Here is a 57,671-nt window from a genome sequence, read left to right as displayed (position 1 = left end):
CTCAGCGCACGTCAGGGGAGCGCACGTCGCACACGCTCCTCGACGTTCGCCGTGGCCGCGGTCACCGCGGTTCTCGCGCTCACCGCCACTGCCTGCGGTCCGGAAGAGGACAACGCCAGTGACAAGCCGAGCAGTTCCGCCGGTCAGTCCTCGGACGGCAAGATCACCATTCCGGACGATCTGAAGGATCGGCTCAAGGAACACGGCATCGACCTCGACCAGTGGAAGAACGGCGAGTGGAAGAACTGGGACAAGGACACCTGGCTGCGTGAGGCCAAGGACTTCGTCAACCCGATCATCGAGGACCTCTGGGATCCGGACCGGATGCGGGATGCCGACAAGTCGCCCGAGAAGCCGGTCGACAACGACATCTCGGGTGACGTGGGCGTGACGGACCCGACGCCCGCGCCGGTCAAGGCCGCCGATGTCCAAACGCCGTACCACGCCAATGCCGCGGAGTCCGGGAAGTTGCTCTTCGACAGCCCCGAGGGCTCCATGGTCTGCTCCGCGACCGTGGTGAAGGACCCGGCGCACCCCGGGAAGTCCAACCTGGTGTGGACCGCCGGACACTGCGTGCACGCGGGCAAGAAGGGCGGCTGGTACCGCAACATCGCCTTCGTACCGTCGTACAACAACAGCGGTCTGTCGACGGCCGAGCTGGAGAAGGCGACCAAGCAGGAGATCGCGCCCTACGGAGTGTGGTGGGGCCAGTGGGCGCAGACGTCCGACCAGTGGATCTCCCAGGGCGCCTCGGTCGGCGGGCAGGGCGCCCCGTACGACTTCGCGGTGCTGCACGTCACGCCGGAGAAGGGATCGACGGGCAAGTCCCTGGAGGAGACGGTGGGCTCCGCGCTGCCGGTCGACTTCAACGCCCCGGCCGTGCCGCAGATCGACAGCATGACGGCCACCGGCTTCCCGGCCGCTCCGCCGTACGACGGCCAGAAGGCCTTCCAGTGCGCGGACAAGCCCGGCCGGCTCTCGCTGACCTCTCAGGACCCGACGATGTACCGCATCGGCTGCACCATGACCGGCGGTGCCTCCGGTGGCGGATGGGTCGCGAAGGGCCAGGACGGCAAGCCCGCGCTGGTCTCGAACACCTCCATCGGCCCGGTGACCGCCGGCTGGCTGGCCGGGCCGCGCTTCGGCAAGGAGGCCAAGGGCGTCTACGAGTCGGTCAGCAAGAAGTACGCGGGCCAGTGACGACAGACCGTCATACCGGTCCGGCCTGAGCAAGGGTGACGGGATCTCAGGGGCCCGCGGCGCGGCAACCGCCCGTCGGGGGCCCCTTGCTGTCGCATCCCGGCCCGGCCTCTCCACGGTGCGCCAGGCGCGTGGCGCAGGGCAGGGCCGGCACCGTCATAGGGTGGGCCTGCGTCGTCGGTGGTCACTGGTCCAGCCACCACCGCATGACAGGCTCATGCCACTTTCAGAGCATCCAGAGAGCTTTCAGACAATCCAGGGGGAATTCTTTCCATGCGATCGATACGTCCGCTGCTCGCCGCGACCGGACTGGCCGCCGCGCTCGCGCTGACGGCCACAGCCTGCGGCCCGAGCGAGGACAGCGCGGCCGACAAGCCCGCGGCCACCGACTCCACGGGCGACGAGAGCGCCGGTTCCCTGTCCGACGGTCTGGCCGAGACGCTGAAGAAGCACGGAGTCGACCCGGAGAAGTGGAAGAACGGCGCGTGGAAGGACTGGGACAAGGACACCTGGCTGCGTGAGGCCAAGGACTTCGTCAACCCGGTCATCGAGGGGCTGTGGAAGCCCGACCGGATGAAGTCGGCCGAGGATCCGGCGAAGACCATGGCCGCCGGCGACGTCTCCGGCGACCAGGGCGTCACCGACCCGGAGCCCGCCCCGGTCCAGGCGGAACGCGAGAAGACGCCGTACCACAACTACGCGGCCCCGGTCGGCAAGGTGTTCTTCGACTCCCCCGAGGGCTCCATGGTCTGCTCGGGCACGGTCGTCAAGGACCCGGAGAACCCTGGCAAGTCCAACCTCGTGTGGACCGCCGGACACTGCGTGCACGCCGGTTCGAAGGGCGGCTGGTACCGCAACATCATCTTCGTGCCCGCGTACAACGACAAGGGCAAGTCGGCCGCCGCGCTGAAGAACGCGCAGCCGCAGGAGATCGCTCCGTACGGCTCGTACTGGGCCGACTGGGCCACGACGTCCGGTGAATGGCTCGCCGACGGTGGTCCCACTGGAGCCGAGGGCGCCCCCTACGACTACGCGGTCCTGCACGTGAAGCCCGAGAAGGGCACCAAGTCCCTTGAGGAGACCGTGGGCAACGCCCTGACGGTCGACTTCGACGCCCCCGAGATCGCGAAGATCAGCGCCATGGGCGCCTGGGGCTACCCCGCCGCACCGCCGTACAACGGTCTGATCATGCACAAGTGCGTCGACCGTCCCGGCAGGCTCTCCATCAGCCCGAGCAAGCCGTCGATGTACCGCATCGGCTGCACCATGACCGGCGGCTCGTCCGGGGGCGGATGGTTCAGCGAAGGCAGTGACGGCAAGCTCGTGCTGGTCTCCAACACCTCCATCGGCCCGGTGAATTGGGGCTGGCTCGCCGGCCCCCACCTCGGCCGGGGTGCGCAGGACGTCTTCACCGCGATGAGCGAGAAGTTCGCCGCCGAGTAGCGGCAACCGGTACGCCTGACGCTTGAGGGCCCGCTCCCCCCGGAAGCGGGCCCTCGGTCCGTGCAGCTCAGCCGCGGCGTGCCGCGGTCAGTGCGCCACGGGGACGAACGCGGAGAGGTCGGCCGCCAGTTCCTCGTGGACCCGCGCCTTGAGCAGGGTGCCCTCCGACGTGTGCTCCTCGGAGATCACCTCGCCCTCGGCGTGCACACGGGAGACCAGTCCGCCCCGGGTGTACGGGACGAGCGCCTCGATCTCCACCGAGGGCCGGGGCAGTTCGGTGTCGATGAGCGCGAGCAGCTCGTCGATACCGGCTCCGGTGCGCGCCGACACGGCGATCGCGTGCTTCTCGATACGCAACAGCCTCTGCAGCACCAGTGGATCGGCCGCGTCGGCCTTGTTGATCACCACGACCTCCGGCACGTCCACCGCGCCCACATCGCGGATCACCTCGCGCACCGCGGCGAGCTGTTCCTCCGGCACCGGATGGGAGCCGTCCACCACATGCAGGATCAGATCGGATTCACCGACCTCCTCCATGGTGGAGCGGAACGCCTCGACGAGGTGGTGCGGCAGGTGCCGCACAAAGCCGACGGTGTCGGCCAGGGTGTAGATCCGGCCGCTCGGCGTCTCGGCCCGGCGCACGGTCGGGTCCAGGGTGGCGAACAGGGCGTTCTCCACCAGGACGCCCGCACCGGTCAACCGGTTGAGCAGCGAGGACTTGCCCGCGTTGGTGTAGCCGGCGATGGCTACGGAGGGCACCTTGTTGCGCTTGCGCTCCTGGCGCTTGATCTCGCGGCCGGTCTTCATCTCCGCGATCTCCCGGCGCATCTTCGCCATCTTCTCGCGGATCCGGCGCCGGTCCGTCTCGATCTTGGTCTCACCGGGGCCGCGGGTCGCCATGCCGCCACCGCCGCTGGAACCGCCGCCGCCCATCTGGCGGGAGAGCGACTGGCCCCAGCCGCGCAGCCTGGGCAGCATGTACTGCATCTGTGCCAGCGACACCTGCGCCTTGCCCTCGCGGGACTTGGCGTGCTGGGCGAAGATGTCGAGGATCAGGGCGGTCCGGTCGACCACCTTGACCTTGACGACGTCCTCCAGGTGGATCAGCTGGCCGGGGCTCAGCTCACCGTCGCAGACGACGGTGTCGGCTCCTGATTCGAGGACCATGTCGCGCAGCTCAAGCGCCTTGCCCGAACCGATGTAGGTCGCCGGGTCCGGCTTGTCGCGGCGCTGGAAGACGGCGTCGAGCACCACGGCGCCCGCCGTCTCCGCGAGTGCGGCCAGCTCCGCGAGGGAATTCTCCGCGTCCTGCACGGTCCCCGATGTCCAGACACCGACCAGCACCACGCGCTCCAGGCGCAGCTGTCGGTACTCGACCTCGGTGACGTCCTCAAGCTCGGTGGAGAGTCCCGCGACACGGCGCAGCGCCGCCCGCTCGGAGCGGTCGAACTGCTCGCCGTCGCGCTCTCCGTCGATCTCGTGGCTCCAGGCGACGTCCTCTTCCATCAGGGCGTCGGCCCGAAGGCTCTCGGTGAGGCTGCCGGTGGCGTTCTCCGTAGCGCTCTGCGTGTCCTGTGCGTCCTGGGGAAGAGAAGAGGAGGTCATTGGATCCTTACGTCGATGGAATTCCGTTACATCAGTCACAACGCGTGACCTCTCCCGATGATTCCCTTGTCGGGAATCCGGTCCGGCCGCCGCGGCGACCCGTTGATAGTGGCATGGCCCGCCGGGCCCGTCACCGGGTTTATCGCCGTCCTGCCGACTCGGCACTGTGCCAGTCCGGGTGCCCCGGCATCGGCGGGGTCTTCGCTCCGTACAGCCAACCGTCGAAGAACGAGGTCAGGTCGCGGCCCGCGGTCTGTGAGGCCAGCCGCACGAAGTCCGCTGTGGTGGCGTTCGCGTCCCGGTGCTGCTTCACCCAGCTCCGCTCCAGCCGGTCGAACGCGTTCTCGCCGATCTCCTGGCGCAGCGCGTAGAGGACGAGTGCGCTGCCGTCGTACACCACCGGCCGGAAGAGGCTGAGCTTCTGTCCGGGTGCCGGAAGGTCGGGGCGGGCCGGCGGGCCGCCCGCGGCGCGCCAGCCGTCGGACTTGATGTATGCCTCACGCATCCGGCTTTCCACCGTGTGGTCGGAGTGCTCCTCGGCGTAGCGGGCCTCGTACCAGGTGGCGTGTCCTTCGTTGAGCCACAGGTCGGACCACTTCTGCGGGGAGACGCTGTCGCCGAACCATTGGTGGGCGAGTTCGTGCACCATGATCGATTCGATGTACCACTTGGGGTAGGCGGTGTTGGTGAACACGGACCGTTCGAAGAGGGAGAGCGTCTGGGTCTCCAGCTCGAAGCCCGTGTCGGTGGCGGCGACCAGCAGTCCGTAGGTCTCGAAGGGGTAGCGGCCGACCTGCTGCTCCATCCATTGCAGCTGACCGGGTGTCTTGGCGAGCCAGGGTTCCAGCCGCTTGCGGTCGGCGCTCGGCACCACGTCGCGCACGGGTAGTGCGTGCGGGCCGGTCCGTTCGAGAACGGCGGAGCGTCCGATGCTGACCTGGGCCAGCTCGGTGGCCATGGGGTGTTCGGTCCGGTAGGTCCAGGTGGTCCGGGCGCCGTGCCGGTCGGTGCCGGCCGGCAGCCCGTTGGCCACCACCGTGAAGTCCTTGGGCGCGGTGATCCGGAAGGTGAAGTACGCCTTGTCGGCAGGGTGGTCGTTGCTCGGGAAGACCCGGTGTGCGGCGTCGGCCTGGTTGGCCATGGCCAGTCCGTCGGCGGTGCGCAGCCAGCCGCCGGTGGCCCGGTCACCGCGCGGGTCGCTGGTGTGCCGGACGGTGATGCGGAGCGGCACTCCGGCGGGGAGCCGGCCGGGGGGCCGGATGACCAGGTCTTCGTCCGCCACGGCGAAGTCGGCGCGCAGTCCGTTGATTTCGACCGCGCTGACGGTGCCTCGGGTGAAGTCGAGGTTGATCCGGTCCAGCGGCTCGGTCGTCCGTGCGTCGATCGTGGTGACGGCGTCCAGCGGCTTGCTGTTGCTGCCGTGGTAGATCAGGCCGATGTCGTAGGAGAGGACGTCGTACCCCGGGTTGCCGAGATGCGGGAAGAGTGGGTCGCCGATACCGAGCGGCACGGGTGAGGGGAGGGCGGCGGCGACAAGGGCGGCCGATGCGGTGGCCAGCAGGGCGGCCCGCAGGCGGCGGGGGATGAACGGCATGGACTACCGCTACCAGCGTCTCCCGCCCGCGCAGGTGCGGCACGCGCCGCACCACTCGAACGAGATCGCTGTGGCAGATGGCGCCGCGCGGCGGGATCACACGGGGTCACGCGGTGGTGGCGGGATGCTGGGTGCGGCTCACGTCGTACACCCCGGGGACGTCACGCATCGCGCGCATCAGCGCCGGCAGTCCGGCGGCGTCGGGGAGCTGCACGGTGTAGGTGTGCCGGACCCGCTGTTCGCTGGGCGGTTCGACGGTGGCGGAGATGATCGCCGCGTCCGCCGTCGCGATCGCCTCGGTGAGATCGGCGAGCAACCGGGACCGTCCGAAGGACTCGGCGACCAGGGTGACCCGGCACCCTGTCTCGTCTCCCCAGCTTGCCGGGACGGTGGCCCGGCCGACGGACCGCATCCGGGCCACCGCGGGACACTCCTGCCGGTGCACGGTGACGGCCCCGCCGCGCACGACGAATCCGGTGACGGCGTCGGGGGGTACGGGGGTGCAGCAGCCCGCGAGTCGGACGGTGGCGTCCGGCCGGTCCACCACGGCGCTCAGGGCCGGGCCCACCGCCCCGGCGGGCCCGGAACCGTTGGCTTCCTGGGGCTGTGGTTCCCGCCGGGGCTCCGCGGGCCCGCCGCCGTGCGGGCCCCGGGCGTCCTCGGGATGGGCGTCCAGCCAGCCGGTGATGGCGATGCGGGCGGTGGGGGTGCGGGCGTGGTCGAGCCAGTCGGGCGAGGGCCCGGAGGCGGCGTCCTCGGCGAGCAGCGGCTGCACGGTGTCGCCGTCGCTCAGGACGGTGCCGAGGGTCGCCAGGCGGCCGTTGACGCGGGCGCCGATGCAGGTGTGCGCCTCGTCCCCGTACTGCGCGTAGGCGGCGTCGACGCAGCTGGCGCCGGCGGGGAGTCCGAGTGTGCCGCCGTCGGTGCGGAAGACCGTGATCTCGCGGTCCTCGGCGAGGTCGGCGCGGAGTGTGGTCCAGAAGGTGTCGGGATCCGGGGCGGACTGCTGCCATGCGAGAAGGCGGGAGAGCCAGCCCGGCCGGGTCGGGTCGGCGCGCTCTCCGTCCGCGGGTTCGGCCGACTGCGGTGCGGGGCCGCTGTCCGCGGTGTACGGATTGCCGAGGGCGATGACGCCCGCCTCGGCGACCTTGTGCATCCGATGGGTGCGGATGAGGACTTCGGCGACCGCCCCGTCGGGGCCCACGACCGCGGTGTGCAGGGACTGGTACAGGTTGAACTTGGGGGCGGCGATGAAGTCCTTGAACTCGGAGATCACCGGGGTGAAGCAGGTGTGCAGTTCGCCGAGCACGGCGTAGCAGTCGGCGTCCTCTCCGACGAGGACCAGCAGACGGCCGAAGTCGGTGCCGCGCAGTTCGCCGCGTTTGATCCTGACGCGGTGTACGGAGCCGTAGTGGCGCGGCCTGATGTGGACCTCCGCGGGCATGCCGGCCTCCCGCAGCACCGTCGCGACGTTCTCGGCCACGGCGGCGAGCGGATCCTGCGGGGCGGCGGCGCCGGAGGCGTCGGGGTGCGCGGAAGCGGCCGCGATCAGTGCGCGGGTGTGTTCGTACTCCTCGGGGTGGAGGATCGCGAAGACGAGGTCCTCCAGCTCGGTCTTGAGGGCCTGTACGCCGAGCCGTTCGGCCAGCGGGATCAGCACGTCGCGGGTGACCTTGGCGATCCTGGCCTGTTTCTCGGGGCGCATCACGCCGAGGGTGCGCATGTTGTGCAGCCGGTCGGCGAGCTTGATCGACATCACCCGGACGTCGTCCCCGGTGGCGACGAGCATCTTGCGGAAGGTCTCGGGTTCGGCCGCCGCTCCGTAGTCGACCTTTTCGAGTTTGGTGACGCCGTCGACGAGGTAGCAGACCTCTTTGCCGAACTGCTCGCGTACCTGATCGAGAGTCACCTCGGTGTCCTCGACGGTGTCGTGGAGCAGTGAGGCCGTGAGGGTCGTGGTCTCGGCGCCGAGTTCGGCGAGGATCAGCGTGACGGCGAGCGGGTGCGTGATGTACGGCTCGCCGCTCTTGCGCATCTGTCCGCGGTGCGACGACTCCGCGAGTACGTAGGCCCTGTGCAGGATGGAGAGGTCGGCGTCCGGGTGGTGGGCCCGGTGGGCCTCGGCCACATGACCGATCGCGTCGGGCAGCCGGTCGCGGGAGACGGGGCCGAGCAGCGCGACACGCCCGAGCCTGCGGAGATCGATCCGGGGGCGGCCCCGTCTGCGGATGGGAGCACCTGGGCTGGTGGCCTCTGCGCTCATGGGGGGCACCTCCGGCGACGTCGACCGGCGGTGGGGAGGTGCGGTCGCGCCTCCGGGCCGGTGCTTGATGCTACCGAGCCCACCACGTGGCGGAGTCCAGCTCTCGCTCAGCGTGAAACGGATCACCCATTCGAGCGAAGCTCCAGGTGCGCCGTTTCGAGCCAGGCGGAGTCGATCATGCCCTCGGCGACGATCACGGCGGCGCCGGTCATCTCGATCTCGCCGTCCGGCCGCTCGGTGATCACGAGGGTGCCACCGGGCAGATCCACCGTGTACGTGACCGGGGTGCCCGTCTCCGCAGGGTCGACGCCGTCCCTGCGGGCCGCGGCGACGGCCACGGCGCAGGCGCCCGTGCCGCAGGAGCGGGTCTCGCCCGAGCCGCGCTCATGGACTCGCATCGCGACATGGCGCGGTCCGCGCTCCACGACGAATTCGATGTTGACGCCGTCGGGGTAGACGGCTGCGGGACTGAACGGCGGTACGGAGAGCAGATCGCCGGCGTGCGCCAGGTCGTCGACGAAGGCGACCGCGTGCGGATTGCCCATGTTCACATTGCGGGCGCGCCAGCTGCGGCCGTCCAGGCTGACGGTGACGCCGTCCTCGGGGAGGAGTGCGCGCCCCATCGAGACCGTGATGTCGCCGTCCTTGGCCATGTGCACCTTCTTCACGCCGCCGCGGGTCGCGACGGCGAGGTCGCCCTCCTCGACGTGCCCGGCGCGCTGCAGGCAGCGGGCGAAGACCCGTACGCCGTTGCCGCACATCTCGGCGACGGAACCGTCGGCGTTGCGGTAGTCCATGAACCACTCGGCCTCGCCCGCCATGGCCCGGGCCTCCGGGTGCGCGGCGGAGCGTACGACGTGCAGAAGCCCGTCACCACCGATGCCGGCCCGGCGGTCGCACAGGCGCGCGACGAGGGAGGGGGGCAGGTCGACGGTGTTGTCCGGATCGGGAACGATCACGAAGTCGTTCTCGGTGCCGTGACCCTTGAGGAAGGCGATCTGCGAGGTGCTCACAGGGCAACTGTACGAGGCCGCGCCGACAGCGGGCGAAACCGGGCGCGTCGACGGAGCACCGGCCTGGCCGGGCATCGCATCGCGGCGGGGAGTGGGCATCGCACCGGCCGGAAGCCGGGCGCGCGCACGTCCGCATTGCCGCTCGGGCGTCAGCGGAGCCGCGCCACGCGCCAGACGGCCAGGGCGACCAGGGCCAGGCACACGACGGTGTACAGGGCGATCACGCGCCAGTCGGGCCTCTCGCCCGAACCCCGCTGCGGCAGCCCCGGCCAGGTGTAACCCACCCGTCGGGCGGCCATCATGCCCCAGCCCGCGGCGCAGCTGCTGATCAGCAGGCCCAGCATGGCCACCACCGCCCCGCCGTCGCCGAACTCGAAGGCCAGCGGGAACGCGAACATCAGCGACCCCACGGCGGCGAGCATGACGATCGGCGCGAGCTGCCAGATGCGCAGACGCCGGGCGGGCCGCAGTTCGACCTCGACCTCGGGGGCCACCTCGATCTCGTCGGGCCCGTCAGGACTCAGACGTCCCGCCCCGTCGAGCGGGGACTCCGGTGCGTCTTCTTCTGTGTCGCGAGGGCCGGCCTCCATCGCCACGCGCCCTCCCATACTCGGACTCCACTGGTCGATCGATGCTCGATGATGGCACGCTCCCGGGCGCCGAAATGACGGGCAGGGCGTCCCGATGCCATCACGTGATCAGGCTGTAACCGCTCGTTCGACCAACGCCAGCGCCAGGTGCGGGAGTTCCCCGCGGTGTTCCGCGGCGCCATTCAGCCAGTGGACGCGCGGGTCGCGGCGGAACCACGAGTCCTGACGGCGCGCGAATCGCTTGGTGGCACGTACGGTCTCGGCACGCGCCTCCTCCTCGGTGCACTCCCGCGCCAGCGCGGCGAGGACCTGCTGGTAGCCGAGCGCCCTGGAGGCCGTCCGTCCGTCGCGCAGGCCGTGCGCCTCCAGAGCCCGCACCTCGTCCACGAGTCCGGCCGCCCACATCCGGTCGACCCTCAGGGCGATGCGTTCGTCGAGTTCGGGCCGGGCCACGTCGACACCGATCTGGACCGTGTCGTACACCGCATCGTTACCGGGGAGGTTCGCGGTGAAGGGCCTGCCGGTGATCTCGATGACTTCGAGGGCCCTGACGATGCGGCGGCCGTTGCTCGGCAGGATGGCCCGGCCCGCTTCGGGGTCGGCGGCGGCGAGCCGGGCGTGCAGTGCCCCGGAGCCGCGCTCGACCAGCTCCTCCTCCAGCCTGGCCCGCACGCCGGGGTCCGTGCCGGGGAACTCCAGGGCGTCGATGGCGCCCTTCACATAGAGCCCGGATCCCCCGACCAGGATCGGGGAGCGGCCTGCGGCGAGCAGCCGGTCGATCTCGGCGCGGGCAAGCCGCTGGTACTCGGCGACGCTGGCGGTCTCGGTCACGTCCCAGATGTCCATGAGGTGGTGCGGAACGTTTCCGCGTTCGGAGACTGTCAGCTTCGCGGTGCCGATATCCATCCCCCGGTAGAGCTGCATGGAGTCGGCGTTGACCACTTCGCCGTCGAGCTGCTGGGCAAGGAATACCCCCAGATCGGACTTTCCGGCTGCGGTGGGACCGACGACGGTGATGACCCGCGGTGCGGGAGCTGAGCTTCTCACCGCCCCAGTCTCGCAAACCTCCGGCGCTCTTCCCGAACGAGTGAGGTGACCGGCGCCGAGCGGGAGTCGTTAGGCCCTCAGGCCGCAAGCACCCCGCCCCAGCCCCGGGGCGGCGCGAGGCGGGGAGCGACGCCGCGAGCGGCGCGGATCTTCGCCCGCACCAGTAGAATTCATAAGTGAATACGGGTGTTTTTTCACGGTTCGCCGTTCACCCTCCGGGGTGTCCGACGTGGCCGCACACAGCGGCTCCGGAAGGGACGCCCGACCACAGTCCCCCAGCAGGGAGGGTGCCCGATGGGCTTCCTGGACACGTTGAAGGCCAAACTGAGCCCCGCCAAGGACAAGGTGGGCGATCTCGCGCATCAGCACGGGGACAAGATCGACCAAGGTCTCGACAAGGCGGCACGGACGGTCGACCAAAAGACCAAGGGCAAGTACAGCGACAAGATCGAGTCCGGCACGAGAAAGGCCAAGGAAGCGGTCGAGCGCCTGTCCCACAAACACGAAGAAGGCGGTACCGAACACGACAAGGGCGGTACGCCGCCGGGCACGCCGCCCGCCGGCGGGACGCCGCCCGCCTCGTGAACGTCCACTGATCGGATCCGACGGACGGCCGTGGAGCGAGAACGCCGCACGGCCGTCATCCGTGTCTGTCCGGATCCGCGTCCGCCGTCCGTGTCCGTCCGGGCACGGCGGCACCGGGCGAGCGGTCAGGACCAGGCGGCGACCAGGTAGCCCACGCCGTACGGCGCGTCCTCGTACAGCAGTCGCCCGTCCAGGTCCGCGCCCTCGGCCGCACCCGCGAGCACCTGCCAGGGCGCCCGGCCCGCCGCTTTCAGTTCGTACGCCAGTGAGGCGTCCAGCGCGGTCAGCGCGTCGGGATCCGCCGCGCCCAGCGCGCGGGCGGCCGCCGCGTCGAAGGACTCGGCGCGGGCGTCCAGATAGCCGGGCGCCTTCACCGTGCGGCAGGCACTGCCGTCGCCCATCACCAGCAGCGCCACCCGCTCCGCCCTGGTGGACAGCTTCCGTCCGGTGTCCGTGCAGCGAGCGGTTTCGAGCGGCTCACCCACGCCGAGTGCTTCGACCGGCGTCTGCGCCCAGTGCGCGCCGGCGAGGAGCCATGCGCCGATGGCCAGCGACGGCGGGAGCGGACGGTCCACCGCCGTACCGCGGTCGCGCCCCAGTCGCACGCCGAGGTCGACGCCGAAGCCCCGGAACGAGCCCGTGGCCCCCTCGGGGTGCGGGCCGCGCCCCGACAGGTCCGCGGGGCCGACGACGATCAGCAGGTCCGGCCGGGCGGCGGCGAGCACGTCGAGGGCCTCGGCGCAGGCGTCCCGCAGGGTGTCGAGCTCGGGCGCGGCGCCCGCGGCGACCTCGGGGACGAGCAGGGGCGGACACGGGCAGACAGCGGCGGCGACAAGCATGGTGGGCAGCGTACTGCGTGCGCGCGATGCACCGGCGGGCCGCCGTCACCGTCGCCCCGCCGGTGTTCCGCCGTCGCCCTGCCGGTGTTCCGCCGTTGCCCCGCCGGTGTCCTGGCGGTGTCAGTCGCAGCCGCAGCCGGGGGCCGCACCGGCGGGCAGGGGCGCCGGGGCACCGATGCCCGGCAGTCCCAGCATCACTCCGGCGGGCTTGGCGGCCTCGGTGGCCGTGCGCTTCTCCCAGGCGTCCCCGGCCCTGGTCCGGCGCACGCCGACCGGGGCACCCTCGGCGAGGAGGTGGTGCGGGGCCGCGTAAGTGATCTCGACGGTCACCACGTCGCCCGGACGCACGTCCTCGTCCGGCTTGGTGAAGTGGACCAGACGGTTGTCGGGGGCGCGGCCGGAGAGGCGGTGGGTGGTGCCGTCCTTGCGGCCCTCGCCCTCCGCGACCATGATCTCCAGCGTGCGGCCGACCTGCTTCTTGTTCTCCTCCCAGGAGATCTCCTCCTGAAGGGCGGACAGGCGCATGTACCGCTCCTGGACGACCTCCTTGGGGATCTGTCCCTCCATCTCGGCGGCCGGGGTTCCGGGGCGCTTGGAGTACTGGAAGGTGAAGGCGTTCGCGAAGCGGGCCTCACGGACCGCGTGCAGGGTCTGCTCGAAGTCCTCATCGGTCTCGCCGGGGAAGCCCACGATGATGTCGGTGGAGATCGCGGCGTCCGGCATCGCGGCGCGCACCTTCTCGATGATGCCGAGGAAGCGCTCCTGCCGGTACGAACGGCGCATCGCCTTGAGGACCGTGTCCGAGCCGGACTGCATCGGCATGTGCAGCTGGGGCATCACATTGGGCGTCTCGGCCATCGCCGCGATCACGTCGTCCGTGAAGTCCCGGGGGTGCGGCGAGGTGAAACGGACCCGCTCCAGGCCCTCGATCTTCCCGCAGGCGCGCAGCAGTTTGGAGAAGGCCTCGCGGTCGCCGATGTCGGAGCCGTACGCGTTCACGTTCTGCCCGAGCAGGGTGATCTCCGAGACGCCTTCGGCGACCAGCGCCTCGATCTCGGCGAGGATGTCGCCGGTGCGCCGGTCCTTCTCCTTGCCCCGCAGCGCCGGGACGATGCAGAAGGTGCAGGTGTTGTTGCAGCCGACGGAGATGGAGACCCACGCCGCGTAGGCGGACTCGCGGCGCGTGGGCAGCGTGGAGGGGAATGCCTCCAGGGACTCGGCGATCTCGATCTGCGCCTCCTCCTGGATACGGGCGCGCTCCAGCAGCACCGGCAGCTTGCCGATGTTGTGCGTACCGAAGACGACGTCCACCCAGGGGGCACGCTCGACGATGGTGTCGCGGTCCTTCTGCGCCAGGCAGCCGCCGACGGCGATCTGCATGCCGGGCCGCTTCGTCTTCATCGGGGCGAGCCTGCCGAGATTGCCGTAGAGCTTGTTGTCGGCGTTCTCCCGGACCGCGCAGGTGTTGAAGACGACGACGTCGGCGTCGCCGTCGGAGCCCTCGGCGGCCCGTACGTACCCCGCGCCCTCCAGCAGCCCCGACAGCCGCTCGGAGTCATGGACGTTCATCTGGCACCCGTAGGTGCGCACCTCGTACGTCTTCAAACCGTCCACTACTCCACCAGCCACGTCGTTGCCGCTCACCCGTCCAGGGTAAGGGCTCCGGGCGGGCGGCCATGATGACCACCTCGCCGCCGGGCTCACGGCCCGGTGCCCGGGTGCGGGGCCACGGCCACGGGCCGCCGGAGCCCTGCCCTGGTCATCGCGGGGACGGGCTGGCAGGATCGCCGCCATGCTTCAGGCACTGTCCCGCATCGGCCGGCGACGCATCCTCCAGACGTGCGCCGCCCTCGTCGTCGTGCTGGGGCTGTTGCTGTGGTGGCTGCTGCCGCTCGGCGAACCCGCGCCGAGCGGCACGCTGACCTTCAGCACCGGCGTACGGAGCGGGGTCTACCACCGCTACGGGGAACGGCTCAAGGGGGACCTGGCCAAGGACCTGCCCCAGGTGTCGATACAGCTGCAGCCGAGTGAGGGCTCGCAGCAGAACATCGAGCGGGTGGCGACCGGTAAGGCCGACTTCACCATCGCCACCACCGACGCACTGGCCACCTATCTGCTCGGCGACAAGCCGGGAGCCGACCGGCTGCGGGGTTGCGTGCGGCTGTACGACGACTACATCCAGCTGATCGTGCCGAAGGATTCCGAGGTGCGGAAGGTCGCGGACCTGAACGGCAAGCACGTCGGGGTGGGGCAGCCGGGTTCGGGCGTACGACTGGTCGCCGACCGGCTGCTGACGGCCGCCGGTCTCGACCCGCTGAATGATGTGACGCCGGTTCCCGACGGCATCGACACCATGCCGGAGCAGTTGGAGAACGGTCGGCTCGACGCCTTCTTCTGGTCCGGCGGACTGCCCACCACCGCCGTCCAGGAACTGGCGGACCGGTTCGCGATCCGGGTGGTGCCGCTGGAGGCCGCGCTGGTCAAGAAGCTTCAGTCCGTGGGCGGGTCCGCCCGCTACTACCGGTCGGCCCTGATGCCCGCCGACGCCTACCACAACGCGCAGCAGGAGCAGGCGGTGCCGACCGTGGCGATCGCCAATGTGCTGGTGACCACGGACCGGATGGATCCGGCGATGACCGAGGCGTTCACCCGTACCGTGATCGACAGCCGGGACCGGATCGGGCGCGAGGTGCACGCGGCCCAGTTGGTGGATCTGCGTACGGCCATCTACACCGATCCGCTGCCGCTGCACGAAGGGGCCAGGCGCTACTACCGCTCGGTCAAGCCCTGATCGCCGCGCCGCTCCCCTGGCCGCCGCGCCGCTCTCCTGATCGCCGCGCCGCTCCCCTGGCCGCCGCGCCGCTCTCGTGGCCGCCGCGCTCAGCCCTGCGGGTTGTCGCGCGGCACCGAGACCGTCACTCGCAGCCCGTGCGGCTCATGGGCGGCATAGCCGAGGGTGCCGCCGCCCGCGGCCAGGAGGGCCTGGGAGATGGAGAGCCCGAGGCCGGAGCCCTGCACGTTCTGATGCTGGGCACTGCGCCAGAAGCGGTCGCCGACGCGCTCCCTCTCCTGCGGGGTGAGGCCGGGTCCGCGGTCGGCGACGACGACGGTGACGTCGTCGTGGCCGGAGGCGACCGCGACGAGGACTTCCTCTCCGGCGGGGGTGAACTTCAGGGCGTTGTCGATGACGGCGTCGAGGGCACTCGACAGGGCGATGGGATCCGCCCAGGCGGTCACGGCGGACGCACCCTCCACCCTGAGCCGCACTCCCTTCTCCTCGGCCACCGGCCGCCAGGACGCGATACGTTCCGCGGTGAGGGCGCCGATGTCCGTGAGCTTCAGGTCGGCCGCGGCGTGTTCGGCCAGCGCCAGGTCGAGCAGGTCGTCCAGAACCTGCCCGAGGCGCTTGCCCTCCGTGCGTACGGAGGCGATCTCCTCGTTGCCCTCGGGGAGTTCGAGTGCGAGGAGCTCGATCCGCAGCAGCAGCGCGGCCAGCGGGTTGCGCAGTTGGTGCGAGGCGTCGGCGACGAAGGCGCGCTGCTGCTCCAGCACGTCCTCGACGTTGTCCGCCATCTCGTTGAACGAGCGGGCCAGGCGCCTCAGTTCCGGCGGCCCTCCGGAGGCTGCGACCCGGGATCGCATCCGGCCGCTGGCGATGTCGTGGGTGGCCGCGTCCAGGGTCCGCACGGGCAGCAGGACCCAGCCGGTCAGCCGGATCGCGGCGCCGACCGCCACCAGCATCGCGATCGCTTCGCCGGCCGCGATGAGCAGCCAGCCCCGCAGCGTGCGCGCACGCATCTGGGCGGTGGGCGAGTCGATGACCACGACGGCCACGACATCACCGTCCCGTACGACGGGTGAGGCGACGACGACCCTGCCCTGCTGCCATGGCCAGACCTGCGACGGGTCGTGACTGCGTCGCCCCAGGAGCGCCTCCTTGAATGCCTCTCTCCCCTCCCCCTCGATCGGGAGCTGCCAGTGGGCCGGGGCCTTGGCCATGGCGCTGTCGTCCCGGTAGAGGACACCGGCGCGGATGCCGTACACCGATGCGTAGATGTCCAGTTCGCTCCGCAGGATGCGGCGGCGTTCCTCGTAGCCGGGGCTCCGCTCGGTGATGAACTGGGCGAGCGCGGCGAAGCGTGCCGCGTCGTCGATGCGGTCGATGACGACGCGTTGCTGCTGGGCGGCGGCGACGCTGACGGCCAGGGGGAAGCCGAGGGCGAGCAGCACGCTCGCCATGAGGATGATGAGCAGGGGAAGCAGCCGGGTGCGCACCTGGGTCGTACGCCTCTACGCGGACGGGGCGACGAGGCGGTAGCCGACCCCGCGCACCGTCTCGATCAGTGCCGGCAGCCGCAGTTTGGAGCGCAGGGACGCGACGTGCACTTCGAGCGTGCGTCCCGTTCCCTCCCAGCTCGTGCGCCATACCTCGCTGATGATCTGCTCCCGGCGGAAGACGACTCCGGGACGCTGGGCGAGCAGCGCGAGCAGGTCGAACTCCTTGCGGGTGAGCTGGACCTCCGCCCCGTCGACACTGACCCTGCGGGTCGGCAGCTCGATCTGGACGTGACCGAGGCGCAGGGCCGCGACCGGTGTGGACACGGTGTCCTCACCGGGCGACGTGCGCCGGCTGACGGCATGGATACGGGCAAGGAGCTCGCCGGTGTCGTACGGCTTGACCACGTAGTCGTCGGCCCCGAGGTTGAGGCCGTGGATCCGTGACCGCACGTCGGCACGCGCGGTCACCATGATCACCGGGGTGGAGGTGCGCTTGCGGATCTTCCCGCACACCTCGTAGCCGTCCTGGTCGGGCAGACCGAGGTCGAGCAGCACGACGCCGAAGGGCTCCGTGTCCTTCGGCAGCAGCGCTTGAAGTGCCTCCTCGCCGTTGCGCGCGTGGACGACCTGGAAGCCGTGCCGGGTGAGGATCGCGGAGAGGGCGGCGGCGACGTGGTTGTCGTCCTCGACGAGCAGCAGTCTCATGGGCCCCCTTGTCCGAAGGTGCGGCGCATCGGCCCTCCGCGGGTGCGGTGCCGGTACGCGACGGTGCGGTTTCTCGTACTCCCGTCGTCACTTCCCCGTCGCGGGGTGTTTCACGTCATGGCGTACCAGGGCATCCACTCCGATGACCGGTATGCCAGTCAAGGCCCGCCCACCGCATCGAGCCATCTGTTATGCACCCGGTACGCCCCGGGCGCCTCGCGCGCCGTCCCGTTCACGCGGAGTGTCCGGTTGCCGCCGGATCGTTATCCTCAATTCTCGCTCAGATGTAATGACGTTCGTCGCACTGCGTCACTAGGGTCCTTCCCAACCGAGGAGGACGGAGCAAGAAGCCGATGAGCGGAGTTTCAGTGACCAAGGGCGCCGAGGACGCCGCACCCGCGGCGGACGACCTTGTCGTCCTGAGCAACGTCAACAAGCACTTCGGCGCGCTGCATGTGCTCCAGGACATCGACCTGACCATCGCCCGTGGCGAGGTCGTGGTCGTCATCGGGCCCTCCGGGTCCGGGAAGTCCACGCTGTGCCGCACGATCAACCGCTTGGAGACGATCGACTCGGGTGCCATATCGATCGACGGCAAGCCGCTGCCCGAGGAGGGCAGGGAACTGGCCAGGCTGCGCGCCGATGTCGGCATGGTCTTCCAGTCGTTCAACCTCTTCGCCCACAAGACGGTGCTTGAGAACGTGATGCTGGGCCAGCTCAAGGTCCGCAAGACGGACAAGAAGGCCGCCGAGGAGAAGGCCCGTTCGCTGCTGGACCGGGTGGGCGTGGCGACGCAGGCCGACAAGTACCCGGCCCAGCTCTCCGGCGGTCAGCAGCAACGCGTGGCGATCGCACGGGCGTTGGCGATGGACCCGAAGGTCATCCTCTTCGACGAGCCGACGTCGGCGCTCGACCCGGAGATGATCAACGAGGTGCTGGAGGTCATGCAGCAGCTCGCCCGGGACGGCATGACGATGGTCGTCGTCACGCACGAGATGGGCTTCGCGCGCTCGGCGGCGAACCGTGTCGTCTTCATGGCGGACGGAAAGATCGTCGAAGAGGCCACACCCGACCAGTTCTTCAGCAACCCGCGCAGTGACCGGGCCAAGGACTTCCTGTCGAAGATCCTTCACCACTGATCGGCCCTTCACCAGCGGCACCCGCACCGGCTGATCACTCACATCGCGTCAACTCAAGGGAATACCACCATGCAGCTTCGTAAGGTCACCGCCGCCTCGGCCGCCGTGCTCGCGCTCGCCCTGACCGCCACCGCCTGCGGTTCCGACGACAAGGACAGCGGGTCGAGCGGTTCCAGCGGCAGCAAGAAGATCACCATCGGCATCAAGATCGACCAGCCCGGCATCGGTCTGAAGACCCCGGACGGCACGTACGCCGGCTTCGACGTCGATGTCGCCACGTACGTCGCCAAGGAACTCGGCTACGACGCCAAGGACATCAACTTCAAGGAGACCAAGAGCGCCGACCGTGAGACGGCGATCGAGCGCGGTGACGTGAAGTTCATCGCCGCCTCCTACTCGATCAACGACGAGCGGCTGCAGAAGGTCGACTTCGCGGGCCCGTACCTGCTGGCGCACCAGGACATCCTGGTCCGTGCCGACGACGACTCGATCAAGTCGCCGGAGGACCTGAACAGCAAGAAGCTGTGTTCGGTCACCGGCTCGACCTCGGCGCAGAACGTCAAGGACAAGCTGGCTCCGAAGGCTCAGCTCCAGGAGTACGGCGGCTACTCGGAGTGCCTGACCGGCCTGGAGAACAAGGTCGTCGACGCGCTGACCACCGACGACTCGATCCTGGCCGGTTACGCGGCGCAGAAGGAGTTCCAGGGCAAGTTCAAGCTGGCCGGCTTCAAGATGACCAACGAGAACTACGGCATCGGCCTGAAGAAGGGCGACGCCGACCTCAAGAAGAAGATCGACGACGCGCTCACCAAGATGGTCTCGGACGGTTCCTGGGACAAGGCCGTGCAGGCCAACTTCGGTCCGGCGAACTACAAGAACGACCCCGCCCCGAAGATCGGCAACATCGTCAAGTGAAGCAGGGTTGACCGGGCGCGCCGTCCGTGAACGGCGGCGCGCCGTGCCCTCCTACACGCGGAAGCGCGGGAGATCGTGTTCGACTTTCTTGAAGGTTACGACCTGCTGGGGGCCTTCTGGGTGACGGTGCAGCTCACCGTCTACTCTGCCCTCGGCTCCCTCATATGGGGAACGCTGCTGGCCGGCATGAAGGTCAGCCCGGTCCCCTTGATGCGCGGCTTCGCCACCGCCTATGTGAACGTGGTCCGGAACATTCCGCTGACCGTGATCATCGTGTTCTCGTCGCTGGGTCTTTTCCAGACCCTGAGCATCAGCCTCGGCGCCAGCGATTTCAAGGACATCAACTTCCGGCTCGCGGTGCTCGCCCTGACCGCCTACACCGCCGCCTTCGTGTGCGAGGCACTGCGCTCGGGCATCAACACGGTGCCGGTCGGTCAGGCGGAGGCGGCGCGTGCGCTCGGGCTGAGCTTCACGCAGGTACTGCGGCTGATCGTGCTCCCCCAGGCGTTCCGCGCGGTGGTCAATCCGCTGTCCAACGTGCTGATCGCACTGACGAAGAACACCACGGTCGCCTCCGCGATCGGGGTCGCCGAAGCCTCGTACCTGATGAAGGGCATGATCGAGGCCGAGGCCCAGCTGCTCCTGATCTCCGCTGTCTTCGCCTTCGGCTTCGTCGTTCTGACCCTCCCGACCGGCCTGATCCTCGGCTGGGTGAGCAAGAAGGTGGCGGTGAAGCGATGACTTCCGTCCTCTACGACGCCCAGGGACCGCGCGCCAAGCAGCGCAACATCCTGTACACGGTGCTGTTCGTGCTGTGCGCCGCAGCAGTGGTGTGGTGGGTGTACGACAGCCTCGCGGAGAAGCACCAGCTCGACTGGATCAAGTGGAAGCCCTTCTTCACCAGCTCCCAGCCCTGGGAGACCTACATCTGGCCGGGCCTCCAGAACACGCTCAAGGCGGCGTTCTTCGCCCTGATCATCGCGCTGCCGCTCGGCGCCCTGTTCGGGATCGGCAGGCTCTCGGACCACCGCTGGGTGCGGGTTCCGTCCGGTGTGGTCGTGGAGTTCTTCCGCGCCATCCCGGTGCTGATCCTGATGATCACGGCGAACGCGGCGTACTCCGAGTACACGAACATCAGCACCGATACGCGCCCGTTGTACGCCGTGGTGACCGGCCTGGTCCTGTACAACGCCTCGGTGCTCGCCGAGATCGTGCGGGCCGGTATCCACTCCCTTCCGCAGGGCCAGACGGACGCGGCCAAGGCGATCGGCATGCGCAAGGGCCAGATCATGGTGTTCGTGCTGCTGCCGCAGGCGGTGACCGCGATGCTGCCCGCGATCGTCAGCCAGCTCGTCGTGATCGTGAAGGACACCGCGCTCGGTGGTGCGGTGCTGACCTTCCCCGAGCTGCTTGCGTCGGTCCGCCCGATGAGCGCGAACTACGGCGCGAACACCATCGCGTGCTTCACGATCGTCGCCGTGATCTACGTCGCCGTGAACTTCGCGCTCACGTCGTTCGCGAGCTGGCTGGAGCGACGGCTCCGGCGCACGAAGAAGGGCACGGGCGCGGTGGTGGGCGCCGCGCCCGGGGGCGGTCTGGAGACCATTGATGCTCCGGCGCTCAACGTGGAGGACGGAAGGGCTGTCTGACGGCTCGTCGAACGTGGTCCCGAGGGGCGGTGGCGGATGTGCCACCGCCCTTCGCCGCGTTCCGGTGGCGCTTGACGCAAGCACCGGCAGTAGGTTGCATACGTTCTGTGATCGCGCATCGAGCCCCCGCCGCCACACCGCCCCTGCCCCCGCCCCCTGCCTCCTTGTCGCGCCGTCTCCTTTGTTCGCCCACCTGTTCGTCCGTATCGTTCGGAGCGTCCGTATCGTTCGGAGCGTCTGGACCGGCCGGATCGCTCGCACTGTTCGGGCGGCTCGCGCTGTCAGGGTCGTCCGCGCTGTTCGGGGCGTCCGCACGGATCGGATCGCTCGCACGGATCGGATCGCTCGCGCTGTCCGGGCCGCTCGCGCTGTTCGGGGCATTCGGATCGCTCGCGTCCTTCACCCTGTCCGGATCGTTCGCACGGATCGGAGGAACCGCGTCGTGGACCCGGTGATCGTCGTCGGTGCCGGGCCGGTCGGCCTGGTGATGTCGCTCGCCCTCGCGGCACAGGGCGTCCCTTCCGTCCTCCTCGACGAGGATCCGACCAGGGACGAGACGCGTCCGGCCCGTACCGTGGTGCTGCGCGAGGACACCGCGGCCCTGGTGGAACGGCTCGGCTGCAAAGCACTCCGCCACGAGAGCATCCGGTGGTCCGGCTGGCGGTCCATGCGGCGGAGGCAACTGGTGCGCGAGCTCCCGCTCGGCGACGGCTCCCCCGGCACTGATCCGTTGCCGGCCCCCGTCCACCTGCCGCAGCACGCGCTGACGCGCGGGTTGCGGGACGCGGTGGCGGCGCAGGAACTGGTGCAGGTGGCGTCGTACGGCCGGATCGACACGCTGGAGCAGGATCCGACCGGTGTCACGGTGCACACCAGGGAGCCGAACGCGACCTGGTGGCGCGGGAGTTACCTGGTGGGCTGCGACGGCGCCAGATCCACGGTGCGCAAGCTTCTCGACATCCGTTTCCCCGGGCGTACGGCAGTGGAGCGGCATGCCGTCGCCGCACTGCGCACCGAGCTTCCCTGGCCCGGGCACGCCGTACTGCACCGGCTGCCGCCGTGGCGCACCGGCGGTGCCGAAGTGACCGCACGGCCACTGCCGGACGGAGCCTGGCGGCTGGACTGGCTGCTGCCGCCGCGCGGCGAGCTCGTCACCCCGGACGCCCTGATCACCCGGGTCCGGGACACCCTTGCGGGCTGGTGCGGCGAGACCCCGCCGTACGAACTGCTGGACACGGGCGTATACACGCTGCACCACCGGCTCGCCCTGCGCTGGCGGGTCGACCGGGCCTTCCTCGCCGGGGACGCCGCCCATCTGCTGGGCGCACTCGGCACCCAGGGGCTCGACGAGGGGCTGCGGGACGCCGAGAACCTGGCGTGGAAACTGGCCCAGGCCTGGCACCACGGCGCCTCCGACCTCCTGCTCGACAGCTACCAGGCGGAGCGCCGGGCCGCGGTCGCCGCACGGTTGCGCGCCGCGGACCAGTCGTTGCCGATACTCCGCGGCGGCGGGGGCCTGCGGACCCTGGTCCCGGGGAGCGCACGGGGGCACGACACGCTCCTCACCGACGGCCATCTGGGATGCGGTCCTCTCGGTGCGCCCCCTTCCTACTCGCACTCGCCCCTTGCGCCCCCACGCGCCGAGGCGCACACATCTGTGGGTACGCCCCCTGGTGCGCCGGTCACCGACGTGCGGGTGACGGCACCCGACGGCACAACCGTCCGGCTGCGCGAGCGGCTGAGGCAGGGGCATCTCCTGGTACTCCTGGTGGCGCCGGGTACGGGAGTGTGGGACCGGCGGCACTGGCTGACCGCGGGCGTCATGCCCCGCCTCGTCGCGGCTGTCGACGCGCTGCCGATGAAGGGCGAGCTGTTGGTGACCGAGAGCTATCCGGGGGCCTCGGCGCACACCGTGCTGCTCATCAGGCCGGACGGTCACCTGGTGGCGTCGTTCGGCGGGGTACTGCCCAGGGAGCTCTTCGCGGCGGCGGACGCGACGCGGGGCGGCGCGGCGCGCGCCTCCGCGCGATCCGACCGGACAGCGGACATCAATTGACCAGCGCAGGCGCACGTGGTGTACTCCGGAACATGACCGACACCGATGTGCGCCTGTGGCGGAGGGTCCATATGGACCTTGTCCGCTATGCGGGCTGCGTGTGTCGACCGTCCTTCTGAATCGCCTCTCCCCGCCGCGCCGTGCGCTCTGCCGTGCGGTCGTGCATCCGCGCGAACCCTCAGGACGGTCTCTGTGTCTGCCGCTTCGTCACCCTCTGTACGTATGCCCGCCCCAGCCCAGAATGCCTCTGGCGCCTCCGGTGCCTCCAGTGCTTCCGGCGCCTCTGGTGCTTCGGGCCCTACGGCTGCGGAACTGCTCGATTTCGTCCGCCGTGTCGCCGACGACGCCGAGATCATCGCCTCGCTCCCTCTCGATCCCGAAGGCCGCACCTGGGTCCAGCTCGAAGGACCGGGCGGCAGCGAGGCCTGGCTGATCGGCTGGCCACCGGGCACCGGCACCGGCTGGCACGACCACGCCGACTCGATCGGCGCCTTCACCACCGCGGCCGGTACGCTCACGGAGCTGTCGCTCGCCGCCCGGCTGCCCACCGACGGCTGGAAGACCCTCGAACTCACCGAAGGCATCGACCGTTCCCGGCAGTTGGCCACCGGCCAGGGCCGGGCTTTCGGCCGACACCACGTCCACGAGGTACTGAACGAATCCGGCACGGAGCACGCCGTCTCCGTCCATGCGTACTACCCGCCGCTCCCACAGATCCGGCGGTACAGCCGTATCGGTGCGGTGCTCCGTCTTGAGCAGGTGGAACGCCCGGAGGACTGGCAGTGAGCGACAGCCGTCGGCGTGGTACGGAAACGGTCGGGATCGACGCGCTGCTGGAGCGGGTCCGGTCCGGCTACGCCCGGGTCGGCCCGCAGGAGGCTGCGGCCGCCGCCGCGGACGGGGCGCTGCTCGTGGACATCCGCTACGCGGAACTGCGGGAGCGGGACGGGCTGATTCCGGGGGCGTTGGTCGTCGAGCGCAACGAGCTGGAGTGGCGGCTCGACCCGCAGGGAAGCCATCGGGCCCCGGAGGCCGTGAGCCACGATCTCCAGATCGTGGTGGTCTGCAACGAGGGCTACGCGTCCAGCCTCGCCGTCGCGTCCCTGCGGCAGCTGGGCCTGCACCGCGCGACCGACCTGATCGGCGGGTTCCAGGCGTGGCGCGCGGCAGGACTCCCGGTCGAAACCTGACAGGCAACGCCAGGACGGGGTATGCCCGGGACCTGCGGGCAGCGGGGCCGACGGGCGGCAGGTTCGGAGGGCAGCGGGGCCGGAAGGCAGCAGGCCCGGAGGGTGACGGGCCCGGAGGGTGACGGGCCCGGAGGGTGGCGCGGCCGGAGGCCCAGCCGAGACGGCGGCCAGGGATGACGGGCAGGGATGAGCGGCTCCGCTCGGGGACGACGGGACCGGGGTCGGCCAAGATCCGCGCAGCCGCGATCCGGTCCTGCCCCTACTGAACAGTCGGCACGGCTCCCCTGCTGATCCCGACGCGCGTGCGGGGCACACCCCGCACCCGTACCCCCGCACCCCCGCATGGTGCGTCCGTCTCTCTTCTGTGGTGGTTCGCCGTAGTCACGCCTGGTCCAAGGGGCGCGGCGTAGTCGCGTCTGGTGCAAGGGAGCGTCAGAGTCCGGGCCCAAAGCCGGAACGGGGCCAGAGTGCTCCCCCGTCACGCGGCACCCGCTTTCGCGCATGATGTCTCTGCCTTACGTCATGGCGTCTCTGCCCTTCGGACCTTCTCCGCCATGCACGGTCTCTCCGACCTGCGCGGGCTCTCCGACCTGCGCGGTCTCCCCGTGCGTCACGCAGCGATCCGTGCACACATGTCCGTGTAGGGCGGCGCACCTGCGTGTTCGTTCCAGGCTCACCCCAGCACGCCACTCATCGGCCCCCGATTCCGCCTCGGTTCCCCCCGATTCCGCCCCGACACACCCGAACGCCACGCTCCGGTGGAGCAATCCCCGTAACCGACGGACATTCGCCTCAACGCTTAGGACCGACGTGACGGAGATCTCGCACCCATGCCGACTTCCTCCCCCGCCCTCACTCCGGACCAGTTCGACGTGCACGCCGCTCGCCTCCATGACAGCGAGGCATGGCAGCAGATCGTCACGGGCTGGGAGCTCACCGCCCCTGACCCCTCGCTGCCTCCATCCCCCCGTACCGGGGTTCGGCTGCCCGACAGCCCCTCGGCCCCGGCCGACTGGCGCGACCTGCTGTCCGTACCCGTCGACCAGCTCATCGCCGACTCCGTCCGCGCCCTGCCGGCGACGGCGCCACGCGAACGGCCCCTTCCCGGGCGGCTTGGCGCGATCCTCCCCGACCGGCTCCATACCTGGAGGCGCATCGGGCAGCCCGAAGTGCGCCCCTCCACCCATCTCGCCTACGCCCGGCGGATCCTGACCGAGTGGGGCTGGCAGAACACCCCGTACCGCTTGCGCAATCTCCGCGGCGCACGGTGCGTCTGCGGCGCTCTCCTCACCGCGCATCGCCTGGGCTACGGCTCCCGCGACACCGTGGACCGAGCCGGCGCCTGGCTCATCTCCGAACTCCGCTCCCAGGGCTGGACCGGACTGATCGGCCCCTGGAACCGATACCCCGGGCGCACCGCCGCGGATGCGCTCGCCCTGATCGACGCCACCATCGCCCGAGCCGCTCACGCCGGGCAGTAATCGCCAGCACTCCCGCGCCCCACCCGGCACGGGTCGGCCCCGGTCAGAAGGGCTCGTCCAGGCCTTCCGTGTCCTCACCCTCGTCTTCGAGCGCGTGCCGCACCACGCGTAGCGCCATGCCTTCCCCGTATCCCTTCCGCGCGAGCATGCCCGCAAGGCGGCGCAGCCGCTTGTCCCGGTCCAGGCCGCGGGTGGAGCGCAACTTGCGCGCGACCAGTTCTCGGGCGGTCGCCTCCTCCTGCTCGGAGTCGAGTTGCCCCACGGCCTCGTCGATCACTGCGGAGTCCACCCCCTTGGTGCGCAGTTCCCGGACGAGAGCCCGGCGAGCCAGCCCTCGGCCGTGGTGCCGCGACTCCACCCAGGCGTCCGCGAACGCGGCATCGTCGATCAGCCCGACATCCTCGAAACGCGACAGCACTTCCTCGGCCGCCTCGTCCGGGATCTCCCGCTTGCGCAGGGCGTCCGCAAGCTGTTTCCGGGTGCGCGGTGTCCCGGTGAGCAGCCGCAGGCAGATGTTGCGCGCCTGCTCGACCGGGTCTCGCGGCTCCCCCTTCTCGGCCCTCGACGAGGAAGGGGAGCCGCTGCCCCTGGAGCGGGAGCGGGCTCGACCAGCCGCTCCCTCACCGAATCCGGCGTCCGAGCCTGTGCCACGACCGGGACCGGTCTCCGGCTCGTACGCGCCTTCGGACTCGGCCGGGTATCCGGAAGCGAATGCGGGGCCGGGGCCGACGCCATGATCAGCGGCACTGACCGGCCACTCCGTACGACGCGTCACGGCCTAGCTCTTGGCCGCCGCGGTCTTCGCCGGCTTGGCCTTGCCGGCCGGAGCGGGCACCGACTTCGCACTGTCGGCCGCAGCCGCAGCGCCGACCGCCACAGCCGCATCGGGCTCGGCGGCGTCAGCCCTGACACCGACGCCCAGCTTCTCAAGGATCTTCTTCTCGATCTCATTGGCGAGATCGGGGTTGTCCTTGAGGAAGTTGCGGGCGTTCTCCTTGCCCTGGCCGAGCTGGTCGCCCTCGTACGTGTACCAGGCGCCCGCCTTGCGGACGAAGCCGTGCTCCACGCCCATGTCGATCAGCCCGCCCTCGCGGCTGATGCCCTGGCCGTAGAGGATGTCGAACTCGGCCTGCTTGAAGGGCGGCGCGACCTTGTTCTTGACGACCTTGACGCGGGTGCGGTTGCCGACGGCCTCGGTACCGTCCTTCAGCGTCTCGATCCGGCGGATGTCGAGACGCACCGAGGCGTAGAACTTGAGGGCCCGGCCACCGGTCGTGGTCTCCGGTGAGCCGAACATCACACCGATCTTCTCGCGAAGCTGGTTGATGAAGATCGCGGTGGTCTTGGACTGGTTGAGCGCGCTGGTGATCTTGCGGAGTGCCTGGCTCATCAGGCGGGCCTGCAGACCCACATGCGAGTCGCCCATTTCGCCCTCGATCTCCGCGCGCGGCACGAGCGCCGCGACGGAGTCGATGACGATCAGGTCGAGGGCGCCGGAGCGGACCAGCATGTCCACGATTTCGAGGGCCTGCTCGCCGTTGTCCGGCTGGGACAGGATGAGGCTGTCGATGTCGACGCCGAGCTTCTTCGCGTACTCGGGGTCGAGGGCGTGCTCCGCGTCGATGAAGGCCACCGAGCCGCCGAGCTTCTGAGCGTTCGCCACCGCGTGCAGCGTCAGCGTCGTCTTACCGGAGGACTCCGGTCCGTACACCTCCACCACACGGCCGCGCGGCAGGCCGCCGACGCCGAGGGCCACGTCGAGGGCAGTCGACCCGGTGGGGATCACCTCGATGGGCTCGTTCGGCCGCTCGCCGAGACGCATCACCGCGCCCTTGCCGAATTGCCGTTCAATCTGTGCGAGTGCGGCGTCCAACGCCTTCTCGCGGTCGGTTCCTGCCATGGGTTCCACCCGATTTGCTTGAGTCGATCGCTTCACGTCAAAGACGCTAACCCCTGCCACTGACAATGGGCCTCGACGTCCTCCCGGCCTGTGGACAACTCCACGGTCGGGCCCGGGAAAACCCGGCCGGAATCCCATGAGAATGGATGTTCGATTTTCGTGTCAAGCACACCACGCCGGACCGGTCCGCACCCAGAGTAGCGCCGCGGCATCCCACTCGACGGAAGTCGAGATCGAGCGAGAATCACCCACTGAATCCCGTCTTACAGCGGCAAACCCGGCATGAAAAGTACCGCTGGTCGTCGGGGTGGCAGGGCGTCCGGCATCGCAGTTCAGCCTGGCGCGAGCAGAGTCCCCGCCGTGCGCGGGGCCGATGAACGGATCGGATCGCCCGAAATGGGCCCGCGCCGGTCAGGCGTTTTCCGGACGCTCCGAGGCTCCGCCCTGTCCGACGACCCGGCCCTCGTTGCCCTCGGCAGTCCGCCAGGACCGGCGCAGCCGCGTGAGCAGCGGCTCACCACGCTGTTGGCTGCGCCCCTGCATCCGCGGGTCGTCCGTCACGTCGTACCGCTTCACGTAGGCACCGAGGAATGCCTGGAGCGTGGCGACGGCCGGAATCGCGATCAGCGCACCCACGGCGCCCATGAGCGCCGTGCCCACGATGACCGATCCGAACGCGACCGCCGGATGGATGTCGACGGTCCTGGAGGTGAGCTTGGGCTGGAGCCCATAGTTTTCGAACTGCTGGTAGACCACGACGAATCCGAGCACCCACAGCGCGTACCAGGGGTCGACGGTGAACGCGATGAGCATGGGCAGGGCGCCGGCCAGATAGGTACCGATCGTGGGGATGAACTGGGAGACCAGCCCGACCCAGATGGCGAGCGCGGGGGCGTACGGAACGCCGAGGATCACCAGCAGGATGTAGTGCGCGATCCCGGAGATGAGCGCCATCAGACCGCGCGAGTAGAGATAGCCGCCGGTCTTGTCGACCGCGATCTCCCAGGCCCGCACCACCTCGGCCTGCTTGGCGGGCGGCAGCACGGAGCACAGGGCACGTCGCAGCCTGGGGCCGTCGGCGGCGAAGTAGAACGAGAACAGGAAGATCGTCAGGAGACGGAACAGTCCGCCGAGCACGGTGGTGGAGATGTCGAGCACTCCGGTCGCGCTGTTCTGGACGTACTTCTGCAGCCAGTCGGAGTGGAGCACGCTGTCCTGGACCTCGACGCGGGAGAGCTCGGTGTGGAAGTTCTGGTTGACCCAGTTGATCACCGAGTCCAGATACTTCGGGAAGCCCTCCACCATGTCGACGATCTGGCCCGCGAGCATCGAGCCGAGCAGTACGACGAAACCGGCCGTCGCTATCAGCACCACGAGGAAGACCAGGAAGGTGGCGAGGCCGCGACGCATGCCGCGCGCCGCCATCCGGCTCACCGCCGGCTCGATGGCGAGGGCCAGGAAGAACGCGATCAACACATTGATCAGCAGCCCGATGAGCTGGTCGAACGCCCAGCTGCCCAGCCGGAAACAGGCATAGAGCGCCAGGGCGAGCACCATGGCACGCGGCAGCCATGCGGGCATACGGACCGGCCCGCCGCCGGACGGCGGGGCGGGCTGGGTGGAGGGCGTCTGGGTCTGGGCTGTGTCGTCTGTCGGTGCCACGGCTCCAGTCTCGCCTACTGCCATGACAAACAGCCGCCTGCCCCGACAACATCACAGGTCCAACGGTTGGCACGCCGACCATCACGCTGGTCGGCGTGGTGTTGACGAGCCGACGGGCAGCGCTGGTAGGCGCGGCGTTGACGAACCGACGATCAGCGCTGGTCGGCGCGGTGTTGACGAACCGACGATCAGCGGTGGTCGGCGGGGATGCCGATTGCCGTACAGACAGCGCGCCAGACGTCCTTGGTCTCCCACCCCGCGTCCAGGGCCTGGTGCACCGTCTGCCCACCGAGTTCGGCCATCACATGATCGCGCGCGAAGGAATCGGCGTACCCCGCGCCGAAGTGGTCCGCCATCCGTTCCCAGAAAATCGTCAACCGCATGCCCCCAGTATCCCGCCCCTGAGAGTGCAGCCGGGCCGCTACGTCTTGTCGAGAGCGCTTACCGCCCTACGGTCGGTCCATGGCTGGAACCGGAACAAGTCCCCTCAACCGTGCCGAACAGTTCATCTGGCTCACGGCCCGAGTCCTAGAACAGCGGCGATTCGCCCATCACTTCCTGAAAGGAAGTGCGGAGGCCGTGGAGACCGCACTCGCCGCCTATCTGAACGAGGACGGCGGATACGGGCACGCGCTCGAACCCGATCTGCGCGGCCCCGTCAGTCAGCCACTGCACACCGCGCACGCACTCAATGTCCTCGACTCCATCAGCCGCTGCAGCGGGCTGCGGGTGGAGCGGATCTGCCGCTTCCTGACCGAGGTGTCCACCAAGGAAGGGGCACTGCCCGCGCTCCTGCCGTCACAGCGTGGCTATCCGGCCGCACCGTTCATCCCGATCGTCGACGACCCGCCCGCGGAGCTGTTGGCCACCGGCCCCGTGGTCGGTCTCCTGCACCGCAACGCGGTGTGGCATGCCTGGCTGTTCCGGGCCACCGACTTCTGCTGGGCGGCCGTCGACGCGCTGGACCGGTCGCATCCGTACGAGATCGAGGCGGCGCTCGCCTTTCTCGACGGCACCCCGGACAGGGCCCGGGCAGAAGCGGCGGCCGACCGGCTCGGTCGGCTCGTGCGGGAACAGCGGCTCGCCGTACTGGATCCGGAGCGGCGCGCGGAATACCCGGTGGCAGCCGGATACGCACCGGGCGAGCAGCATTTCCCGTACGATTACGCCCGTACACCCGATTCGCTCGCCCGCCGTTGGTTCACCGACGAGGAGCTGGCCCGCTCGCTCGATCACCTTGCGGCCCAGCAGCAGGCGGATGGCGGCTGGCCGGTGAACTGGCGGCACTGGGCGCCCGGGACGGCTCTGGAAGGGCGGCCCCTCGTGACGCTCAAGGCGCTTCTGACCCTGCGGGCCCATGGACGCAGCCTCGACTGACGGAGGCCAGGTGTCTAACCGAGGGCGCGTACTCCCGCTGTGACGATCACGGCGGCTCCCACGACCACGAGGAAGGGCGCGCGGAGGACCAGTGCGAGCGCCGCCGCCGCGAGCCCTGCGCCTCTGGCGTCCAGTGTCAGGTGCTGCCCGTCGCCGAACGTCTGCTGTGCGGTGAGCGCGGCCAGGAGCGCCACGGGCAGGAGCGCGGCGAGACGCTGCGTGAGCGGACGCTCCAGTACACCGGCGGGTACCAGCAGTCCGAGCAGTTTGGCGAGGTAGCAGCCGACGGCGGTCAGCGCGATGGCGATCCAGACGTTCACCGGTCCTCCTCCGTCGTGGCCGTGTCCCGGCTCGCTGTCGTCCGGCGTCCGCTCAGGAAGAGGACGGCGGGTGCGGCGAGCGCGGCCAGCAGGACGGGGACGCCGGCGGGCAGCACCGGCAGCAGGCCGAGTGCGAGCAGAACCGCGAGCGCGGCCGTGACGCGTTCCGTCGTGCTCTTCAGCATCGGCGCGAGGAGGGCGAGAAAGACCGCGGGCGATGCCGCGTCCAGCCCCCAGGCGTCGGTGTCGCCGAGCGCCTTCGCGCCGAGGGCCCCCAGCAGCGTGGTCAGGTTCCACAGGACGTAGAGGGTGAGTCCGGTGACGGCGAAACCGATCCGTGCGGCTCGCCGGGTGGGCTGCGGCAGCGTCACAGCGGTCGTCTCGTCGATCACCCACTGGGCGGCGAAGGGACGGAGCGCCCGTGGAAGGACGAGCAACTGGGACAGTCGCAGGCCGTAGAACGAGTTGCGTACGCCGAGGAAGAAGGCGCCGGCAGCCGCGGTGTACGGATTGCCGCCCGCCGCGAGAGCGCCCACGAGGGCGAACTGCGAGGCACCGGTGAAGACGGCGAGACTGAGCACGCAGGTCTGCAACAGGCTCAGGCCGGAGCCTGCCGAGGTCACGCCGAAGGCGAAACCGGAGAGTCCGACGGCTATACCGACACCGAGGGCATCGCGTACGACGGCCGCGTCGGTCTTCGCCCCGGCCATGTCCGACCCCATGGCGGGGACGGTCGTGCCGCCATGGGACACATCTCCCACATCGCCGTCGCCTTGTACAAGTTCTATCTTTTCTGCCACGAACAGCACGCTACGCGTGCCGGTCGGAACCGGTCTTGTACGTTCTTGCACGTTCGCGCTGGTACGCGCCGGGCGGCACCCCCACAATCCGGGTGAAGTGACGGTTGAGATGCGGCTGATCGGTGAAGCCGACCTCGACCGCCGCCTCCACAGGCGCCGTGCCCGCGTCGAGCATCCGGCGCGCGGCCCGTACCCGGGCGTCGGTGAGCCAGGCGTGCGGCGGCATCCCGTACTGCTTCTTGAAAGCCCTCAGCAGCGCGAACGGGCTGGTGCCGAGGTCCGCCGCCAGCGCCTCCAACGTGGGCGGCTCCGCCATCCTGCCCTCCAGCACCGCCCGTGCCCGCACGGCGGCGCGGGCACCCGCCGACCGGGGCGCGCGGGCGGGCAGCGCGCTGCCGTACAGGCTGATCAGCCGCGCGACCATCACCCGCAGCACGGTGTCCGCGGCGAGTGCGTTGCCCTCCTCGGCGGCTCGGTGGACCTCGCCGATCAGCCGTGCGACGTACGGGTTCATGACGCTGGACTCGGTGAATCCGACCGTGCCGCGCAGGTTCGTCGTCTCGGCGGCGATCTCGTTGATCACTTGCGCGGACGGGTACAACGTGGCGTACACCCACCCCTCGGGAGCCCCGGCGCGGGCGGTGTGCGGCACCTCCGGATTGATCATGACGACGGAGCCCGGGCCCGCGTGGACGGTGCCGCCGGGCAGCCCGACGTCCTCCACTCCACCGGTGACGGTGGCGAAGACATAGCCCTCGTGGCTGTGGCGCGGGAAGGCATGACGCACGTACCGGGCACGCAGCAGATCGAGATCGGGCAGCTCCGCGTACTGCCAGTGCCTCGCCCACTCCTCCGATCCGGACTCCGGTATGACCACCATGGACGAAATTCTCGCAGCTCCCGAGCATGGCCGCCGATGACGATCACAGCCGTGGGGAACGACGATCCCAGCCGTGAGGAACGGCGGGAAGACACTCCGGCAGGACGCCTGTCAGCGGCCGAGCCACGGCCACCGGCCCCTGCCCGCCACCGTCGATGTCAGTGGTGGGGTGCACGATGGGTGACATGGTCGGCTCTGCGCTCGAATCGTTCTCCCCTGCGACCCGCAGCTGGTTCGCAGGTGCTTTCAGCGCGCCCACCGCCGCGCAGGAGGGCGCCTGGCGCGCGATCGGCGAGGGGTCGGACGTGCTGGTCGTCGCCCCGACCGGCTCCGGCAAGACCCTGGCCGCGTTTCTTGCCGCGCTGGACGGGCTGGCGTCCGTCCCGCCGCCCGCCGAGGCGAAGAAGCGCTGTCGCGTGCTCTACGTGTCCCCCCTCAAGGCCCTCGCGGTCGATGTCGAGCGCAACCTGCGCTCACCGCTGACCGGCATCCGCCAGGAGTCGGTGCGCCTGGGGCTGCCGGAGCCCGAGGTCCGCGTGGCCATCCGCTCCGGTGACACCCCGCCCGCCGAGCGCCGTTCGATGGCGACCCGACCGCCGGACATTCTGATCACCACGCCCGAATCGCTGTTCCTGATGCTGACGTCATCGGCCCGGGAGGCGCTGTCCGGCGTCGAGACGGTGATTCTCGACGAGGTGCACGCCGTGGCGGGTACGAAGCGGGGCGCCCACCTCGCCCTGTCGCTGGAGCGCCTCGACGAACTGCTGCCGAGGCCGGCACGCCGGATCGGCCTGTCGGCCACGGTCCGTCCGGTCGACGAGGTGGCGCGCTTCCTCTCGCCCCGGCGGAAGGTCGAGATCGTCCAGCCGCCGTCCACCAAACGGTTCGATCTCTCGGTCGTCGTCCCGGTCGAGGACCTGGGCGAACTCGGCGGCTCCCCCGCCACCGATCCCGACCAGGCAGGCCAGGCGGACAAGCCGTCGATCTGGCCCCATGTCGAGGAGCGGATCGTCGATCTCATCCAGGATCACCGCTCCACCATCGTCTTCGCCAACTCCCGCCGCCTCGCGGAGCGGCTGTGCAACCGGCTGAACGAGATCGCGTACGAGCGGGCCACCGGCACCGTTCTCGACGAGCACGGCTCCGCCCCGACACTTCCGGAAGCCCACGCCCCGGCCGAGATCATGGCCCAGTCGGGTGCTGCGAAGGGCGCCCCCGCGCTGCTCGCCCGCGCCCACCACGGTTCGGTCTCCAAGGAACAGCGCGCCCAGGTCGAGGAGGACCTCAAGGCGGGCCGCCTGCCGGCCGTGGTCGCCACCTCCAGTCTGGAGCTGGGCATCGACATGGGGGCGGTCGACCTGGTCGTCCAGGTGGAGTCGCCGCCGTCGGTCGCCTCCGGGCTGCAGCGGGTCGGCCGGGCCGGACACCAGGTCGGTGCGGTCTCCACCGGAGTGGTCTTCCCCAAGTACCGCGGCGATCTGGTCCAGGCGGCCGTGGTCACGGAGCGGATGCGCGGGGGCTCCATCGAAGCGCTCCGGATCCCGTCCAACCCTCTTGACGTGCTCGCCCAGCAGCTCGTCGCGATGGTCGCCCTGGACAGCTGGCAGGTGGACGATCTGCTGGCCGTGACCCGCCGCGCCGCGCCCTTCGCCGCCCTGCCCGAGTCGGCGTTCACCGCCGTTCTGGACATGCTCGCCGGGCGCTATCCGTCCGACGCCTTCGCCGAGCTGCGCCCCCGTGTGGTCTGGGACCGGGTGGCCGGGACGGTCACGGGCCGGCCCGGCGCCCAGCGGCTCGCCGTCACCTCCGGCGGAACCATCCCCGACCGCGGGCTCTTCGGGGTCTTCCTCGCCGGTGCCGACCCCAAGAAGGGCGGCGGCCGGGTCGGTGAGCTGGACGAGGAGATGGTGTACGAGTCACGGGTCGGCGATGTCTTCACGCTGGGCACCACGTCGTGGCGGATCGAGGACATCACCCGCGACCGGGTGCTGGTGTCGCCCGCTCCCGGAGTTCCCGGCCGGCTGCCGTTCTGGAAGGGCGACCAGCTGGGCCGTCCGCTGGAACTGGGTCGCGCGCTGGGGGCCTTCCTCCGCGAGATCGGCGGGCTGCCCCAGGAAGACGCCCGCCGGCGTCTGCTCGCCGCCGGTCTGGACGCCTGGGCCGCCGACAACACCCTGTCGTACATCGACGAACAGCGCCGCGCCTGCGGTCACGTACCGGACGACCGGACCATCCTCGTCGAGCGTTTCCGCGACGAGCTGGGGGACTGGCGGGTCGTCGTCCACTCCCCGTTCGGTGCGCAGGTGCATGCCCCGTGGGCGCTGGCACTGAACGCCCGCCTCGCCGAGCGGTACGGCATGGACGCCCAGGTGATGCATGCCGACGACGGCATCGTGCTGCGCCTGCCCGACGCCGACCTGATGGGCCTGGACCTCCTGGACTTCGATCCGGCGCAGGACCCCGCTCAGGACCCGGAACCCCTGCCGAATCCTTCGTACGACAGCGGCCAACCACCCGTCGGCGCCGCGGACGTGACCTTCGACCAGGGCGAGATCAGCCAGATCGTCACCGACCAGGTGGGCGGTTCGGCCCTGTTCGCCTCGCGGTTCCGCGAATGCGCGGCACGCGCCCTGCTGCTGCCGCGGCGCAGCCCCGGCAAACGCACCCCGCTCTGGCAGCAGCGCCAGCGCGCCGCACAACTCCTCCAGGTCGCTTCCGAGTTCGGCTCCTTCCCGATCGTTCTGGAAGCGGTCCGCGAATGTCTCCAGGACGTCTTCGACGTTCCCGGACTGACCGAACTCATGGCCGACCTCGAAGCGCGCCGTGTCCGGCTGGTCGAGGTGACCACGCAGGAGCCCTCCCCCTTCGCCCGCTCACTCCTGTTCGGCTATGTCGCCCAGTTCCTGTACGAAGGCGATTCACCCCTTGCCGAACGACGGGCCGCCGCCCTCTCCCTGGACTCCCACCTGCTGGCCGAGCTGCTCGGCCAGGCAGAACTGCGCGAACTGCTCGACGCCGATGTCCTGACGGAGCTGGAGCGGGAACTCCAGTGGCTGACGGAGGACCGCCGGATCAAGGACGTCGAAGGGGTCGCCGACCTCCTCCGGGTCCTCGGACCGCTCACCGAAGCGGAGTTGGCCGAGCGCGGCGCCCAGCCGCCCTGGGCTCCTGAGCTCTCCGCCGCCCGCCGGGCCATCCGGGTCCGGATCGGCGGAGCGGACCACTGGGCCGCTGTCGAGGACGCCGGACGCCTGCGCGACGCACTGGGCACCGCCCTCCCGGTCGGCGTGCCCGAGGCCTTCACCGAGCCGGTGAAGGATCCGCTCGGCGATCTCCTCGCCCGATACGCGCGTACGCATGGTCCGTTCACCTCCACCGAGGCCGCCACCCGTTTCGGCCTCGGCACAGCCGTCACGGACGGCACACTGCAGCGGTTGACCGCGACCGGCCGGATCGTCCAGGGCGAGTTCCACCCCGCCGGTATCGGCCAGGAGTGGTGCGACGCCACCGTGCTGCGCCGGCTGCGCCGCCGCTCGCTCGCCGCGCTCCGCCACGAGCTGGAGCCGGTCCCGCCCGCCGCCCTCGCCGGCTTCCTTCCTCAGTGGCAGCATCTGGGCGACCACAGTCTGCGCGGAATCGACGGACTGGCCCGCGCCATCGAGCAGTTGCAGGGTGCGCCCGTCCCGGCGTCGGCCCTGGAGAAGCTGATCCTGCCCGGCCGGGTCACCGGCTACTCCCCCGCGTTGCTCGACGAGCTGACCACCACCGGCGAGGTTGTCTGGGCCGGTGCGGGTGCACTTCCCGGCAAGGACGGCTGGCTGTCCCTCTACCTCGCCGACAGCGCACCCCTGCTCCTCCCGCCTCCGCACCCGCTCGAACTGAGCGCGTTGCACGAATCCGTCCTGACGACACTGAACGGCGGATACGGACTGTTCTTCCGGCAGATCGCCGACCAGGTCCGCGCCACCACGCATCCGGACTGCACCGATCCGCAACTGGCCGATGCCCTCTGGGATCTGGCCTGGTCGGGCCGGCTCACCAATGACACACTCGCCCCGCTGCGTTCACTCCTGGGCTCAGGCCGCACGGCGGGATCGACCGCTCACCGCGCCAGACGCAACGTCCCGCGCGGGCGCTACGGCTCACTCACTGCCGCCGCCCGGCCCGCTTCCCGCACCGGCCCGCCCACGGTCTCGGGCCGATGGTCCCTGCTGCCCGCCACCGAGCCCGAGCCCACGCACCGCGCGCATGCCCTGGCACGCACGCTTCTCGACCGCCATGGGGTGGTGACCCGGGGCGCGGTCCAGGCCGAAGGTGTCCAAGGCGGCTTCTCCGCCGCGTACCGCGTCCTTTCAGCCTTCGAGGACAATGGGCAGGCCCGGCGCGGCTATGTCGTCGAGGGCCTGGGCGCGGCCCAGTTCGCGATGGACGGCGCGGTCGACCGCCTGCGCGCCACGTCCGTCGCTCGTGATCGCACGGAGCCGGGCGCCACCCCCCGCGCCGTGGTCCTCGCGGCGGCGGATCCGGCCAACGCCTATGGCGCGGCGCTGCCCTGGCCCGATTCGCCGGACGGCGCCGGGCACAAACCCGGCCGCAAGGCGGGCGCCCTGGTGGTGCTGGTCGATGGTGAGCTGACGATGTACATGGAGCGCGGCGGCAAGACGCTGCTGGCCTGGCCCACCGATCCGGAGGACCCGGCGCTCCTCGCCGCGGCCGGGGCGCTGGCCGCGGCCGCCCGTGCGGGAGCGCTCGGCACGGTCACGGTGGAACGCACCAACGGCGCCTCGTCCCTGACCTCCCCGCTCGGGCGCACTCTGGAGGCGGCCGGATTCCTTGCCACCCCGAGGGGGCTACGCCTGCGCGCCTGAACCCTCCGCGCACCTCACCCCGCGCACCCCTCACGCACGCTCCACGCCCCACACCCGAACGCGCTCCTCCGTACCCCTCGCACTCCACACGCCTCGCACAGAACTCAGGACGGCCTCGTCGCGCCGCGCATCACGCGGCAGGCCGGGCCGCCCGCACTCCCGCGCTCCGACACTTCCGGCCGCCCGCACCAGCGCGCCGTTCCCTCTGCACCCTCCACGCGGTCACGCCATGTCTCCGCCCGGCCGCGCATCATGGAGACATGCCCGAAGGAGACACCGTTCTGCAGACCGCCAAGCGTCTGCACGCCGCACTCGCCGGCCGGGTGCTCACCCACTCCGACCTGCGCGTGCCCCGGTTCGCCACCGCCGACCTCAGCGGCCGGACGGTGCTGGACGTCGTCTCGCGTGGCAAGCACCTCCTCACCCGCTTCGAGGGCGGCCTCACTCTGCACAGCCATCTGGGCATGGACGGCACCTGGCGCGTCTACGCCCGGGGCGAGCGATGGCGCGGTGGTCCCGCCCACCAGATCCGCGCCGCTCTCGCCAACACGGAGCACACGGCCGTCGGCTACCGGCTCCCGGTCCTCGAACTTCTCCGCACCCGGGACGAGGAGAAGGCGGTCGGCCATCTCGGCCCCGACCTGCTGGGCCCCGGCTGGAACCCGGACACCGCTCTGCACCATCTGCTCAGCGACCGCGCACGCCCCCTGGGCGAAGCTCTCCTGGACCAGCGCAACCTGGCCGGAATCGGCAACATCTACAAGGTCGAGCTCTGCTTCCTCGCCCGTGCGACGCCTTGGCTGCCCATCGGCGAGCTGGCGGCCCCCACCGCCGCCCGTCTCGTGACCACGGCCAAGCAACTCCTCGACGCCAACCGAGACCGTCCGATGCGCATGACCACCCGCACAACGTCCCGCGGATACCGCACGAGCGAACGGCTCTGGGTCTACGGCCGCACCGACCGCCCCTGCCTGCGCTGCGGCACGCCCATCCGCGCGGCCGATCAGGACGGCCGCCCCACCTACTGGTGTCCACACTGCCAAAGGGGCCCGCAGCCCAGTTGACGACCCGTCAGATACGGTCGTACCGTCCGGTCATGCCCCCCAACACATATGACCTCACGGGCCGCTCCGCGTTCATCACCGGCGCGGCGGGCGGCATCGGACGCGCCGGCGCCGTCCTGCTCGCATCGGCGGGCGCCATCGTGCACTGCGCGGACCGCGACGAGAAGGGCCTGCTGGAAACCCGGGATCTGATCACCGAGGCGGGCGGTGCAGCCCACCTCCACACGCTCGATGTCACCGACCGCAGCGGGATCAGATCAGCGGTGGCCGCCGCGGGGAATCTCGACATCCTGGCGGCCGTTGCCGGAATCATGCATACGAGCAGCGTTCTGGAGACTGCGGACGAGGACCTCGATCGTGTGCTCTCCGTCAACTTCAAGGGCGTCCTGTACGCCTGCCAGGAAGTGGCCCGCAGCATGATCGCGCGTGGCGCGCCGGGCTCCCTGATCACGATGGCCTCGGGCGCCGTCGACGCCGCCGGCCCGGGGCTGCTCTGCTACGGCGTGGCCAAGGCTGCGGTGGTCCAGCTGACGAAGACGCTCGCCACCGAACTGGGACCTCGTTCCATACGCGTCAACGCGGTCGCCCCGGGCTGGATCCGTACGCCCATGACCGCTCGCCACGACGCGGAGCAGCAACATCGGACGGAGGCCACCATGGCAAGGATTTCCCCGCTCGGCCGGGTCGGCGAGCCCGAGGACGTCGCCCACACCCTGCTCTATCTCGCATCCGATGCGTCGGCGTTCATGACTGGTCAGATCCTCCGCCCGAATGGCGGCGTAGCCATGCCCTGGTAGTCCGCCAGGCCCCGCCGCCGAACCGCACGCCCGCAGCAGACCAGCGCTCCACACACCGCAGCCCCAGAGCCGACCACCGCTCCACACACCGCATGCCCGCAGCCGCCCACCGCTCCACACACCGCACCCCCACAGCCGACCACCGCTCCACACACGGCGCCCCGACGTCGGACCACCAGTTCACGCACCGTGTCCGCGCATCGGCCCCCCAGCGCCCGCACAGCACCCCGGCACCGGCCCACGCGGACCGCCATCCCCCGACCGGCACACCGGGAGCGGACACCAGCCCGGCATCCGCCTCACGCGCCGACTTCGGCCCGGCCGTCGCGGCCACATGCACGGGCAGGAGGCTCAGCCCCCATCCGCCCGCCACCACCGCACCCTCGACAAGCCCCGCACGGGCCGGTTCCAGCAGGAGCCGCAGCACGGCCCACCACCACACCGCGCCGAGGACGAGCGGCGGCATCCATCGCCGTTCCATGGCTGCCTCCTCCAGCCGAACCTAGTCCGGCACGCTCGCCCGGCGGGAGGGCGCATCGGTGCACCACCGGCTCGCTGCCGCAGACCGTTGTGCGCTCTCCGCCCGGGACATCCGGGCTGCTCCGGATCACGGCTCCACCCGGGCCGGAGGCATCAGCGCTCTCCGACGCAGGCCGCTTCAGGCCGTATCGAGACACATCAGGCCACTTCAGAGCGTGTCGGCTGCCCACAATCTTCCCGATCGATGCCTCTTGGTCGCAGTCTCGCCCAGAGACTCCCGGGCCGCATCCAGAACGAACCACGCCCACCCGTCCCGGACCACGCCGAAGCCCCGGCCGCCCCTGGCATGTTCCAGGGTTCGACCGGGGCTCCGCTTCACACCGGACCGCGCAGGTCAGGCGGCGACGACATCCACCGCTTCCGCGGGCGCCTTGATGGTCACCCGCCCCGTCGGTACGCCTGCCACCGACGTCACGGACACGGAATTGAGCATGGGACGTACCGGCACAGGCACCGTATCGCTGGCTGCTGCCGACTCGGCCAGTTCGGCCAGCGACAGCTCATCGCTCACTTCACGCATGAGCTCGGACATCCGTACGTCAAGCGCGTCGCAAATGGCGGAGAGCAGTTCGGAGGATGCCTCCTTCTGCCCCCGCTCCACCTCGGAGAGATAGCCGAGCGAGACTCGGGCGGACGAGGAGACTTCGCGCAGAGTACGGCCTTGGCGCTGGCGCTGCCGACGCAGCACGTCACCAAGCAGGCGACGGAGCAGAATCATCGGTGGCTCCCTCCTCGGACCGCGTAGCCGCATCCTTCACGCCCCACCGTACCGCCTTGCGCGGCGGCCGTGCGGGGAGCGATGTCGTGTTCACTCAGGGCTGCAAACATCAATTCCCCCCGATCTGTTCCGTATCCTGTGCGCTTGCATTCTTGCCAAGTTGGGCGGAAAGCAATGCAAGCACGCTCCGTACGCTCTCTCTACGGATGTCCGCACGCCCGCCGTTCAATCGCAGCGCGGTCACATTCTCCGCGCCGTCAGGCCCGGCCACCGCTACATAAACCGTGCCGACGGGCTTGCCGTCCTGCGGATCGGGGCCCGCGACCCCGGTGGTGGCCATACCCCAGTCTGCCCCCAGAACGCGGCGCACACCTCTCGCCATCTGCCGCGCCACCTCGGGATCGACCGCACCGCGCTCCGCCAGGAGGGCGGCGTCCACACCCAGCAGTTGCCTCTTCAGAGGCGTTGCGTACGCCGTCACGGACCCACGGAAGGAGTTCGAGGCACCCGGTACGGAAGTCAGCTCCGCCGCGACCAGACCGCCGGTCAGCGACTCCGCGACGGCAAGGGTCTGGCCGCGCTCCACGAGCAGCTCCAGCACCCGGGCCGCGACAGTCACCGCTCGGCCTCCGCCGGACCACGGGATCCCGAGGCCCCGGACACACGTGCGGCGTCCTCGGCAGTCCTGGGCTCACCGGCGCCTTCAGCTGTCCCGGACGCACACCCGGCGTCCTCGGCGGCCCCGGACACCCCAGCGTCCTCAGCACCCTCCGCAGCTCCCGACACCTCGACCGAGCCGGAAACCTCAGCGCCCTCAGCCGTTCCCGACACCTCGACCGACCGGGACATCCCCACGCCCTCAGCAGCCCCGGAGTCCGCGAGCAGCCCGCGCCCTCCGGCGGTCTCCGCCGCAGCGGCCCGCTCGGCCGCGAGGCCCGTGCGCCGCAACATGACGGCCTGCCGCACGTAGTCGAGCCCCGTGACGACCGTCAGCACGACGGCGACCGCCATCACCCAGAAGCGGAGGGTGGCCAGTGGACCGGTCAGCGCCAGGACGTACATCCCGGCCGCTATCCCCTGCGCCAGAGTCTTCATCTTCCCGCCGCGACTGGCCGGGATCACCGCGTGCCGTATCACCCAGAACCGCATCAGCGTGATGCCGATCTCGCGGAAGAGGATCACGCCCGTGACCCACCAGGGCAAATCGCCGAGATACGAAAGGCAGAGCAGCGCGGCACCCATGATCGCCTTGTCCGCGATCGGGTCGGCGATCTTCCCGAAGTCGGTGACCAGGTTGTACGTGCGTGCGAGGTGGCCGTCGAACAGGTCGGTGATCATGGCGATGGCGAACGCCGCCCAGGCGAACGACCGCCACACCGGGTCGTAGCCGCCGTTGTGCAGCAGCAGCATCACGAAGCCGGGCACCAGCACCAGCCGCAGCATGGTGAGCAGATTGGCGATGTTCCACAGGCTGGCCTGATTGACGGCCGCAGCCCCCAGCTTGCCGCCGCGGGCCGGCTTCGCGCCGGAGCCGCCCGCCGCGGATGCCGGGACTCCCGTCATCTGGCCGCCTCCACGAGCTCGGAACACTCGGCCACCAGGTCCACTCCCTCGGTGCCCACGACCTTTGCCTCGACCATACGGCCGGGCACGAGGCCCTCGCGTGCGGTGAAGAGTACCTGGCCGTCCGTTTCGGGGGCCTGGTGCGCCGCGCGCCCCACCGCACCGTCCTCGTCGTCCACGGACTCGACCAGCACCTGCAGGGACTCCCCGAGGCGCTCCTCGGCGCGCTGCGAGGTCAGCTCCTCGGCCAGCTGCGAGATGTGCGCCAGCCGCTCCGCGATGACGTCGGCGTCCAGTTTGTTCTCGTAACCGACCGCTTCGGTGCCCTCCTCGTCGGAGTAGCCGAAGACGCCGATGGCGTCGAGCCGGGCACTCGTGAGGAAGCGCTCCAGCTCCGCCACGTCGGCCTCCGTCTCGCCGGGGAAGCCCACGATGAAGTTGGACCGGGCACCGGCCTGCGGCGCCTTGCCGCGGATGGTGTGCAGGAGCTCCAGGAAGCTGTCCGTGTCACCGAAACGGCGCATCGCCCGCAGCACGCCCGGGGCCGAGTGCTGGAAGGACAGGTCGAAGTACGGGGCGACCTTCGGGGTCGAGGTCAGTACGTCGATGAGGCCCGGCCGCATCTCCGCCGGCTGCAGGTAGCTGACCCGGATCCGCTCGATCCCGTCGACTTCGGCGAGCTCCGGCAGCAGCGTCTCCAGCAGCCGGATGTCGCCGAGGTCCTTGCCGTACGAGGTGTTGTTCTCGGAGACCAGCATGACCTCCTTCACGCCCTGCTCGGCCAGCCAGCGGGTCTCCCCCAGCACGTCCGAGGGGCGGCGCGAGATGAAGGAGCCACGGAAGGACGGAATGGCGCAGAAGGAACAGCGGCGGTCGCAGCCGGAGGCGAGCTTCACCGACGCGACGGGGCTGGTACCCAGCCGGCGACGCAGCGGCGCCCGCGGCCCGGACGCCGGGGCGACCCCGTCCGGAAGGTCCTCGGGGGCGGGGGCCGGTGCGGTCTCCTGCGCGTGCCCCGGCAGGGCCACCGCGGCGTTCTGCCGCTCAGCGGGGCTGATCGGCAGGAGCTTCCGGCGGTCGCGCGGGGTGTGCGAGGCGTGGACACCGCCGCTGAGGATGGTCTGGAGGCGGTCGGAGATGTCGGCGTAGTCGTCGAATCCGAGGACACCGTCCGCCTCGGGCAGGGCCTCGGCGAGGTCCTTGCCGTAGCGCTCGGCCATGCAGCCGACGGCGACCACGGCCTGGGTTCTGCCGTGGTCCTTCAGGTCATTGGCTTCGAGCAGGGCGTCGACGGAGTCCTTCTTGGCGGCCTCGACGAACCCACAGGTGTTGACGACGGCGACATCCGCGTCCGAGGCGTTCTCGACGAGCTCCCAGCCGTCCGCTGCCAAGCGGCCTGCGAGCTCCTCCGAGTCCACCTCGTTACGGGCGCAGCCGAGTGTGACAAGGGCGACGGTACGGCGTTCGGGCATGGGCTCAAGACTACTTTGTCCCGGCACCCGTCCTGCCGAGCAGGGTTCCACCGTCACACCGAGTGAGTACGCGGCGAGCGCCCGGCAGGATGGCCGGGCGCTCGCCGTGATGCTGTTGCCGCACGGGAAACCGTGCGTGTACGGGTCAGCCGACCGCCGGATCGCCCTTCGTGTACGAGAGCCGCTCGACCTGGCCCGGCTGAAACTTGTTCTCGACCTTCTTCCCATTCACGAAGAGCTCGATCGCCCCGGCGTCGCCGAGGACGAGATCGACCCGCTCCTGGTCCTGGAAGGTCTTGGCCTGCCCCTGCTGCAGCAGGCCGTCGAAGAGCAGCCGTCCGTTGTGGTCCTTGGCGGAGATCCAGCTCTTGCCCTGGCTTGCGCTGAGCTTCACCGTCACCTTGTCCCGGGGCGCGGCGGCGATGGCGCTGTCGGAAGGCGCCGGCTTGGGGTCGACGGGCTTGGTGGTCTTCGGTGCGGCGGTCTTCGTGTTGGGCGTCGAGCCCTCCGCGACCTGGGTGGTCGTGGATTTGTCGTCCCCGCCCTTCAAGAAGGTGAAGCCGACAAAACCGACGACGGCGACGATCGCCGCGACCATGGCCGCCGTCCAGTTGGGCCGACGGGGTTCGGAACGGATTCTCTCGGCCTCGAACAGCGGCGCCGCGGGTGTGGGTGCGGGACGGCCGCCGTGTTCGGCGTCGTACTGCGACACCAGCGGTTCCGGATCGATCCCGATGGCACGCGCCAGGGTACGGATATGGCCGCGTGCATACACGTCGCCGCCGCAGCGGGAGAAGTCGTCCTCTTCGATCGCGTGCACGATGGGAATGCGCACCCGGGTGGACGAACTGATCTCTTCGACCGTGAGACCTTCGGCGATACGAGCCTGCTGGAGCACTCGACCGATCAAAGGCCGGTCGTCTTCGGGGGAGTTGCCGATGGACACGGGGGTGCCTTTCGAGCGTGAGCCACCTGCTGGGTGTTCAGTTTAGGGGGGGTACGAAAGGGTGGGGCAACCGGGAGGAAGGAGTTTGTACGCCATCGGACTCGAACGCTGTCCGATTCGCCTGGCCGCACCGAGAAGGACGATCCTGTCGTCCCTGATAGGACAATCCTGCCGTCCTTCCTCTCAAGTTGACGTACGACCCGACGAAAGGGTTGCCCCGACTTCTTCTCATGGAGCGGATTCCCCGCGGATCAGAGCCAACACCCCGTCCAGCTCGTCGGGTTTCACCAGGACGTCGCGCGCCTTGGAGCCCTCGCTCGGCCCGACGATGTTCCTCGACTCCATGAGGTCCATCAGCCGTCCGGCCTTGGCGAAGCCGACCCGCAGCTTGCGCTGAAGCATCGAGGTGGATCCGAACTGGGTGGAGACGACCAGCTCGGCGGCCTGGCAGAGCAGGTCCAGGTCGTCACCGATGTCCTCGTCGATCTCCTTCTTCCTGGCGGTGCCGACGACCACGTCCTCGCGGAAGACCGGCGCCATCTGATCCTTGCAGTGCTGGACGACGGCCGCGACCTCGTCCTCGGTGACGAAGGCGCCCTGCATACGCGTGGGCTTGTTGGCCCCCATGGGCAGGAACAGGCCGTCGCCCTTTCCGATGAGCTTCTCGGCGCCGGGCTGGTCGAGGATGACCCGGCTGTCGGCCAGCGAAGAGGTCGCGAAGGCGAGGCGGGAGGGCACGTTCGCCTTGATCAGACCGGTGACGACGTCGACCGAGGGGCGCTGGGTCGCGAGTACCAGGTGGATACCGGCGGCGCGGGCCAGTTGGGTGATGCGGACGATGGCGTCCTCCACGTCACGCGGAGCGACCATCATCAGGTCGGCCAGCTCGTCGACGATCACCAGCAGATAGGGGTACGGCGAGAGCTCGCGCTCGCTGCCCTCCGGCGGCTTGACCTTGCCGTTGCGGACGGCCTGGTTGAAGTCGTCGATGTGCCGGTATCCGAACGCGGCGAGGTCGTCGTACCGGAGGTCCATCTCGCGTACGACCCACTGGAGGGCCTCTGCGGCGCGCTTGGGGTTGGTGATGATCGGCGTGATCAGATGCGGGATGCCCTCGTACGCGGTCAGCTCGACCCGCTTGGGGTCGACCAGCACCATCCGTACGTCATCCGGCGTCGCGCGCACCATGACCGAGGTGATCAGGCAGTTGATGCAGGACGACTTTCCGGAACCGGTCGCACCGGCCACCAGGACGTGCGGCATCTTCGCCAGGTTGGCCATCACGTAGCCGCCCTCGACGTCCTTGCCGAGCGCGACGAGCATCGGGTGATCGTCCTCGGCGGCGTCCGCGAGACGCAGCACGTCCCCGAGGTTGACCATCTCCCGGTCGGTGTTCGGGATCTCGATGCCGACCGCCGACTTGCCCGGGATCGGGGAGATGATCCGGACATCGGGGCTGGCGACGGCGTACGCGATGTTCTTGGCGAGCGCGGTGATCCGCTCGACCTTCACCGCGGGACCGAGCTCGACCTCGTACCGCGTGACCGTCGGGCCGCGGGTGAAGCCGGTGACGGCGGCGTCGACCTTGAACTCGGTGAAGACGTTCGTCAGGGACGCGACGATCGCGTCGTTGGCGGCGCTGCGGGTCTTGCCGGGCCCGCCACGCTCCAGCAGGCCGAGCGAGGGCAGCGAGTAGGTGATGTCGCCGGAGAGCTGGAGCTGTTCCGCGCGGGCGGGCAACGGCTGGGACTGCGACCGGTCGGGGGTGCGCTTGGTCAGATCGGGTACGCCGCCGACGGGCGCCGTCTCCCGGTCCGGCTCCCCTGCCGCGGCGGCGGGCTCGCCCTCTCTGGCCCCCGGCACCGGCGAGGCCGTGCGTTCGCGCTCGACGGAGACGCCCTGGGTGAGGTCGGCGACGATCGGCGAGGGCGGCATGCCGTTGAGCACGGCCCCGTCGAGCGCCGCCGCCGCGGCTGCGGCGACGTCCACCGCGTCCATGGTGCGGTTCATCGCGGGCTGCACGGAGGGCCTGCGCGGCCTGCGGCGCTTGGAGAGCGCGTCCGTCTCCGCCCGGTCGGGGTCGTACTCCGCGGGCGCTTCGGAGCGGCGTGCGGAGGAGCGGCGGGAGCGGGCGGGCAGCGCCTCTCGCCACTGCTCGTCGTAGCGCTCGTCGTCGTTCTCCTCGTCCGTCTCGGGGTCGTACGCCGGGGCGAGGAGGCCGAGCTTGGTGGCGAGCAGCCGGAGCCGTTGCGGAATGGCGTTCACCGGGGTGGCGGTGACGACCAGCAGTCCGAAGACGGTCAGCAGCAGGAGCAGCGGTACGGCGAGGACCTCGCCCATCGCGTAGATCAGCGGCTTGGAGGCCGCCCAGCCGATGAGTCCGCCCGCGTTCTGCATCGCCGTGGTGCCGTCGCCCCGGCCGGGTGATCCGCACGCGATGTGGACCTGGCCGAGCACCCCGAGGACCAGGGCGGAGAGTCCGATGACGATGCGCCCGTTGGCCTCGGGCTTCTCCGGGTAGAGGATCAGCCGCACGGCGACGGCTCCGAGCAGTATCGGCACGAGCAGGTCGAGCCGGCCGAAGGCCCCGGTGACGAGCATCTCGACGAGATCGCCGACGGGCCCGCGCAGATTCGACCAGGTGCCCGCGGCCACGACCAGCGCAAGGCCGAGCAGCAGCAGCGCGATGCCGTCCTTGCGGTGCGCGGGATCGAGTCCCTTGGCACCGCGCCCTATGCCGCGGAACATGGCGCCGACCGCATGGGCCGCACCGAGCCAGACGGCACGCGCCAGGCGGTACACGCCGTTGGTGGGCGAGGGTGCCGGTTTGGGCGCGGCCGCCTTCTTGGCGGGACTCTTCTTCGCGGGCGCGGTCTTCTTCGCCGCGGGCTTCTTGGCGGGCGCGGCTTTCTTGGCCGGCCCCGCGGTACGGCCGACGCGCTTCGCGGTGCCCGCCGTGCCCTGGGAACCCTTGCCGGACGTACGTGAGGCCATGATGCCGAGGTTACCGGTGTCGACGGCCGTGAACACGTGTGCCTGCCACTTCACCCGACCGTGTCGTCATACGGAGGCGCCGAACTGACGCGCTTTCACGCCATCGCACCGCCGGTCCCTCTGCCCTCCGACCTCTGCCCCTGGATCGTCGAACGGCCCCGAAGGCAGGGCAGTTGGGGCGGGTGCCCCGCCAACCGCCCGTCGCCCACCCGGAGGTCACGGTGTCGGTGCTCCCGGTCGTGGAGTCCTGTGCAGGACGGCGTTACGAGGGGAGGGCTGCCGCGCCGCTTCCGGTACCGGGCTCCAGCGCGTCGAGCGCCCTGCGCAGGCCGGTCAGCTTGCGTTCCAGATGGGCGGCGGTGGCGACGGCCGCGGCGTCCGCCGACTCGTCGTCGAGCTGCTTGGAGAGTGCTTCGGCCTGCTCCTCGACGGCGGCGAGCCGCGCCGAGAGCTCGGCCAGCAGCCCCGCGGGCTCCTTCTCGTGCCCCGCGCCGCCGTTGGCGTCGCCCTCCAGTTGGAGCCGCAGCAGCGCGGCCTGCTCGCGCAGCTTGCAGTTCTTCATGTAGAGCTCGACGAAGACCGAGACCTTGGCCCGCAGCACCCAGGGGTCGAACGGCTTCGAGATGTAGTCCACCGCGCCCGCGGCGTAACCCCTGAAGGTGTGATGCGGGCCGTGGTTGATCGCGGTGAGGAAGATGATCGGGATGTCCCGGGTCCGTTCCCGCCGCTTGATGTGCGCGGCGGTTTCGAAACCGTCCATGCCTGGCATCTGAACGTCCAGCAGAATGACCGCGAAGTCGTCCGTGAGCAGCGCTTTGAGCGCTTCCTCCCCTGACGATGCCCGGACCAGTGTCTGATCGAGCGCAGAGAGGATGGCCTCCAGCGCCAGCAGATTCTCCGGTCGGTCATCGACCAGGAGGATCTTGGCCTTCTGCACCATGGCCCGTCCTCCTCGCCCCGGAATTGCACCGGGCGCCGCCCCAGGGGACGACTCCCTTGCGCCGTCCGTCCTTGTGCCGGTCATGGTAACCGCACCCCGCCCGTCACCACACCCTGTCACTGCGATGTCACTGTGCACACAGCGGAAACGGGGCGTGGGACGAGAAGGTTCCCGCTCAGCGCCTTCTCACGCGCCTGCAAGCACGACCGATCACCGTCTCATCATGATTCATCAATTAATGATCACTCTCCGCGCATCCACTGCTCCATAACGGAAAGGAGGTGATCAGGATCAACAGGCTTGGTGACATAGTCGGAAGCGCCGGATTCGATCGCCTTCTCCCGGTCCCCCTTCATGGCCTTCGCGGTCAGGGCGACGATCGGCAGCCCGGCGAACTGCGGCATCCTGCGGATCGCCGCCGTCGTGGCATAGCCGTCCATCTCCGGCATCATGATGTCCATCAGTACGACCGTCACATCATCATGCTGCTCCAGGACTTCGATGCCCACGCGCCCGTTCTCCGCGTACAGCACCGAAAGGCCGTGCTGCTCCAGCACGCTGGTGAGTGCGAAGACGTTGCGGATGTCGTCGTCGACGATCAGCACCTTCTCGCCGCGGAACCGGAACGTCCTGCGGACCTCAGGTTGCACCTCCCCGGCGAGCGTCCACGGCTCCTGCGGAGCGGCGGCGCGGGGCGGCAGCGCGGGCCGCCGCTCCGCACTCCCCAGGGCCTTGCGGCGACGCTGCACCAGCCCGGCGGCGCCGGGGGCATCGTGCGCGGCGGCTGTTGATCCGGTCCCCGGACCGGTCTCCGGAAGGCCCGCCTCGACCGCCGCACCGTACGCCTCCGTGGGGCCGGGACCGAGCTGCGGATAGCCCTGCGGCGGCAACTCGCTCGGGTTCAGCGGCAGGTAGAGCGTGAACGTCGAGCCGCGGCCCGGCTCGCTCGCCGCGTGGATCTCGCCGCCCAACAGCCGGGCGATCTCACGGCTGATGGAGAGACCGAGCCCCGTACCGCCGTACTTGCGACTGGTCGTACCGTCCGCCTGCTTGAACGCCTCGAAGATCACCAGCATCTTGCTGGACGCGATCCCGATGCCCGTGTCGGTGACGGAGAAGGCGATCAGATCGGCGTCGGCGTCACGCAGCGATCCGGCTTCCAGGAGCTGCTCACGGATGGCGTTCGGCACATCCTCGCCGGCCAGCCGGATCACCAGCTCGACCGCCCCGCTGTCGGTGAACTTCACCGCGTTGGAGAGGAGGTTGCGCAGCACCTGCAGCAGCCGTTGTTCGTCCGTGTGCAGTGTCGCGGGCAGCTCCGGCGACACCCGTACGGAGAAGTCGAGCCCCTTCTCCGCGGTGAGCGGCCGGAACGTCGCCTCGACATAGTCGACCAACTGGACGAGCGCGATCCGGGTCGGGCTGACGTCCATCTTGCCGGCCTCGACCTTCGTCAGATCGAGGATGTCATTGATCAGTTGCAGCAGATCGGATCCGGCCCCGTGAATCGTCTCGGCGAACTCCACCTGCTTCGGCGAGAGGTTGCCCTCGGCATTGTCCGCGAGCAACTTGGCCAGAATGAGCAGCGAGTTGAGCGGAGTACGCAGCTCGTGCGACATGTTCGCCAGGAACTCCGACTTGTAGCGCATCGATACCGCGAGCTGCTCGGCGCGCTCCTCCAGGACCTGCCGGGCGTCCTCGATCTCGGTGTTCTTGACCTCGATGTCGCGGTTCTGCTGGGCCAGCAGCTCGGCCTTCTCCTCCAGTTCGGCGTTGGAGGCCTGAAGCGCCTTCTGCCGGTTCTCCAATTCCTGTGAACGGTCCCGCAATTGCTCGGTCAGCTCCTGCGACTGTTCGAGGAGCTTCTCGGTCTTCGTATTGACGCTGATGGTGTTGACACTCGTCGCGATCATCTCGGCGAGCTGGTTGAGGAAGTCCCGCTGGATATGGGTGAACGGCTGGAAGGAGGCCAGCTCGATCACTCCGAGGACCTTTCCCTCGAAGAGCACCGGCAGCACGATCACATGCGCCGGGGGCGCCTCGCCGAGCCCGGAGGAGATCTTCAGGTATCCCGGCGGAACGTTGTCCACCTGGATGGTCCGCTTCTCCTCCGCCGCCGTGCCGATGAGCGTCTCGCCGGGCCGGAAGGATGTCGGCATGGATCCCGCCGAGTATCCGTAGCTGCCCCTCATACGGAGTTCGTACGCGTCGTCCGTGTCGGTGTCCGATCCGACGGCGCCGGTGTCCCCGGTCGGCATGGCCATGAAGAACGCCCCGTGCTGCGCGGAGACGACCGGGGTCAGCTCGCTCATGATCAGAGAGGCCACGTCGTCGAGATCGCGCCGCCCCTGCATCAGACCGGAGATCCTGGCGAGGTTGCCCTTGAGCCAGTCCTGCTCCTTGTTGGTGGCCGTGGTGTCGCGCAGGTTGGCGATCATCGTGTTGATGTTGTCCTGCAGGGCCTGGATCTCACCGGCCGCGTCCACATCGATCTTGAGGTTGAGATCACCGCGGGTCACGGCGGTCGCGACGGCGGCGATGGCCCGCACCTGACGGGTGAGGTTCCCGGCCATCTCGTTCACCGACTCGGTGAGGTCGCGCCAGGTGCCGTCGACGTCCCGGACCCTGGCCTGGCCGCCCAGCTGCCCCTCCGTGCCCACCTCGCGGGCCACCCGCGTCACCTGCTCCGCGAACGAGGAGAGCTGGTCGACCATCGTGTTGATGGTGTCCTTCAGCTCAAGGATCTCGCCCCGGGCGTCGATGTCGATCTTCTTGGTGAGGTCGCCCTTGGCGATGGCCGTGGTGACCGCGGCGATCTGCCGCACCTGACCGGTCAGATTGGACGCCATCGAGTTCACCGACTCGGTGAGGTCCTTCCAGGTACCCGAGACCCCCGGGACACGCGCCTGGCCGCCCAGCTCGCCCTCCGTACCGACCTCACGGGCGACCCGGGTCACCTCGTCGGCGAACGACGACAGCGTCGTCACCATGGTGTTGACGGTGTCGGCGAGCTCCGCGACCTCGCCACGCGCCTCGACGGTGACCTTCTTCGTCAGATCGCCGTTGGCGACCGCGGACGAGACCCGGGAGATGTTGCGCACCTGACTGGTCAGGTTGTTGGCCATCAGGTTGACGTTGTCGCTGAGGTCCTTCCAGATGCCCGTCGCGCCGCGGACCCTGGCCTGGCCGCCGAGGATGCCCTCGGTGCCCACCTCGCGGGCCACTCGGGTCACCTCGTCGGCGAAGTTGAGCAACTGGTCGACCATGGTGTTGACGGTCGTGACCAGTTCGAGGATCTCACCCTTGGCATCGACCGTGATCTTCTTGGAGAGGTCGCCGTTGGCGACCGCGGTGGTGACTTCGGCGATGTTGCGGACCTGGAGGGTCAGGTTGTTCGCCATGCCGTTGACGGACTGGGTGAGGTCCTTCCACGTACCGGACACCCCCTGCACCTCGGCCTGGCCGCCGAGCATGCCTTCCGTGCCCACCTCACGGGCCACCCGCGTCACCTGCTCCGCGAAGTTCGAGAGCTGGTCGACCATGGTGTTGAGGGTGTTCTTCAGCTCAAGGATCTCGCCGCGCGCGTCCACATCGATCTTCTGCGACAGGTCACCCCGCGCCACCGCCGTGGCGACCTGCGCGATGTTGCGGACCTGAGCGGTGAGGTTCCCCGCCATGCCGTTGACCGAATCGGTCAGATCGCGCCACACCCCGGCCACACCGGGCACCTGCGCCTGGCCGCCGAGCCGCCCGTCGGTGCCCACCTCGCGGGCGACCCGGGTCACCTGCTCGGCGAAGGCGGACAGCTGGTCGACCATCGTGTTGATGGTGTTCTTCAGCTCAAGGATCTCGCCGCGCGCGTCCACATCGATCTTCTGCGACAGGTCACCCCGCGCCACCGCCGTGGTCACCTGCGCGATCTGGCGCACCTGGTCGGTCAGGTTGCCCGCCATGAAGTTGACGGAGTCGGTGAGCTCCTTCCACGTGCCGGAGACGCCGTCCACGCGTGCCTGGCCGCCGAGGCGGCCCTCCGTACCCACGTCACGCGCCATGCGTGTGACCTGGTCGGCGAAGGACGACAGCTGCGCCACCATCGTGTTGACGGTGTTCTTCAGCTCCAGCATCTCGCCCGCGACATCGACGGTGACCTTCTGCGACAGGTCACCGTTGGCGACCGCGGTCGTCACCTGCGCGATGTCGCGCACCTGCCCCGTCAGGTTCCGGAACGCCGTGTTCACCGAGTCCGTGAGGTCCTTCCACGTCCCCGCGGCGCCCGGCACCTCGGCCTGGCCGCCGAGGCGGCCCTCGACGCCGACCTCCCGGGCCACCCGGGTCACTTCCGAACCGAAGGACTGGAGCTGGTCCACCATCGTGTTGACGGTGTTCTTCAGCTCCAGCATCTCGCCGGCCACGTCGACGGTGACCTTCTGCGTCATGTCACCGCTGGCCACGGCCGTGGTCACCTGCGCGATGTCACGGACCTGAGTCGTCAGGTTCCGGAAGACCGTGTTCACCGAATCGGTGAGGTCCTTCCACGTCCCCGCAGCACCCGGCACCTGCGCCTGGCCGCCGAGCAGACCCTCGCCGCCGACCTCACTCGCCACGCGCGTCACTTCGTCCGCGAAGGTCCGCAGCGTCTCGGTCATCTGGTTGATGGTCTCGGCCAGCTGCGCGACCTCGCCGCGGGCACTCACCGTGACCTTCTGGGTCAGGTCGCCGTTGGCGACCGCCGTGGTCACCTCGGCGATCCCGCGCACCTGGGAGGTCAGGTTCCCGGCCATCGTGTTGACGGAGTCGGTCAGGTCCTTCCACACCCCGGCCACGCCGGGCACGGTCGCCTGGCCACCGAGGCGCCCGTCGGTGCCCACCTCACGGGCGACCCGGGTCACCTCGGAGGAGAACGACGACAGTTGGTCGACCATCGTGTTGACGGTGTTCTTGAGCTGGAGCATCTCGCCGGCCACATGGACGGTGACCTTCCGCGACAGATCGCCCTTGGCGACCGCCGTCGTCACCAGGGCGATGTCCCGCACCTGCGCCGTCAGCCGGTACGCCATGGTGTTCACGGAGTCCGTGAGGTCCTTCCACGACCCCGACATCCCGCGCACCTGGGCCTGCCCGCCCAGCTTGCCCTCGGTCCCCACCTCGACCGCGACCCGCGTCACCTGCTCGGTGAACGCCGACAGCTGGTCGACCAGGTTGTTGACGGTACGGGCGACCTTCAGGAACTCGCCGCGCAGCGGCCGAACCGTCTCGTCGGCCGTGTGCGACCGCAGCTCCATCCGCTGTTCGAGATCGCCCTCGGCCACCGCCGACAGCACCCGTCCGACCTCCGAGACCGGACGGGCCAGATCGTCGACCAGCTCGTTGGACGCATCGATCGCAGCCGCCCAGGAGCCCTCGCAGGCGCCCGTCTCCAGCCGCTCGGTGAGCTTCCCCTCACGTCCGACCACCCGCCGTACCCGGGCCAGCTCGCCGGTGAGATGCAGATTACGGTCGGCGACCTCGTTGAAGACTGCCGAGATCTCCGCCATCACGCTGTCGCCCGAGACCGTCAGACGCCTGCGGAAGTTCCCGTCGCGCATCGCCACCAGGCCCGCCAGCAGTCTGTTGAGCGCTGCCGCGTCGACCTCGATGGTTCCGTTGCGCTGCTTCTTCACGGACTGTCCGCCTTGTGTGCGCGCGCCTGTTCGTCGCGTCGCCGCGCCAGACTCCACCGTGATCCCTCCCGCAGGGGTTGACCGTATCGCTCGGGCCCTGTCTCAGGCCCTGTCTGGGAGCTTGCCCAGTTCCTCATTGGCTCACCGCCACGACCCACCGTCGACGGGTGACCATGCGGACGTCAAATCGTTGAAACGTACCAGGCGTGAACCGTGCAGGGGACAGCCTCCGGCAGTTGTCCCACAGACCACGTCGGAAAGCCCACACTTGACCGGTCGCCTGCTGGTTCCTGGCCGTTCCTGCCCGAAGTCGGACCTCGTGTACCCGGCACCGAGACCGAGCGTCTAGCCTGGCAGGCGAATCGAAGCGGCGAGAAACGGGCACAGGACTCGGGGAAGCGACGAGACACCATTATGGGGAGTGCTGTGATCACCGCGCGCGCGGCCGCCACCTTCGACCCGGTCGGACGCTCCGTCGCGACCGCCCGCGCCTTCGTCCGTGACACCCTCCAGGGGTGGGGGTACACGGATGTCGTCGACGACGCCGTGGTCCTCACCAGCGAACTCGTGACCAACGCGGTGGTGCACGCGGGCACCACCGCGGACGTACTGTGCCTGCGCACGGAGGACGGTGTCCGGATCGAGGTCTCCGACCACTATCCGGAACGCGAGATCCCGCTCCAGAGCACAGGTCTGGACTTCGGCAGTCCGGACCGTGAGAACGGCCGCGGACTGCTGCTCTGTGCGGCTCTCGCCTCCCGCTGGGGCGTCGAGTACTCGCCCACCCGCAAGCATGTCTGGTTCCAGCTCGATCTTCCCGAGCGCCCGGTGGGCATCCGCTCCGCCGGCCCGGTGCTCCCGATCGGCCTGCTCCCGGTCGCCGACGAGCACGTCCGGGTGGCGGTCGTCCAGATCGACAGCACCGGTTCCATCGCCGCCTGGAACGAGGACGCCTCGTTCCTCTTCGGGTACACCGCGGACCAGGTCACCGGGAAACAGCTCACCGACTTCACCGCATGGCCGCAGACGCCGGGCACCAACACCGGCATCGTGGACGCACTGCAGCTCTCGCGCTGGGAGGGCAGTTACGGGATCCGGGGCGCCGACGGCCGTACCGTCCCCGTGTACGCCTCGCACCTCAGGGTCCGCGACACCTGCGGCGAACCCTCCACGGTCTGCCTTCTCGTCCGCGACTACGAACGTGCCGTGCTCCAGTCCCCGGTGCGCGCACCGGTCTCCGACGCGAACGCCGAGAGCCACAAGACGGACCCGTTCGAGATCTTCATCGGCTCCCCCGCCCCCGACGATCTCGACGGCCTGCTCCAGCGCACGGTGGAACGGGCGCGCGACATGCTGGACGCCGATTCGGCTTTCCTGCTGCTGGCGACGGACGACGAGACGGAGCTGGAGGTACGGGCCACGACGGGGCTGCCTTCCGCCCGCCAGCGTTTCGCCCGCGTCCCGGTGGAGGCCGGCACCGGACGTTACGGCTCCGCCCGGATGCCTGCCGTCCACGAGGACCTCGACAACGTACCCGGCGCCGTCCCGCTGCTCGGCGGCACCGGAATGCGCTCGGTGGTCACCGTCCCGCTGAAGGTCGAGGGCCGCCTCACGGGCTCGCTGGGTGTCGCCGCGGAAGCGCCGGGCCGCTACTCCAACGAGGAGGCGCTGCGCCTCCAGTTCGCCGCGGACCGTATCGCACTGGCCGTCGAGTCGGCCCGCCTGGGCGAACTGGAACGCTTGCGCCGCGGTTCCCTTTCCTTCCTCGTCGAGGCGTCCGACCTGCTCGCCGGCACCCTCGACCGGGACCAGACCCTGGCGCTGATGGCCCAGATGACGGTCCCGACCCTGGCCACCTGGTGCGCCGTCTACACGATCGCCGACCAGGCCTCCGAGCCCTACCTCTCCTATGTGCTGCACGAGGACGAGGAGCGCATTGACGGCCTCAAGGCCCTGCTCTCCAAGATCGCTCCCCCGGACCCCGTGCCGACCCCCGGCGCCCGGGTCTGGGCGGCCCCGTCCGAGGCCGCCCACCAGGCGGCCCTGCGCACCTCGATGCGTTCGCTCGGTCTCGGCGAGCCCGGCGGGCTCGGCTCCGGCGTCCGTACGACGCTCGCCACCGCTGCCGCGGTGGGCGGGGAGACGGTGGTTCTGCCGCTCGTCGCCCGAAATCGCGTCATCGGCATGCTCACGCTCGGAAAGCCCTCCGACGACCACTTCCGCCAGGAAATCCTGGAACTGGCCGAGGATCTCTCCCGCCGCGCCGCCCTCGCACTCGACAACGCCCGTCTCTACTCGGAGCGCATGGCGATCAGCCAGTCCCTTCAGCGCAGCCTGCTGCCGCCGGGGCTGCCCGAGGTCCCCAATGTCGAGATCGAGGTCATCTACCGCGCGGCGGGCGAGGGCAACGAGGTCGGCGGAGATTTCTATGACGTCTTCCCGATCCGCGACGGCGCCTATGGCTTCGCCATCGGTGACGTCTGCGGTACGGGCCCGGAGGCAGCGGCCGTCACGGGTCTCGCCCGCCATGCCCTGCGTCTCCTCGCCCGCGAGGGCTTCGGCGGCCCCGCCGTTCTGGAGCGCCTCAACGCCGCCATCCTGGACGAGGGCGCCCGCAGCCGCTTCCTGACCCTCCTGTACGGGGAGTTGTGGCCCCAGGAGGACGGCAGCGCACTCCTGAAGGTGGTCTGTGCGGGGCATCCACTGCCGTTGCGCCTGCGCCAGGACGGCTCGGTGGAGGCAGCGGCCGAACCTCAGCCGCTGCTGGGCGTCATCGAGGACCTCGATCTGTACGAGCAGACGGTGACCCTCGCCCCGGGCGATGTCCTGCTGTGCGTGACCGACGGCGTCACGGAGCGCCGTGAGGGCACTCGGATGCTCGGCGATGACGGCCTCGCTGATGTCCTGGCCACGTGCACGGGCCTCACGGCGGGGGCGGTGGCGGCACGCATCCTGCGGGCAGTCGAACGCTTCGCCGCCGAGCCGGCCTCCGACGACATGGCGATCCTCGCCATGCGCGTCCCTGAACCGCCCACCGCCTGAACGCACTTCGCCGTATCGGAGCCTGGAGAACTTTCGGCAGACACGGACACGCGGACGCGGGCGGGGGGTACGGAGGCGCGGAGAGAACTCCCGGGTTGCCGTCCACCCATGGCGGCCTCCAATCCGACACCACGTGTGCCGGCCGGAAGCACGGTGACATGCGAAAGGCCCCTGCCAGTTGGCAGGGGCCTTTCGTTTTGCTGGAGCCCCAATGCGGAATCGAACCGCAGACCTTCTCCTTACCATGGAGACGCTCTACCGACTGAGCTATTGGGGCCTGCTGCGCTGTGGCAACGAGGTAAAGCATACCCCGAACTCAGGGGCACTCAGAACCACTGGCCACACGAGTTTCTGACGGAATCTCACTGCGCCCGCTGCGCGCTCTCTGCCCCAACGCGGCGCGGGCCCGGCCCGGTTGCCATGTCCGACCGAGGAGAGGGCGGTGAACGCAGAGAAGCCCCGTGCCACAAGGGCACGGGGCTTCTCAACAAAAGGAGTTCGGCGGCGTCCTACTCTCCCACAGGGTCCCCCCTGCA

The 57,671-nt window shown here is 69.9% G+C and carries 43 protein-coding genes, 1 tRNA gene and 1 pseudogene (1 of these 45 running past the window's edge); 18 read left to right on the top strand and 27 right to left on the bottom strand.

Annotated elements, in window-relative coordinates; translation table 11 throughout:
• Positions 1–1,200: the 3' portion of a trypsin-like serine peptidase gene (locus ACFVUT_RS27170; RefSeq protein ID WP_389654507.1), read on the top strand. The gene continues 21 nt to the left of window position 1, outside the view; 1,200 of the gene's 1,221 nt are visible here — the last part of the coding sequence; its start codon lies off the left edge, out of view; its stop codon occupies positions 1,198–1,200.
• A 273-nt stretch (positions 1,201–1,473) separates the two neighbouring features.
• Positions 1,474–2,643 (top strand): trypsin-like serine peptidase, encoded by a 1,170-nt coding sequence (locus tag ACFVUT_RS27165; protein WP_389654505.1) that lies wholly within the window; start codon positions 1,474–1,476, stop codon positions 2,641–2,643.
• Positions 2,644–2,730: 87 nt separating this feature from the next.
• Here ACFVUT_RS27165 and hflX read toward each other — a convergent pair whose 3' ends face one another.
• From hflX to miaA, 6 genes are all read right to left on the bottom strand, one after another.
• Entirely contained in the window at positions 2,731–4,248 is a 1,518-nt protein-coding gene (gene hflX, locus ACFVUT_RS27160) for a GTPase HflX (protein WP_389654503.1), read from the bottom strand.
• Positions 4,249–4,387: 139 nt separating this feature from the next.
• Positions 4,388–5,842 carry a M1 family metallopeptidase gene (locus tag ACFVUT_RS27155; protein ID WP_389654501.1) on the bottom strand — a complete coding sequence of 485 codons (1,455 nt, stop codon included), beginning with the start codon at positions 5,840–5,842 and terminating at the stop codon, positions 4,388–4,390.
• Positions 5,843–5,948: 106 nt separating this feature from the next.
• A complete protein-coding gene (locus tag ACFVUT_RS27150; protein WP_389654499.1) occupies positions 5,949–8,105 on the bottom strand; it encodes a RelA/SpoT family protein in 2,157 nt (718 codons plus the stop codon).
• 122 nt (positions 8,106–8,227) lie between these two features.
• Positions 8,228–9,118, bottom strand: a complete 891-nt coding sequence (gene dapF, locus ACFVUT_RS27145; protein WP_389654497.1) for a diaminopimelate epimerase — start codon at positions 9,116–9,118, stop codon at positions 8,228–8,230.
• A 149-nt stretch (positions 9,119–9,267) separates the two neighbouring features.
• The gene (locus ACFVUT_RS27140) at positions 9,268–9,708 is read right to left on the bottom strand and encodes a hypothetical protein (protein WP_389654660.1); all 441 of its coding nucleotides are present in this window, start codon (positions 9,706–9,708) and stop codon (positions 9,268–9,270) included.
• A gap of 108 nt (positions 9,709–9,816) precedes the next feature.
• Positions 9,817–10,755, bottom strand: coding sequence for a tRNA (adenosine(37)-N6)-dimethylallyltransferase MiaA (miaA, locus tag ACFVUT_RS27135; protein ID WP_389654495.1), 939 nt, complete (start codon positions 10,753–10,755; stop codon positions 9,817–9,819).
• A gap of 294 nt (positions 10,756–11,049) precedes the next feature.
• Between miaA and ACFVUT_RS27130 the strand changes: the two genes are divergently transcribed.
• Positions 11,050–11,340 (top strand): antitoxin, encoded by a 291-nt coding sequence (locus ACFVUT_RS27130; RefSeq protein ID WP_389654493.1) that lies wholly within the window; start codon positions 11,050–11,052, stop codon positions 11,338–11,340.
• 125 nt (positions 11,341–11,465) lie between these two features.
• Here ACFVUT_RS27130 and ACFVUT_RS27125 read toward each other — a convergent pair whose 3' ends face one another.
• Positions 11,466–12,179 (bottom strand): class III extradiol dioxygenase subunit B-like domain-containing protein, encoded by a 714-nt coding sequence (locus ACFVUT_RS27125; protein ID WP_389654491.1) that lies wholly within the window; start codon positions 12,177–12,179, stop codon positions 11,466–11,468.
• Between the two features lie 120 nt (positions 12,180–12,299).
• Entirely contained in the window at positions 12,300–13,793 is a 1,494-nt protein-coding gene (gene miaB / locus ACFVUT_RS27120; protein ID WP_389654658.1) for a tRNA (N6-isopentenyl adenosine(37)-C2)-methylthiotransferase MiaB, read from the bottom strand.
• A 178-nt stretch (positions 13,794–13,971) separates the two neighbouring features.
• Between miaB and ACFVUT_RS27115 the strand changes: the two genes are divergently transcribed.
• Positions 13,972–14,970 carry a TAXI family TRAP transporter solute-binding subunit gene (locus ACFVUT_RS27115; RefSeq protein WP_389654489.1) on the top strand — a complete coding sequence of 333 codons (999 nt, stop codon included), beginning with the start codon at positions 13,972–13,974 and terminating at the stop codon, positions 14,968–14,970.
• 89 nt (positions 14,971–15,059) lie between these two features.
• Here ACFVUT_RS27115 and ACFVUT_RS27110 read toward each other — a convergent pair whose 3' ends face one another.
• Both ACFVUT_RS27110 and ACFVUT_RS27105 read right to left on the bottom strand, forming a co-directional pair.
• Positions 15,060–16,454, bottom strand: coding sequence for an ATP-binding protein (locus ACFVUT_RS27110; protein WP_389654488.1), 1,395 nt, complete (start codon positions 16,452–16,454; stop codon positions 15,060–15,062).
• 15 nt (positions 16,455–16,469) lie between these two features.
• A complete protein-coding gene (locus ACFVUT_RS27105) occupies positions 16,470–17,162 on the bottom strand; it encodes a response regulator transcription factor (protein WP_389654486.1) in 693 nt (230 codons plus the stop codon).
• Between the two features lie 353 nt (positions 17,163–17,515).
• Here ACFVUT_RS27105 and ACFVUT_RS27100 point away from each other — a divergent pair, with 353 nt between their 5' ends.
• The 9 genes from ACFVUT_RS27100 to ACFVUT_RS27060 all read left to right on the top strand — a co-directional run bounded on the left by ACFVUT_RS27100 (position 17,516) and on the right by ACFVUT_RS27060 (position 25,592).
• The gene (locus tag ACFVUT_RS27100; RefSeq protein WP_389654484.1) at positions 17,516–18,301 is read left to right on the top strand and encodes an amino acid ABC transporter ATP-binding protein; all 786 of its coding nucleotides are present in this window, start codon (positions 17,516–17,518) and stop codon (positions 18,299–18,301) included.
• 69 nt (positions 18,302–18,370) lie between these two features.
• The gene (locus tag ACFVUT_RS27095; RefSeq protein ID WP_389654482.1) at positions 18,371–19,216 is read left to right on the top strand and encodes a glutamate ABC transporter substrate-binding protein; all 846 of its coding nucleotides are present in this window, start codon (positions 18,371–18,373) and stop codon (positions 19,214–19,216) included.
• Positions 19,217–19,291: 75 nt separating this feature from the next.
• The gene (locus ACFVUT_RS27090; protein WP_389654480.1) at positions 19,292–19,957 is read left to right on the top strand and encodes an amino acid ABC transporter permease; all 666 of its coding nucleotides are present in this window, start codon (positions 19,292–19,294) and stop codon (positions 19,955–19,957) included.
• Entirely contained in the window at positions 19,954–20,865 is a 912-nt protein-coding gene (locus ACFVUT_RS27085) for an amino acid ABC transporter permease (RefSeq protein WP_389654478.1), read from the top strand. The genes ACFVUT_RS27090 and ACFVUT_RS27085 overlap by 4 nt, the downstream gene beginning before the upstream one ends.
• A 442-nt stretch (positions 20,866–21,307) precedes the next feature.
• Entirely contained in the window at positions 21,308–22,921 is a 1,614-nt protein-coding gene (locus tag ACFVUT_RS27080; RefSeq protein WP_389654476.1) for an FAD-dependent monooxygenase, read from the top strand.
• Between the two features lie 32 nt (positions 22,922–22,953).
• Positions 22,954–23,040, top strand: a complete 87-nt coding sequence (locus tag ACFVUT_RS27075; protein ID WP_361058708.1) for a putative leader peptide — start codon at positions 22,954–22,956, stop codon at positions 23,038–23,040.
• Between the two features lie 103 nt (positions 23,041–23,143).
• Positions 23,144–23,707: a cysteine dioxygenase gene (locus ACFVUT_RS27070; protein ID WP_389654474.1), complete on the top strand. Its 564-nt coding sequence runs from the start codon at positions 23,144–23,146 to the stop codon at positions 23,705–23,707.
• On the top strand, positions 23,704–24,111 hold the full coding sequence (locus tag ACFVUT_RS27065; RefSeq protein WP_389654472.1) for a rhodanese-like domain-containing protein: 408 nt from the start codon (positions 23,704–23,706) through the stop codon (positions 24,109–24,111). The genes ACFVUT_RS27070 and ACFVUT_RS27065 overlap by 4 nt, the downstream gene beginning before the upstream one ends.
• Positions 24,112–24,941: 830 nt before the next feature.
• A complete protein-coding gene (locus ACFVUT_RS27060; protein ID WP_389654470.1) occupies positions 24,942–25,592 on the top strand; it encodes a hypothetical protein in 651 nt (216 codons plus the stop codon).
• A 43-nt stretch (positions 25,593–25,635) separates the two neighbouring features.
• Here ACFVUT_RS27060 and recX read toward each other — a convergent pair whose 3' ends face one another.
• The 4 genes from recX to ACFVUT_RS27040 all read right to left on the bottom strand — a co-directional run bounded on the left by recX (position 25,636) and on the right by ACFVUT_RS27040 (position 29,537).
• Positions 25,636–26,367, bottom strand: a complete 732-nt coding sequence (gene recX, locus ACFVUT_RS27055; protein WP_389654468.1) for a recombination regulator RecX — start codon at positions 26,365–26,367, stop codon at positions 25,636–25,638.
• Between the two features lie 3 nt (positions 26,368–26,370).
• Positions 26,371–27,492: a recombinase RecA gene (gene recA, locus ACFVUT_RS27050; RefSeq protein WP_389654466.1), complete on the bottom strand. Its 1,122-nt coding sequence runs from the start codon at positions 27,490–27,492 to the stop codon at positions 26,371–26,373.
• A gap of 411 nt (positions 27,493–27,903) precedes the next feature.
• Positions 27,904–29,073, bottom strand: coding sequence for an AI-2E family transporter (locus tag ACFVUT_RS27045; RefSeq protein ID WP_389654655.1), 1,170 nt, complete (start codon positions 29,071–29,073; stop codon positions 27,904–27,906).
• A gap of 269 nt (positions 29,074–29,342) precedes the next feature.
• The gene (locus tag ACFVUT_RS27040; RefSeq protein WP_389654464.1) at positions 29,343–29,537 is read right to left on the bottom strand and encodes a DUF3046 domain-containing protein; all 195 of its coding nucleotides are present in this window, start codon (positions 29,535–29,537) and stop codon (positions 29,343–29,345) included.
• A 79-nt stretch (positions 29,538–29,616) separates the two neighbouring features.
• Between ACFVUT_RS27040 and ACFVUT_RS27035 the strand changes: the two genes are divergently transcribed.
• The gene (locus ACFVUT_RS27035) at positions 29,617–30,531 is read left to right on the top strand and encodes a hypothetical protein (protein ID WP_389654462.1); all 915 of its coding nucleotides are present in this window, start codon (positions 29,617–29,619) and stop codon (positions 30,529–30,531) included.
• A gap of 14 nt (positions 30,532–30,545) precedes the next feature.
• Here the strand turns inward: ACFVUT_RS27035 and ACFVUT_RS27030 are convergent, their stop codons facing one another.
• From ACFVUT_RS27030 to ACFVUT_RS27020, 3 genes are all read right to left on the bottom strand, one after another.
• Positions 30,546–30,851 carry an AzlD domain-containing protein gene (locus ACFVUT_RS27030; RefSeq protein ID WP_389654461.1) on the bottom strand — a complete coding sequence of 102 codons (306 nt, stop codon included), beginning with the start codon at positions 30,849–30,851 and terminating at the stop codon, positions 30,546–30,548.
• Positions 30,848–31,573, bottom strand: a complete 726-nt coding sequence (locus tag ACFVUT_RS27025) for an AzlC family ABC transporter permease (RefSeq protein WP_389654653.1) — start codon at positions 31,571–31,573, stop codon at positions 30,848–30,850. Before ACFVUT_RS27025 ends, ACFVUT_RS27030 begins: the two co-directional genes overlap by 4 nt.
• An 88-nt stretch (positions 31,574–31,661) precedes the next feature.
• On the bottom strand, positions 31,662–32,531 hold the full coding sequence (locus tag ACFVUT_RS27020) for an AraC family transcriptional regulator (RefSeq protein ID WP_389654459.1): 870 nt from the start codon (positions 32,529–32,531) through the stop codon (positions 31,662–31,664).
• Between the two features lie 185 nt (positions 32,532–32,716).
• Between ACFVUT_RS27020 and ACFVUT_RS27015 the strand changes: the two genes are divergently transcribed.
• The 3 genes from ACFVUT_RS27015 to ACFVUT_RS27005 all read left to right on the top strand — a co-directional run bounded on the left by ACFVUT_RS27015 (position 32,717) and on the right by ACFVUT_RS27005 (position 39,260).
• Complete coding sequence (locus ACFVUT_RS27015) at positions 32,717–37,399, top strand: DEAD/DEAH box helicase (RefSeq protein WP_389654457.1); 4,683 nt, start codon at positions 32,717–32,719, stop codon at positions 37,397–37,399.
• Positions 37,400–37,659: 260 nt separating this feature from the next.
• On the top strand, positions 37,660–38,463 hold the full coding sequence (locus tag ACFVUT_RS27010; protein WP_389654455.1) for a DNA-formamidopyrimidine glycosylase family protein: 804 nt from the start codon (positions 37,660–37,662) through the stop codon (positions 38,461–38,463).
• 32 nt (positions 38,464–38,495) lie between these two features.
• Positions 38,496–39,260 carry an SDR family NAD(P)-dependent oxidoreductase gene (locus tag ACFVUT_RS27005; protein ID WP_389654453.1) on the top strand — a complete coding sequence of 255 codons (765 nt, stop codon included), beginning with the start codon at positions 38,496–38,498 and terminating at the stop codon, positions 39,258–39,260.
• Positions 39,261–39,540: 280 nt separating this feature from the next.
• Here the strand turns inward: ACFVUT_RS27005 and ACFVUT_RS27000 are convergent.
• The 9 genes and pseudogenes from ACFVUT_RS27000 to ACFVUT_RS26960 form a co-directional block, all read right to left on the bottom strand.
• Positions 39,541–39,741, bottom strand: a pseudogene (locus tag ACFVUT_RS27000) (hypothetical protein); the annotation flags it as partial.
• A gap of 393 nt (positions 39,742–40,134) precedes the next feature.
• Positions 40,135–40,518 carry a helix-turn-helix domain-containing protein gene (locus tag ACFVUT_RS26995; RefSeq protein ID WP_389654451.1) on the bottom strand — a complete coding sequence of 128 codons (384 nt, stop codon included), beginning with the start codon at positions 40,516–40,518 and terminating at the stop codon, positions 40,135–40,137.
• A gap of 109 nt (positions 40,519–40,627) precedes the next feature.
• On the bottom strand, positions 40,628–41,137 hold the full coding sequence (locus ACFVUT_RS26990; protein WP_389654449.1) for a CinA family protein: 510 nt from the start codon (positions 41,135–41,137) through the stop codon (positions 40,628–40,630).
• Positions 41,134–42,081: a CDP-diacylglycerol--glycerol-3-phosphate 3-phosphatidyltransferase gene (gene pgsA, locus ACFVUT_RS26985; RefSeq protein ID WP_389654447.1), complete on the bottom strand. Its 948-nt coding sequence runs from the start codon at positions 42,079–42,081 to the stop codon at positions 41,134–41,136. The genes ACFVUT_RS26990 and pgsA overlap by 4 nt, the downstream gene beginning before the upstream one ends.
• Entirely contained in the window at positions 42,078–43,553 is a 1,476-nt protein-coding gene (gene rimO, locus ACFVUT_RS26980) for a 30S ribosomal protein S12 methylthiotransferase RimO (protein ID WP_389654445.1), read from the bottom strand. The genes pgsA and rimO overlap by 4 nt, the downstream gene beginning before the upstream one ends.
• Before the next feature lie 145 nt (positions 43,554–43,698).
• Positions 43,699–44,499 carry a helix-turn-helix domain-containing protein gene (locus ACFVUT_RS26975; RefSeq protein ID WP_389654443.1) on the bottom strand — a complete coding sequence of 267 codons (801 nt, stop codon included), beginning with the start codon at positions 44,497–44,499 and terminating at the stop codon, positions 43,699–43,701.
• A 228-nt stretch (positions 44,500–44,727) separates the two neighbouring features.
• Positions 44,728–47,493, bottom strand: a complete 2,766-nt coding sequence (locus tag ACFVUT_RS26970; protein WP_389654441.1) for a DNA translocase FtsK — start codon at positions 47,491–47,493, stop codon at positions 44,728–44,730.
• Positions 47,494–47,755: 262 nt separating this feature from the next.
• Positions 47,756–48,433, bottom strand: a complete 678-nt coding sequence (locus tag ACFVUT_RS26965; RefSeq protein WP_389654439.1) for a two-component system response regulator — start codon at positions 48,431–48,433, stop codon at positions 47,756–47,758.
• 242 nt (positions 48,434–48,675) lie between these two features.
• Entirely contained in the window at positions 48,676–54,093 is a 5,418-nt protein-coding gene (locus ACFVUT_RS26960) for a HAMP domain-containing protein (protein WP_389654437.1), read from the bottom strand.
• 426 nt (positions 54,094–54,519) lie between these two features.
• Between ACFVUT_RS26960 and ACFVUT_RS26955 the strand changes: the two genes are divergently transcribed.
• Entirely contained in the window at positions 54,520–57,135 is a 2,616-nt protein-coding gene (locus ACFVUT_RS26955) for a SpoIIE family protein phosphatase (RefSeq protein WP_389654435.1), read from the top strand.
• A 201-nt stretch (positions 57,136–57,336) separates the two neighbouring features.
• On the opposite strand, the gene ACFVUT_RS26950 is transcribed toward ACFVUT_RS26955, so the two are convergent.
• Positions 57,337–57,412: transfer RNA gene (locus ACFVUT_RS26950), tRNA-Thr, on the bottom strand.
• Positions 57,413–57,671 lie beyond the last annotated feature (259 nt).

The sequence above is a fragment of the Streptomyces sp. NPDC058051 genome (assembly GCF_042885475.1).
Taxonomy (GTDB): Bacteria; Actinomycetota; Actinomycetes; order Streptomycetales; family Streptomycetaceae; genus Streptomyces.
The sequence above is the reverse complement of the archived record's forward strand: the minus strand, read 5'-3'. Positions and strand labels throughout refer to the sequence as shown.

What these genes read in the sequence shown, in the direction of transcription:
- pgsA (WP_389654447.1), bottom strand. Translation starts at nt 42,081, where the DNA reads ATGACGGGAGTCCCGGCATCCGCGGCGGGCGGCTCCGGCGCGAAGCCG.
- ACFVUT_RS27150 (WP_389654499.1), bottom strand. Translation starts at nt 8,105, where the DNA reads ATGAGCGCAGAGGCCACCAGCCCAGGTGCTCCCATCCGCAGACGGGGC.
- ACFVUT_RS27025 (WP_389654653.1), bottom strand. Translation starts at nt 31,573, where the DNA reads ATGGGGTCGGACATGGCCGGGGCGAAGACCGACGCGGCCGTCGTACGC.
- ACFVUT_RS27045 (WP_389654655.1), bottom strand. Translation starts at nt 29,073, where the DNA reads ATGCCCGCATGGCTGCCGCGTGCCATGGTGCTCGCCCTGGCGCTCTAT.
- ACFVUT_RS27130 (WP_389654493.1), top strand. Translation starts at nt 11,050, where the DNA reads ATGGGCTTCCTGGACACGTTGAAGGCCAAACTGAGCCCCGCCAAGGAC.
- ACFVUT_RS27115 (WP_389654489.1), top strand. Translation starts at nt 13,972, where the DNA reads ATGCTTCAGGCACTGTCCCGCATCGGCCGGCGACGCATCCTCCAGACG.
- ACFVUT_RS27095 (WP_389654482.1), top strand. Translation starts at nt 18,371, where the DNA reads ATGCAGCTTCGTAAGGTCACCGCCGCCTCGGCCGCCGTGCTCGCGCTC.
- ACFVUT_RS27035 (WP_389654462.1), top strand. Translation starts at nt 29,617, where the DNA reads ATGGCTGGAACCGGAACAAGTCCCCTCAACCGTGCCGAACAGTTCATC.
- ACFVUT_RS26965 (WP_389654439.1), bottom strand. Translation starts at nt 48,433, where the DNA reads ATGGTGCAGAAGGCCAAGATCCTCCTGGTCGATGACCGACCGGAGAAT.
- ACFVUT_RS27070 (WP_389654474.1), top strand. Translation starts at nt 23,144, where the DNA reads ATGCCCGCCCCAGCCCAGAATGCCTCTGGCGCCTCCGGTGCCTCCAGT.
- ACFVUT_RS27165 (WP_389654505.1), top strand. Translation starts at nt 1,474, where the DNA reads ATGCGATCGATACGTCCGCTGCTCGCCGCGACCGGACTGGCCGCCGCG.
- ACFVUT_RS27040 (WP_389654464.1), bottom strand. Translation starts at nt 29,537, where the DNA reads ATGCGGTTGACGATTTTCTGGGAACGGATGGCGGACCACTTCGGCGCG.
- ACFVUT_RS27085 (WP_389654478.1), top strand. Translation starts at nt 19,954, where the DNA reads ATGACTTCCGTCCTCTACGACGCCCAGGGACCGCGCGCCAAGCAGCGC.
- ACFVUT_RS27155 (WP_389654501.1), bottom strand. Translation starts at nt 5,842, where the DNA reads ATGCCGTTCATCCCCCGCCGCCTGCGGGCCGCCCTGCTGGCCACCGCA.
- ACFVUT_RS27105 (WP_389654486.1), bottom strand. Translation starts at nt 17,162, where the DNA reads ATGAGACTGCTGCTCGTCGAGGACGACAACCACGTCGCCGCCGCCCTC.
- ACFVUT_RS27075 (WP_361058708.1), top strand. Translation starts at nt 22,954, where the DNA reads ATGACCGACACCGATGTGCGCCTGTGGCGGAGGGTCCATATGGACCTT.
- ACFVUT_RS27015 (WP_389654457.1), top strand. Translation starts at nt 32,717, where the DNA reads ATGGTCGGCTCTGCGCTCGAATCGTTCTCCCCTGCGACCCGCAGCTGG.
- hflX (WP_389654503.1), bottom strand. Translation starts at nt 4,248, where the DNA reads ATGACCTCCTCTTCTCTTCCCCAGGACGCACAGGACACGCAGAGCGCT.
- ACFVUT_RS26995 (WP_389654451.1), bottom strand. Translation starts at nt 40,518, where the DNA reads ATGATTCTGCTCCGTCGCCTGCTTGGTGACGTGCTGCGTCGGCAGCGC.
- ACFVUT_RS27010 (WP_389654455.1), top strand. Translation starts at nt 37,660, where the DNA reads ATGCCCGAAGGAGACACCGTTCTGCAGACCGCCAAGCGTCTGCACGCC.
- ACFVUT_RS27100 (WP_389654484.1), top strand. Translation starts at nt 17,516, where the DNA reads ATGAGCGGAGTTTCAGTGACCAAGGGCGCCGAGGACGCCGCACCCGCG.
- ACFVUT_RS27140 (WP_389654660.1), bottom strand. Translation starts at nt 9,708, where the DNA reads ATGGAGGCCGGCCCTCGCGACACAGAAGAAGACGCACCGGAGTCCCCG.
- rimO (WP_389654445.1), bottom strand. Translation starts at nt 43,553, where the DNA reads ATGCCCGAACGCCGTACCGTCGCCCTTGTCACACTCGGCTGCGCCCGT.
- ACFVUT_RS27020 (WP_389654459.1), bottom strand. Translation starts at nt 32,531, where the DNA reads ATGGTGGTCATACCGGAGTCCGGATCGGAGGAGTGGGCGAGGCACTGG.
- ACFVUT_RS27005 (WP_389654453.1), top strand. Translation starts at nt 38,496, where the DNA reads ATGCCCCCCAACACATATGACCTCACGGGCCGCTCCGCGTTCATCACC.
- ACFVUT_RS27060 (WP_389654470.1), top strand. Translation starts at nt 24,942, where the DNA reads ATGCCGACTTCCTCCCCCGCCCTCACTCCGGACCAGTTCGACGTGCAC.
- ACFVUT_RS26970 (WP_389654441.1), bottom strand. Translation starts at nt 47,493, where the DNA reads ATGGCCTCACGTACGTCCGGCAAGGGTTCCCAGGGCACGGCGGGCACC.
- ACFVUT_RS27125 (WP_389654491.1), bottom strand. Translation starts at nt 12,179, where the DNA reads ATGCTTGTCGCCGCCGCTGTCTGCCCGTGTCCGCCCCTGCTCGTCCCC.
- recA (WP_389654466.1), bottom strand. Translation starts at nt 27,492, where the DNA reads ATGGCAGGAACCGACCGCGAGAAGGCGTTGGACGCCGCACTCGCACAG.